Genomic DNA, 54,561 nt, shown 5'->3' on the forward strand with positions numbered 1-54,561 from the left:
GCCACAAAGTGGCTACATGATGTTAGCCATGTGTGAATGAGCGAAGCGAAGAACACATGGTAAAATTCAGCAAACAATTGAGCCACAAAGTGGCGACATTAACGATTCATTCTAGACCAATTTTAAATCTGCCGCCACTTTGTGGCTTGATTCTAGAGGGTATCCTTTCAATGCGTTCTTCGCTTTGATCATTCACACATGGCTAGCATCATGCAGCCACTTCGTGGCAAAATACTGCTTCGTTACGCAAGGTTGAGTTGTTTATATTGTGTAAGATGCCCTCCACAAGTCACAGCACTATACTAGGGCAAGCTTCAGGTACCTAAAACCTTATTTTAGCTTGTTCATATTGTTTGTGATCATCCATTATAATCAAAAAATATTCCCAAAATACTAAAAATGCTAGAATTCCTGACATCTAGGCTCACCCTACAGCCCATTAGAGAATACTTCAATCCGGTTGTTCCTTTAGAAACTTCGGAAAACATTAAGCCTCTCCCCCCCTATGATGGTCCGGTATTATTCCCTTGGGATGAAATGCGTGCGCTTTACTATCGCAACGGTATTGTAAACAGAGCTGGAAAAACACTTCCGAAAGCATTTACAGTCAAAGTCCCGGCTTGGGGAATACCGCAATGGAAGATGGCCTTAGAAATTATTATAAGAGAAATGCAAGGAGATTCCAATTATTGCATGGGAGAGCTGATAGCCTTTGTGCGATTAGTTTCACCCCAAGAAGCCTTTGCTGAGGATGATACGATATTATTTGATGGCGGGATAATGGATGCAATCCACCGCACAGATAACAGTGAGTATTATGTGCGTTTTGCAGATAATTGTGTGCCTGGGTCTGGAAAATTAGTGCGCAGATTGAATATTTTCCGGGGAGTTCCCAGCATGCCGGCAGACATTGATTGGAGAATTGAGGCTAAACGTGCGGGCATCTCGGAAAGATTATTATGCGGAGATGCCTTGGTGAGATTTCTTGCCATAAAAAAAAACCGGATGTTGCCAACCAGTTATCATCTAAACCAGATCAGAGAGCGATGTCTTGGAAATTTTAAAGATGTCAATCCCTACAATCAAGAAAACAACAAAGGCGTAGATCCCCAGGGAAGTCAGTTTTTAATCGTTACTGTAGGACCAAAAGACTTCGAAAATGATGTGAATATTACGACATCTCTGAAAAAAAAAGGTCTTTTTGAAACAGTAAAAATGGATTTAGCTCCAGCATTTCAAAATTAGGTCCGCCGGAACGTTTCCGTAAGATCAATGAACTTGCCTTGATTGAAGAGCTAGAAAAGATATTTAAAGAATTGGATTGCGCCGAAGAACTTGCCGCAGGGAACTGGACCCCCTTTAGTGAAGATAATAAAGGGGTTATCAAAGCGTTTCTAGGACGTCTCTTGCATTGTAGTGAGATTGAAGATCCTGAAGGCTGTGGAAAAAAGGGATGGGGAAAGAAGATCTTTGATATCTCCAGAGGAAGGTTCCTTTGCATCAGGAAAGACCTGATAAGCCTTTTTAAAGCTTTGATGGAAGAAGCAAAAGATATAAATAACCAGATTTCCCCTACGCGCTTAATTGAAATGGCGATAGATAGTGTAACCATTTCCATCAATGACCATAGTTTGAATCCCGAGCCCTTAGACCACTTAGCGTGTGCTTTGATTGCAGGAAATGCCATCCAAGAGATGAACAGAACCGCTGAGCTTCCCGGAGTTCCTGCTACGCTGCTAGAAACATTGTGGAAACGCCTTTATCCACAGTTTTCAACTATGTTGAAGCACGAAAATCCAGTATTTCCAAAGTTATTATCAGGCCTCCTGCATAATGAACTTACATCTTTTATACAGGTGGAGCTGTTCCTTCAAATGTTCTGTCTTCAGGCTCTATGGGAGCCGGTGAATGGACGAGAATGGCATCAGCTCTCTGTGGTATTGTCAGATCATGAAATGCCGGTGGGAGTAATTCAATTAAAGACGTCTGAAGCTCAACTATATATTCCTGTGGATATTCAATTTGAAGGGATTATTCCCCGAATAACAAAAATCCTGGATGGATATGCGGATGAAGAATCTATCAAAAGATGGAATGAAGTTATCACAGAAAGCTGTCGGGTTATTTGTGAATTTCCATTGATCAAGAACGCGGGCCCTACAACACAGGCCTGGAAAGATCGAAAATTTATCGGCAGCGATTACAGTGTGCTCTTTTCTGAGCTTAACACAGGATTAAATTCGCGCCATATCGCTTTAAAGGGGTATTGTTATGCTCTCTTACTGCGTTATTATAGCTGTGATCCTTCAGAAAAACTGCTCGAAATTCTAATTGCTAATTTCCCGCAGATTTACAGCAAGTCACCTGATGCAACAACCAAGAATAGGTTAATGGTTTTGTTTAAGGAGCTCATCGTTTCTGTCTATCCAAAATGCAAGCTGAGTTTTCCAAATCAATCTTCCATCATAGATATAGCACAGGCGTTGATGCTGTCATTTCATAAGCCTGGGCATGGGCTTTATGCCACCATGGTGAAGATGTGGGAAAAGAACCAAATGCAGTTATCATCCGGTGAGTATGTTGAAGCTGCAAGCCGAGTGGCCAGAGCGTTTCTAAGCGAATATTTTCCGACTGTATTAGGACTTTGGGCAACAATTCAACCGATGTGGCGAAATGTAGATCAATCTCTCTTTATTGCTATTATCGAGTGTATTGTCCGTAAGAACATTCAAGAACAAAGAGCTATATCAGAAGAAATCAGAGGCCTAGCTAACATTGCGCTCCCGGAAAAGGTCGATGGATTTTTGATTAATGCGTTAGAAAAACTTCTAGGAATTCTTTCCACATTGGAACTTTTTCCGGAGGGCTATGCCCTTGTGCAAGACCCTAATTTTAGTCTTTCCGTAAGAGCGAAATTTATTGGACAATATGAGGCCTTTTTGACCAGTAAAGGCGGCGATAAAGCTCTTTGGTTAAGATTAGAATTGGCACAAAAACATAACTTAGATAAATCCCACTTATTTGATGACTTTAGCAGATATTTCCATGCTTTAGGGAAAAAGGTATCTAAAGAACAGATCAATGCTCTTCTAAATAGCACTTTGAATGGTCTTCAAGTCGATAGTACAGATTTAATATATCAAATCACGTTGAATAAGATTAATTTAGGACAACTCCTGGAAGCTTCGCAACAACTTGTACTCGCGATAGGAAAAGTCCCCACAACCCCTCTTTGGCAAAATTTATTTATTAGAATTTTTAAGGAAGTCATAAAAAAAAGGGATAGCAAAAGCTTAAGGGGCATTGCCAATGGAATAGGAAAAAATCCCGCTCCCTTTTGGGATCCTTTTTTATGGAAGTTCTTTAGTGAATATCTTTTTCCATTCGGAGGAAAGCTATCTAAGAATGATTGGGAATTTATTACTTCTGCAATTCAGCGCTTGTTGGTACCTCAGCAAGATCTGTCCAGAGAAGGGAACCAGTATAAGCTGGTCTCTGAATTATGTAGTATAGCCCAAAAACTATTGCCTAAGACCGAGCTACGCCTCAGTCCATTGCTCTCTTTTATCTGGACCATTATCCTAAAGCAGAAGGATACTCCTATAAGTACACCTGAGCATTATCTCATGCTGAATAAGGAGCTTTTAGGCTCTGCATATGTCTATCAATTTCAATCAGGCACTTTGACAGATGAGATCCGTCGTATTTATAGACCTATTCTGACAGAATTTCTTGCTGTGACGGATAAATATTTTGACCTCAAGAATACCATCGGATTATTCCATTACTTATATCTTTGGTTTGGCTCAACCGGAGATGAATTACTTGAACACGCACCTTTCATTGTACGCGCATTAAAAGCAGAGGCGCACCTTCCATCAGCATTGCTGCAGACAATCCATACAGTTTATGCAGATAAGTATAAGGGTCTGAACGCACCGGTAGAAACCGATCATTGGAAATGCGTTGAAAGGCTATTTTTAAGCTGTTTTGATATGAAGTTATATGCCCAGTCGCTGCATTGGTTCCGGTATATTCTTGCACATGCACCCAAAACATATTCCATAGCTCCACAAACAGTCGATCAGCTATTTGAAATCTTGCGTAGGAGTGTCAATGACTCTTCCTTGTCCTATGAAGCGAATGCGGTAGATATTAAAGATTTTATTGGGAAACATCCATCAGCTAAAGCTGCAGCTAAAAGTAAATGGATTGAGCAATCGTATGTTCTCAAATCTATGAAAAAATACGACTTATGCGTGCAAACCCTCCTATACGAAATCGAAACATTTGGCGAACCTGAAGTTATTGAAATTGAACAAATACTTAAAGAGTGTGTCTTACACTGGAATAAGCTAAAGAAACCTAGAAGCACTATCAATAAATTAGTTCAACTTGTTCAAAATTATCCTCTGAAAGGTGTTGTTGAATTACTTGCATTTTTCCGCCTATTTTCATATTTGGAAAAATCCGATAGAAATTCTATCTATTTAATGCTCAAAAAGGCTGAAGCGGACGATTTCTTCAAAGGGCAGCCTTATCCCCGAAAAGAATGTTGGACGATTGCGTTAAAGTGTATGAAGGATAAGGAAGAAATTTTTGCCCTTTTTGAACCCGGTTCATTATTTCACCAAGCCTTCCCCAAAACTTCAGATCCGCTTGTCCTTTCAGATATGTATCTAGCCTTAATGAGATCAGCACTTCGAAAGTTGCCTTTCGTAAGAAACGAACGAGCGAATCAAGTATTGTACAGTGTCATTACCTTTTTTGATGATATCAAAGAACTGTGTAAAGATTATGGTTTAAAACTCTATCCATATCATTCTTCGCTCTCTTTTTGGAATATTTGGATGTACAAAGATCTAAGTGCAGATTGGGAAAAGGCAGACGAGACGCTTAGAGCTCTTTTAGAAAATAGTAGGCAGGCAGCCTCTATTATCGCAAGGAATGTAAAAGTGGGACATTTTGCCCGTTTTTATGAGATAAGGGTGAATGTTTTGATGATCGAAGTAGCACGTAGCATTCATATGCATGTGAAAAAGGAGAAGACTGAGGTTGATGATATTCTGATTACACGTTTTATTCAATCCTATGAAAGTATGCGCGCAACTCCGAAGCCATTCTATTTTAAATTCCATCCTACAGCGGCCATGTTTTTGCAACGTTTGATGACCCTTCCCTTAAACCCACAACAGAAACTGCTGTTAGCCGAGGAATTGGTAAAACATATGAAACGAAGTTCGGATATGGTAAGGCAAGCACAGCGCATGCTGAGGGAGGTCATGTACGTTTGTTTGTCAGATCCTAAGAAATACAGGCATGAAGCACTTCAGTTCAAAAAAATCGTTACGGAAATTTTCAATCATCCTATGCCTTGCAGAGATATATTGGCTGCTCCCACTATGGAAAGAATACTCATGCAGCTTAGCATGTATAATTGTGCATTAGGGATTGAGAGGGATCAGGTAAAAGCTTGGCAAGATAAGATTGACTGTTGCAGTACACTCCACCGTTATAGAATGCTCATGCAAGAGACGCCTCTTTTTGAAAAAATGCTTGTAGTATTGTGGACGAAGTTTTTTGGACCGGCAAAATAGTAAAAAAAGACTGTCAGAACAAATGTTGTTCTGACAGTCTTTTTTAATCGTATGGTTTTAGCGTGCTAAAAGGGGAACTTCACGCAGATCTAAGAAGATATTCTCGATGTCAGATTTGGCAGCCGAATCATTTTTACGCTGTGCATGAATTGCGTAGAACGCTTTTTCCATCGCATCGATATCTTTATCGCTTAGCCATTCCTTGAGTAATCTTGCTTGTTCCGGTGTGTAAGTGTCGTCGCCGTTGATGAACTTAAGCTCAACTTCCATCTGCAGGAATTCTTTATTGGTATGCAGCAAGTACTGATCGATGTCACTGCCACCACCTCGGATAGTGCGTGAAGGGATGTCGTACACAAACATACGCATATTCTTGTCCTTCATTGCTGAGCTCAGTTTTATAGATTCTTCTTTCCAAAATGTTGCTTCATGTTGTGATAAACAGCCGACAGAGGATATTTGGCCATCCTTCACAATGACTAGGACTTGGAATAGATCTCTTTGGTACTGGCTGCCCACATCTACCGGTTCTCCGAAGAAGCTGTTCATAATGCGTGGAATATAGTTGTTGGTAAACCACAGCTTATCGTTTACAAAGCCGGAAAGGAATTTCACTGCAGGATTAGCGGCATTTGAAAGCCCGTCGCTTAATTGGAAGATAGAGGGGAATTGGATTTCCGCTTTTTTAAACTTGCTTAAGAAGCTCCAGCCTTTGTTCACAAGCTTCTCGACATTGCCAAGTGCTTTTCCTGGACGGAAGTTCAGCCATTTGAAAGTAGAGTAATCAAAGTTTTTGGGCCATTCTGCTTCAACAAATTGGCTAGGAACTTTCGCTATAGTTTTGACAGCAGTATTTGCTTGCTGCGCTTGGTCGATATCCATTTCATTTTCCAATACAGCCTGAACCATTGTCTGTGCACCTAGGATATCCTGGGTATTGATATCGATATTGTTGCCATCTTTGTAAACGAGGACCTTTGCCGGCATGGGGGGTACCAATACGCCGTCTAAAGCTTCTTGGATTTTAATTTTTTCTGTGGTGGAGAAATGCTTGCTCTTTGCGATCACGGCATACAATTCTTTCTTAGCAAGTTCGATGACAAGCTTTGTAGCCATTTCCTCTTCGATTTTACCAAAAAGAGCGCTAGGTTTGTCTTCAACGATTGGAATCAGGAAGTCTTCGAAATCGGCAAAGATTTCATTCATTCGGTTGATGTCATTAGCAATAGTGGACCACTCTAGCAGTGCAGATTTTGCGAAAATACCTTTGTCTTTGATAGCTTCGCGAATGACGTTATGTAATTTCTTGCGGTAGCTAATATAGTAAGACTTCAAAATCATGTCTTTTTGACTCTGACGAGCATCTTCAAGAATAGTTCTCAAGTTTGGTTTTGAATCGGCAGGACTTAAGCGTTGTGCTGTTTCATGTGTCATGGCAAAGCGGATTTGCTTTTTATTCGTGCAGAATTTAGCGAGCTCTTCAAATTCACCTGACATCAAAAGTTTGAACACTACCTTAATGTCTCTTGTACGGAATGCTTGTTGGAATACGCGGAATAAGGGCTGTTTCTTGTACAGGATCAACTGGCTGCGATATTGTTCTACGTTCGTTCCAAAGTCGTGGTTTTCATCGATATATGTCAGGTATTCTTTAGGCTTGAGTTTGCATTGATCAAAAGGCTTCGGTGTTTTAGAACCGATTTCGCGATACACTAGCTGGTCTTTACCCTCTAAGGTTGTAAAATAAACGATGGCTTTGATGTCGGGACGATTGCTTGCGCAATGTTCATCCATGACATCTGCTACGAAAGTATTGCTCAAGCCTTTAAGTACGGCATTACCATCAGTCAGCATACTGAATTCAGACGTCATAAATGACATGGCTAGGGCATTCTCTAAAATGCCTGCCGGGGTTTTCGCATCTAATATCAGTGTATCGTCAATACAATTGGTGGATATAATATGTGCTGCTTCCCCTGTAGTCGCCGGATCTTCAATCACTTTGAGATTATCAGGGCAGGATTTGATGTTGTAAGGCGTGCCGGTATCCAGGATAACGCGTTTCCATAAGGAGGGGAAATTCTGGTTGTTAATGCGGTTGCAACGTGGCCAGTATTTCATCTCGCGGTAGCCGAAAAGTCGGATGAATTGGAAGATCGCTTCAGGATTGTTTTGCAGTGCTGCAGTGATCTGACTCTCGATTAATGGTGTGTTCTTTTCGCTAATTTTTGCCAATAGTTCAGGATCGTCTTTCAAAATGATCGTTAGCTTATTATAGAAGTGAGTTTTTTTGAATGTACGCGAACGGCTTTGCATTTCTTTGCGTGCGCCTTTGAAAAGCTTAATACGCAGATCATCGGCTTCTTTTTCTGAGAGGCCTTTGTTCAAGTAGGAAACATATGTTTTGATGGCTTTTTCATACGGGATCTGTATGTCGTACCCGGCATGCGGATTCATGTTTCCGGAATGAGGAGAAGCACTTTTGCCCACAATCGCATAGTCAACGTAGATGTTCAGATCCATCAGATAAGGGACAAGTATGGATAAAACGCCCTTAGCCATACAGATTTGTTCATAAGAGGATTTGTTGCGCAGTATGGCGGGGATCTCCTTGGATTCTGCCGTAACATATTCAACAAATGCCTTCTTTTCAGTGTCATCATGGAGCTTGAATAATGGATTGGTGGTCAATCTCTGGGCTGCTTCTTTAGCGATCGTTGTCAAATATTCTGTCTTAGTAAGATCTTCTAAGGAGTTCGAGCGGATTTTATCCAGGATTTCGGAATTCATGACTAGTTGGCGCATGCACTCTTCCATCACATTTTGGTAGCTTTCTTCGATAGATTTCTCTTCGCCGATAGGGTGATTGAGTTCCCCCTCTTTCGGATCATACTGAATGTGGGCTTCGTCTTGTATCGCTACACCTTTTGTCCTTAAAGTCATCAAGGCCATTTTATGGTGTACTTGAGAAAGGAACAGGGTTAAATCATTTTTGCCGGAACGTTTGGCGTAATACACCAAATCCATTAGGTTTGCATCTAAGGATTGTGCTTCTGAAGGAACGATATTTACTATTTCGCGGTTGCTTTGGGCTCTAGCTAGCATCAAATTCACAGCTTCCTGCTGTTTAATGTTACGCATAGTCTGGCGGGAAACCGGCATATTGTTGGCGGACTGATCAAAAATGGTGTGGCCTTGTTGGCTGACTTGGCGTGCGTTGGTTTCTTTTAAGCCATCGGTGAAAACGTTGAATACGATGTTCTCGCCATCTGCAAGTTCAGAGTCATTCACGGGGATCATTTGAAAGGTTTTGCCTAATGACATCAACATAACCAAGAAGATATTTCCTTCTTTCGTCTTAAGCATTTCTGTTAATGGATCTGCCTGCACATCCCATATCATCGTATTGGTGTAGAATTCGAAGATCATGTAACGCAATGCGAGGCGCTTAGGAACTTCGGCAAAGTTATAGGCACGCTTAGCTTTGATCTCTACAGAGATCGCTTCCAAGGTTTCGATGAACTCCATCGGGTTATTCTTGAGATCTGTATAAGAGAGCTTTTTAAAGTTTTCTAGGATGCGGCCGATTTGAGCTGCACGTGTTGCCATAGCAAGATAAGCCACCACAGCTTTTTCAATTTGGGCCATTTCTTCTTGTGTAAAGCCTAACTCGATGCCGATTTTAGCCCACTGATCATGCAAAAGTGCTTTTTTTAAGCTTTGTAAGGTGTATTTATCCTGAGGACGTCTTGCATTAATAATTTCCAATAGGTTTTTGATGTCTTTTTCACATTTGTCCTGGAGCATTCCATGGAAGGAGCCTAATGCCAACTGCATGTTGCAAAGGGCTGTAATGCCTTTGCATTCGATTTTTTTATTGCTGTCGCCTTTTCGCTCATAAAATTTCTTCAAGCTTAAGTTAATCTCTTCAGCATCTTTAAAGTCTTCGATTTGTAATTGCACGTTGCTATCGTCTACTTCTACAAAGCCTATGTCAAATATACTGCTCAATGCACCATCCACAAAGGCATCTATGTTATTTAATCCGGCATACGAAGGATCCATATAAGGTTGAACTAGCGGAGTCTTATCTTCAACGGCATTTTTAGCCATATTATACGCTTTACTTACGCCATGTGCACCTAAGTTAAAGAGGGTATTGTATGTCGTAACACCACTCAAAGCGGATAGGAAGCTACCGTATACCTTATCAAGAGATATTGTACCTAATGAACTGAAGAGGCTTGCAGTATTATTGTAATTGATAGATTGAGAGTTCAAGTTGTTTAAAAACTCGTTAAGTTTTTGAGTTTTTAGAGTTGTATTGGTTTGTGCCAGTATTTCGTTTAGGAGCTGAGGGATGTCTGCAACAAAAGTAGTTTTATTAATGTAACTTAAGAATTCAATGAGCTTCCCTGTTTGTCCGCATCTTCCCCCTTTAGCAAGTTGGAGCATTTCTGTTAATTTCTCGGACTGTTCTGTTGTACCGTAGCCGAATGCGATGGCGTAGTAGCTGGCGAATAGTGGAATGACATTAGCGATGAATTCGTCTACTTTATCCAAGGGAGGATTGTTCTGAGGAGCCTGCATCTGTGCTGCAAGAGAAGGAACATCGAGGCCGCGGATGCCGATTGTATGCTCAGTGTACAGCCCTTTAGCCAGACTAACGCCTGCTGACGCCAATTTTCCTATCAATCCAAGTGTGTTAGGAACTTCGACGACATTGACGCTTGAATAACTGGAAGATGTTCTAACGTATTCTGTCAATAACCCTTTGGCTTTGAGAGAACGTGTTTTGGTTTTATCCAATTTATTGGTGAGTTTCTCATAGCGGCTAGACAGGTGGCTTGGGAGCATGAAAACACTGGATGTTGCATTCCATCCCATTTGGTCAATAACACCAAGGAGAGAAGGCGGGAGACCGCAGCCATTTCTAATGAGATCTTCAGCGAGAGTATTAAAACGATTGAAGAGTCTTAATTCTTCGTCATCAGTAAGTTTAAAGCGTTTTTCTTTCTCGTTAAAATTAGCTTCCAAATCTTCTTTGCAAGCATTCAAATGCACCATGGATTGTGAGATGACATTGATATTTTTCAATTGTCGTTCTTGACCGGCTTGTGTAGGCTTCTCCAAACCGGCATACATTGCATTATTTTCTTCAATCGCAGCAACAATGCGGCGGCGCATACGGGAGATGTTTGTATTATGAGAAGGGACCAATGAAAACATGAACAACAAGCGGGAAAGATCAATCTTCTCTTTTTTAAGCTTTATGACCCTGAGCATTTCCAGGCATGTTTTCTCAGCTAGTTCACCCTTGTTTTGCAACAGGTAAAGACAGATAAGATACATCATGGATTCAGGATCTTCACTGACTAGCAATCCATTTTTATTGATGTCAAAGGAGTAGATCTTTTGGGTCTCAGTAGACTTTGTCTGTTGGATACTTCCGAACCATCTTTCTAACACACGAGCAAGAGATCCATGAACCCCTACTTTTGGGATAATAGTAGTGGCGTAGGAAGAGATCCACTGGCCTTCAGGAATTAATACTCTAGCATCATTATTATTGTTCTTTAGCAGCAGGTAAGAAGGCATTCCATGTAGTGAAGGGTGGATCTGCTGAGCTGCTAAGTGGAATCCGGGCTGCTGTACAGATTCGGCAAGCTCCTGGCCATTTTGCTCAACAATATTGAATGTTAAGTTGAAAGGTTCCAAGAATATCTTGCTTAGCTGGTTTTTCAACTTGCTGGTAAAGCAGAACATTTTGTTGTTAGGACAAAAACGTGTCAGAGGGAAAAGAATATGTGCAAATTGCTTATTAGGAACAATCTTGTATTCTTTTCTTTTATGGTGGATTTCGAGGATATGGCAGATTTCGAGGATGGCGTTTCCTTCAGAAGTGGATTTCGTTTCTAATAAAAGAGGGGGGGTATTCTCGAATTCAACGTAAATTTTCTTGATAGCTTCTCTTGTGTCTTCAATCCAGAATTTGGCTTTGCCGAGTTCAGCGGCATCGCCTTGGACAAATGGCAAAAGATGTTTAGAGATTTCAGGAGTGCTGATGTAAATGAATTTTCTTAAATCGCGTGAAGTGCGACTTTTTTTCTCGCTCATCAGCGCATTCACATCAATTTTCCGATCGATGGTGATCTCATCGTTTTCAGGACTAAAAGTGACGGTATATCCCTTTGTAGTCGAAAAGGTACCATCCGCCTTAAGCACAAGATAACGCTCAGATGGACAGATTTCCATCACTTTTTCACGAACGCGGAAGTAGGTGCCCAGACAGGTAGTAATAGGACCGTCTAAATAAGCTGTTTGCAGATTGATGGAAAAAGGGACTCCACTATGTTGGATTGTAAACTGATAATCACTTTGCCAGGTAATTTGGGATTGGGAAGCAAAAGCACTCATCGATAAATGGCGGTCTCTTAATAAATGTGTGGACAAAGAGCTGGTATATGGAGGATTGTCTTTGCACATTTTAGTAATCGTGGGGAGCCAGAAGCGGTATAATTCCCTGAACTCAGGTGTCAGTTGGTATTCTTTTGCTTCAGAACCGTTTTCTGCATGAAAGAAAAATGCGCGTGTAATAGCTAGACCGGCCAATTGGCGCTGCTCTTCGTTATCGAGATGATTAGGATCTTTAGGGTAAGTTAAAGCCTTTAATTGGAGTGCATAACCTAACACCTGAGAGTAGCAGTTGGAGGGGGCAAATTCTGCCTGCTCTTCTTGGATGATCTGGTCGATATTGCGATTAAAATCAGGAAAATCCTTGCAGAACTGGGGAGCTGATTTATGGATAAAAGGCTTAAGGTGCATTCCTAATTTTATCAACCAGAGCGCATGATGCTGCTGTTTATTGGCTATCAATGCGGGGATTTTCTGATTTAAGAAGGCGATGATTGCTGCAGCAACTTGAGGGGACGCTTGAAGTTGTTTTTCTAAGTTTCCAAAGCCTAAGAAAGCACTGTCAAAGATTTTCATCAAGACATCGTTATTGTCGGTAAGCTGATGTAGATACTTATCCAAGAAGTCAAGTGCTCTTAAAATGATATCGTCTCTTTCGACAAAAACGTTTTCTAATCCTTTTGAAATTTCTATGGCTAATGCACTGTTCGTTGTACTTACATCAATGCGGCCTTTTTCAGCGGCGATAATTTCTGACTGTGTCAGAACTCCACGAATAAAAGTATTCCATGCTGCAGGGGCAGTGAAAAAGTAATTATTCTTGGAAGGTAAAAGATTACATATGAGCGGATGATCCGTAGGTTTATCCAATAACGACTTCATATTCGAGAGAGCTCTTTGATAAAAGGCTTTCTCATCAAAATTGAAATCGTAGTTCTGTGGAGCAGCTGTCTTAACATTAGCAGCCTTAAACTGGCTTTTATCAGCAATACTGCCTAAGTGGGTAACCATACGGTTTGCTAGGAGAGTATGCAGTTTTAAATGACGGAAAGCAGCAGGGACGAGTTCTTCAGTACGAGTGAAAACTAGGCTTTCCTCAAGTAAAACACCTAGTTTCATACGGTGTGGTGTCTTTACGCTTACACCGACTGCCGCCAATTTGGTGTCTATATTCTTATCTGAAAGCAAACTATTTAAGTAACGTGTTTCAGGCAAGTGGTTGGAACTAAGGATATAAGTGAAATTATGCGCTTTAGAGTAATCAAAAAGACATTTTTCCATAGCGCTAACAATTGCAGGGTCGCTAAGCGGGTCGTCGGATAGTGTGTCAAGGTTTACATTCGGGATGAAATATGCACAGATTTGGCGCACTCTGTCCTGAAGAATCGGTGTTTTAAGTGTATGACCATGGCTTTTTACAAAAGCCAGGAAAGGATAAATGTTTACAGGTAATTCGGAGATGTCTTTATTGCAGCGCTTAGCCAATTTCTCCGTGATCGCTAGCGTGCTATACATCGCTACGATAGATCTGCTGACAAGATCAGGTGATTCTTGGAAATGGACGATGTTGTTATATAACTGTGTAGCAAGATTAGAGAACTTATCAAGATACAATTCCGGGTTCTCAATCGTATCCCATACATCTTTTTCACCTGCTTTAGGAATAGCCACAGATTCAGCGAAGTTAATTAAGGGGATGTAATGATCAAAGTTCTTGTTGTTCACTAAAGGAAAATTTAATCCAGATCCGGTGTTTGGTTGGATAGCAATACCATTAAAGCTAACTTTTGCAGAATTAAGGGCAAGAGGTGATTTATTTAAATGGAGATTGAAATCTCCTTCAGATTTGATTTTAGGATCGAAAGTGAATTCAATTTTCTGAGATGAATTCAGTGTTTTAGCCCAGACTTTGATAATATGTTTTAGTTGGTGTGAGTAGGTTTCCAACTTCTCCATCTCATCTCCCGAGAAGAACAGAACTCTAAGGATGAAATAGAGGATGATTTTGGAGATTTTCATTGTTAAGGAGCTGATAACGGTTTTGTACCAGTTATACAAAGGAGCGGGTAAGATCTTCTGTATGCCCCAGTTACCCCAACGAAGTAGCAAGATAGAAGGCGTTGTCCCTACGCTAAACTGATGGAACATCCAGGCTAATTCCAGAGCACTCATAGCTACGTATGTGTAAATGCTTTCAATCACCGTTTTCAGAAAGCCTTTTTTACTCAAAGGGACAGTATTTTCTGTGCCAGAAACATTTTTATGTTTCTGAAGTGCATCTGTAAGTGAATCAATGATCTCTTCAGCATCCTCGCCTAGGAACATGCAAAGCAAACCTTTAGTTTTTGCGATAACTTGAGTGTCTAAACCCTGGGATTGGAACAAGTTTTGGATTGCATCTAAGATCTTCTTTGGAATTTGCAAAGCGTGGTCAGTCTCAATAAAGTTTTTAGCTTCTTCCGATTTCCTGCAATTTTCTATCGCCTCGTTAATTTCATCAGCAGCAGCGTTCAAACCTATTATTAGCTGTCCATTTTCTTCGATCTTGTTCGCTTCGGATATCAATGCTTTGATAGCCATCTCTAAGTTAGCGCCTACAGTAGCATCTTTAATCTGCAAAGTTTGCTGCGGCCCGGTAAGAAACTGCTGGGTGTATTCTAGAAATGTTTTTAAACGTAAGTGAAATTGTACTAAAGGAAGAGGTGCCGCAGGGTTGACCATTGAAGCTAAGGCAACATCCAATTCGGTATGCAAACGGATCCCGGCAGGTAAAGTTTCAGCTGTAACACCATCTAAAAAAAGAGAGGTGGCCACTCCTTTAACGATATTAAGATCAAGGTTTGAACTTGTATTCTGTGGAGGCGCACTGCTTTGGCCACCCAAGTGTTTCAGTGGACCGGAATAGATATTTTCTGCTTTAGAAACAGCTTGGCTGCTTTTTAAAGGTTCTAAGGTATGGAAAAGGATCTGCTGTAGAAAGTTCTCGTCGACTTTGGCCGGGTCTACGTTGTTTATACGTAAAGGCCACTCTATCTGTGTCCCGAAGAACAGGGGATGTTTGTTCATGGCGGGTCCGGACGCATGAATGAGAAGAGCTAACTTCCCGTTCTCTAGACGTTCGAATTCAATCCACATAGCCCCTGAAGCTAAGAAACTATCGATACCGATGAATTCCATCAGCTCTGCGGGCATATTTTTCTGTAAAGAGTTGACCGTGCTAAAAAGCCAAGCGTCCAATCCCTTCATCAATTTTGCGCACGGGTCTTTAAGAAACTCTTCAGAAATTTTTCTTTCTAGTTCACGACGTTTCAGCTCTCTTTGATTAGGATTAAGTAATGCATTGCGATTAGCGCCAATCCAGTCGATCAAATCACTGGCAGTTTCATTAGGAACAAAGGCGGAGATAAGTTTTAGTAAGCCTTCTTTATGTGTTTTATCAACAATCGAAGGAAGAATATAAGAGAGGATGTTAGGGAGTGCTCTTTTGTCATCTTCGAAAAAGGCATCAATTCCTTTAAAGCCTATAACATTTTTTATGTCAGGGAAAAGGTTTTGTATTTCTGTGATGGCTTCATGCAAAGCTTTTTCAGCAAACTCTTGAGGTTCGGGAAATTTTTCTCCACTTAGGATAGCTGGAAAAGGATGCGGCAGGTAGTCCTTTGCATCTTGAGGAAGCAGCTTTAAAACTTCGAAGGCTGTTTGAATTGATTCAACACGTTGGCCATAAGCCCCGCAAAGCATCCATCTATGACCAGGCTGCAGCTTCTTGATTTTTTCAAGGCTTTCTTTAGAGATATCGGATACAGTTGTCTGATTATCAAGAAATTTTTTCGTAGCGGCCGAGATAAACTGGATACCGTCCGCGATTAGAGTAAATTTACTAAAGTATTTATCTTCAGGAGAAAAGAAAGGAGTATTATCCTGAATAAAACTAAGAATATAATTCAAAGACTCGCTTGTTACTTTACCTTTGAAGATAGAAAGGAAATTTTCGTTTGTAACACGTGGGGCGCTATTCGCTGCTGTAGGAGGAATGCATCGTAATATGGAGTTGTTATAGCATTCTTGTTGTGCAGCCATGGTCTTTTGAGAAAAAGTTTGCTTGATTTCTTCAAGTGATTCATTTTCAGGTAGTTGCACAAGAGGGGCCACATGGAGGTCTGCATTTAAAGCATAATCAATTTCGGCCATTACCGGAAAAAGTTCTAAAGGAATAGTTTCTTTGGAAGCCTTTAAAGTTTTGATGGCATCTTCAAAAACATGTGCAATTTTCTCTTTTTTCTCTTGATAAGAATCTCTTTGGCTTAAATAGACTGTAATACGGCCCATAAGGCTCTTACGGTCTACAATCCCAGAGCTGAAAAAGTTGCTTCCAAATAGACTAGGGACAAAAATTTCAGAAAGTTTATTGAGTAAAACGGTACGCTTGTCGTTCTGTTTAGAATCATTTTTAGCTGTTGTTTCTGTGGTCTCCATAGAGGAAGACCTTTTATCATTCCACTCCTTCAACACAGAAACGGCGTGTACTGTTCTCATATTTACTTTGGTAATATTGTTTATTTAACTAAATTTTACTACTTTATTGTTAAGAGAGATTAAAGAATGTGGTAATAAAAATTAATAAATTACTGAAGAATCAGCAAAAATTAAATGGAATTTGGAAAGAAATCTGATATTTATAGATTTAGTCAGGGATATTGATTACAAAAGAACGCTTAACCTATCAATGGCAGGAAAGCGGGTCATTGTGGACGTCGTTTTTAGCTACGGCTGCTTTACATAGGCTAATGCAGCTAATTGACGCAATAGCCCTTGTTTCCACAACCCGTGACGCAAAATATTCCACCGGCTGCGAATGAAACCCATAGTATTTAAACTTAAGTAGATGTCTAAAACTTCTTGATCTTTTGGATTCAGGAGGTTGTAATACCTCTGCTTAAAAGTCTTAGCTTGGAGTTGTTTCTTTTCTGAGAGCTCTTTGATACGATCCATGGAAGCGCGAATGTGTTCCATTGTCCCGAATTTTATTGCTCCCAAGGTATTATTTTCATGCTGTCTGTAGGATAAAGTTTGCTTATCGATAACCCCAATTTTTCCTATTCCCGCAGCTACCAGGGCGATCCACCAATCGTGCATTAAAGCTTCTTTCGGCAGGGGTGAAGCCTGCATAACCAAGGCTCTATTGCAAAACATCGCGCAGCCTGTCACTACATTTTGCGCCAAGAGGCGGTTCAATGTCGTTGTTTTGCTAGGGAAAATTCGTGTGAAATTCCAATAAGAAGGATGGATAAGGCGATTGTGATCATCAGCTAGCCTGAGATCAGAGTGAACAAGCAAGGGGATCTCTTTAGGCAGGCCTTTTTCCATTTCTTGCATCTTTTGCAAACTGATTTCCAGCTTATCAAAGTCCCATATATCATCTTGATCGCAGAAGCTGAGATAGGGAGCGCTGGAAGCTTGGATCAGTGCATCAAAGTTACCAATGACCCCTAGATTTTTGTTAGAACGTATAATCTTCATCTTACCAGGATGACGGATAGCAAATTCTTCCAGTATAGCCATACTGTCGTCAGTGGAGCCGTCATCGCGGGCTAGGATAGTCCAATTCGGGTAAGTTTGGGCTGCTATAGAGGCGAGCTGTCTGGGCAGGAACAAGCCCCCATTATAAACCGCTAACAAGATCTCAATACTTGGCTGGCTCATCTATGCTTCCTTTGGGGGTGAAAAACGGCACATGACCCTTGTCCATGCATAGTTGAAGATGCGTTTGGGCCCCTGAGTACGCCAAGTTTCTGCTAGCACCTGCCCAGCCAGATTAAGGGACCATTGGGGCTGTTGCTTGCCTAGGCGCTGGATCATCAATTCCAGAGGTGCGACAACATTTTGCCATTCAAAGCTGGGGCGTAAAGCCGCAATATTGCGGCGCATATCCTGCATCATCGCAGGTTGGTCGCAAAGGGTAGTGATAGCAGCCGCTAATTTGACGCTATCTTGATAGGGCACTGTAATGCCTAGGTTTTGCGAGCTTATCAGATCTCCAAAAGAGTCGCCGCAGGAAGCAACGATAGGCAGTCCGGCCCATAGGTAGTCTAGCATACGCGTTCTAAAGCTGAACTGGGTCTCCAGCGTATCAAAATGGGTGGAAACGCCAATATCAGCATCTAGAAGGTAATTTTGTCTTTCCTCGTAGGGAACCCATCCGTAATTGATGTGTACACAGTTATCTAGAAGGTTAAGTTTTTTAGCGAGATGGATCGTTTCGCGGCACATCTCCATTTCAGGAATAGCGTCGTTAGGGTGTTTTATTCCCATAAAGACTAGATGGACGTCGTTCCTTTCCTGACTAATATGCGCCATAGCATGCAGTAGCGTGATAGGGTCAAACCAATTCCAGATGCCGCCGCCCCATAAAAGCACTTTGGCATTTGAGGGGATATTGAATTTTTCTCTTAAACCCGGTCCTGTTTTTTTAGGGGGAGTGCTGCTAAGGCCTAGGGGGACTATGCTGAGCAGTCCTTCAAGAGAAGGCATGGAGTCATATAATTCAGGTGTTATTCTACCTAAAGAGAGGAGAAGTCCCATCCAAAGGTCATGCTGTCGTTGGTTTGCACAGATGACAGCATCGGCCATAGTAAAATCAAATGTAAACTGTTTGCAGATGCTAGCGTGTTTAATATTTCTTACAGACAGGGTTTGATGCTTAAAAATCTCAAGATTTTCTAAAGGCATCGGATCGTATGCATCAAGGATAAGCTTTGTCCCGGCTTTTTTCGCATTCCAAGCCATATTAGGGGAAATGGATTGTGTGATGACAATATCATGTTCACTTACGGCTTTTCTGAGAGAAATTTCTCCCGAATGAAGGAGAGTGAAGTTTTCCGCTGCAATATCTGTTTTGGCATAGGTCATCAGGGAAACAGTATGCTGCCGCGATAATACTTTGGCCATTTCCCAATAGCGGATTGCCGGTCCAGCCATAGTTTGTCCGACCTTGTCTAAACAGTAGAGGAGGATTTTAGCCATAATTATACTCCTTGATGGGGTGTCAATTCCCATTGATTACTTAAGAAAAGTCCTTCACAGCTGTGCGGATGTAGAAAACGGGGGTCGTCCGCCGGAGGATAGATAGAAAGTTGGATAGATACAGCTTCTAGCGGGATATAGCGTTCATTATGGATCATAGCGAAAGCATTGAGACGGTATTGTCCTTGGCGTAGAGGAAGCGTATCCAAATTAAGTTTAAGAGAGTATGAGCCTTTATTTTCCAGCAAAGCATGCAAATCCGGCTTGTCGGTTGTGCGTGCGCTTGCAAGGACTGTTCCGTAATGATTGATAATGTCGAAACCGATAATCATTCCGGGTGCAGGCTGGAGAATATCCAAATTCAGGACTACATCGATTATTTCACCTTGGCGGATGTATTGCTTGTCGTCTAGAGAATTTATGCCGAATTTGCGCATAAGCAGGGTTTTATCCCCGGCTTCTCCCTGCCAGAAAGTTTGGGGACTATGCACAGTTTGAAGATAGGCACTCACGCACGTTTCAATATTGCCTTGAGCTAGGACTTGTCCATTCTTAAGGTAGAGGCCTTTATCACATACTGCCATAATGGCATTGATGTTGTGGCTGACGAAAAGGATGGTTTTACCTTCTCCGCTCATCGCATCCAATTTTTTTAGGCATTTTTCCTGAAACTGCAGGTCACCTACGGAAAGGACTTCATCGACTATTAGAATATCAGGATCAATATGGGCTGCGATAGAAAAGCCTAAGCGTGCATACATTCCGCTGGAGTATTTTTTGACAGGAGTATCCAGAAATTTCTCTATGCCGGCAAAAGCGACAATCTCATCGAATCTCTCCGTAATTTCCTTTTCAGACATGCCTAAGATAGTGCCGTTAAGAAAGATATTTTCACGGCCCGTAAGGTCGGGATGAAATCCCGTACCCACTTCCAGCAAGCTGGCGATCTTTCCTGTTAAAGTGATAGACCCCTCCGTCGGGGATTGAATGCGTGCTAAAATTTTTAGAAGGGTAGATTTTCCGGCCCCATTCTGTCCTATGATGCCTAATCTTTCGCCTTTATGGATGCTGAAAGAGACATCCTTCAAGGCCCAGAATTCTTCTGAAGAAGGTTTTGGAGTTTTTTTCAACCATTTTTTCAAAGACCCCGTAAAGGCTTCCTTCAGAGTTTGGGGCCTTCCAACCTTATGCTCGAGGATGAATTTCTTTGAAATATTACGGACTTCGATTAATGGTTTCATTATAGTAGGTCTACAAGTTCTTCTTCTGTACGTTTAAAATATTTTAGGCCTGTAACGAAAAGGAGCAATGTGGCACCTAACGCGTAAGATACAGTCCAGAGGATATACGGATGTGATTGTCCCAGCAAAGACCAGCGGAAAGCATCAATCAACCCGACTAGCGGATTCAATGAATAGAGCCAGAGCCATTTGGAAGGGATTATGAAAGTTCCGTAGCCAACGGGGGATAGGAACATTCCAAATTGGATGACGAAAGCCATTAAAAACCTGACGTCGCGGTATTTGACAGTCAGGGGAGCCAGCCAAAGGCCTGCGCCCACAGAAAGGATATATGTCCAAAGAGTTAGGAGGGGGAGTGTTGCCAGATTGATAAGAGGAGGAAAAGAACCTAAAAAGGGGATCAGCAGGAGGAAAATCACCAGATTGACGGCCATGTCGACAATTTGTGCTGAAATCATGCTTAAGGGCAGGATGACACGTGGAAAATAAGCTTTAGTTATCAGTTGGCTATTGTTTAGCAACGCAGAGCAGCAGTCGGCTGAGCAGTTGGCAAAATATTGCCAAGGCAGCATACCTGCCAGTACAAAGAGGGGATAACTAACATTTTCTGAAGGGAAGCGGGCAATCAGGCCGAAAATCAAAGTAAACAGCAGCATTGTAAGTAATGGTTTTATCACTACCCATGCGATGCCGAGCACTGCCTGTTTATAACGCACCACTATATCGCGCCAAATAAAGAATCGAAGCAGCTGCCTATGATCAAGTAAGTCGTTAATATACTTCTTAAAAGACATTTCGCCCGCTGTGATGATAGTAGGAGCAGGCAATATAGGCTCTTGTGCTTTCAATTCTTCACCCTCTTTGAGCGTAGTTCTTTTCAATCCATTGGCGGTAGCTTCCGGACTGGACATGCTCAGACCATTCCCTATTATTTAAGTACCACGCCACAGTTTCTTCCAATCCTTTATTGAAGGAGTGGGCAGGTTCCCAACCTAGTTCCTGATGAATTTTCGAACTGTCGATGGCGTAGCGGTAATCATGTCCGGGTCGGTCGGGGACATAGGTAATCAACTGTAGAAGTTTATCTTCAGGAGCATCGGTCATTTTTGCGACGAGTTTTAGAATATGGTGGATGATATCCATATTGCGCCGTTCGGCATTTCCGCCAATATTGTATGTTTCACCTCTGCGTCCAGAAGTAAGCAGCAGCCATAGGGCAGCGGCATGATCATCAACGTATAACCAGTCACGTACATTATGGCCCTTCCCATAAACAGGCAAGGATTTCCCTTGCAGACAGTTTAAAATCATCAAGGGAATGAGCTTTTCAGGGAATTGGTAAGGGCCATAGTTATTGCTGCAATTCGATATGCAGGTAGAGAGGTTGTAAGTCACCGCATAGGCTCTTACTAGATGGTCGGAAGCAGCTTTGGAAGCAGAATAAGGGGAGTTGGGGTGGTAAGGTGTTGCCTCTGAAAAGAGGCCTGTATCGCCTAAACAACCGTAAACCTCATCTGTAGAAACATGGTGGAAGTGGATGTGAGGTCTTTTACGTACAATTTCTAAAAGCGAGAATGTTCCTAGAATATTCGTTTCTAGAAAAGCTTGCGGATTGTGGATGCTGCGGTCAACATGGCTTTCTGCAGCCAGGTGTATGATCGTGTCAATAGAGTGGAGCCCGCAAACTTCTTCCACGAGTTTAGCGTTGCGGATATCGCCGTGTACAAACTTATATCGAGGGTTTTCAGCGACAGAATTTAGGTTTTCTAGGTTGCCTGCATAGGTCAGGGCATCCAAATTAACGATGTGTCCCTCGAATTCAGGAACTTTTTGTAGCAAGTGACGGATAAGCGCTGATCCGATGAAGCCTGCTCCGCCGGTGACAAGGATGTTTTTAGGATTTCTTTCAGCCGGCATAAGAATACCTCAACGAGCTATTTTCACTTCGTTTTGCCACTTCAATCAGATAGTTGCCATAAGGGCTTTTGCCTAGTTTCTCTCCCAGCGCTTGAAGTTGTTTTGCAGTAATGAATCCTTGGAGGAAAGCTGCTTCTTCAATCGAGGCAATACAGCTGCCTTCGCGCTCTTCCAATACTTCGACAAACTGGCTTGCTTGCATTAAGCTAGAATATGTTCCGGCATCTAACCAAGCATAGCCCCTGCCCATTAGAGCAAGGTGGATTTGCTTACGTTTGATGTATTCACGGTTTACGTCAGTGATCTCCAGTTCTCCGCGGAGGGAAGGTTTCAAGTTTTTAGCTATTTCCACAACTTGATTGTCAAAGAAATAAAGGCCTGTCACAGCAATGTTAGACTTAGGTTGAGTAGGTTTTTCGACAATGTCAATGGGTTGCAGTCTATCATCTACTTCTACTACGCCATATCTTTGGGGATTTTTCACCTCATAACCAAAAATAGTAGCCCCTTCTTTACGCTGCACAGCGCTCTTAAGCAATTCAACCATTTGATTGCCGTGGAAGATATTGTCTCCAAGAATCAGGCACACATTATCTTTACCAATGAAGTCCTCTCCGATGATAAAAGCCTCGGCAAGTCCATTTGGCTGATCTTGAATAGCGTAGGTGAATTTCACTCCAAGGGAAGAACCGTCGCCCAAAAGTTTTTTGAAGCCTGCCTGATCATGGGGAGTAGTAATGATCAAAATATCCCGTATGCCTGCCAGTAAAAGTGTCGAGAGGGGATAGTAGATCATCGGCTTATTATAAACCGGCAGTAGTTGTTTAGAGACGCTTATAGTGAGGGGATGCAAGCGTGTGCCGCTCCCTCCTGCGAGGATAATGCCCTTCATACGGTCGTCCTTTCTTGTAAACATAGCTCTAACGCTTGCTTCCAATGCGGAAGTGAAATATTGAATGTATTGAGGATCTTTTGGTTGTCCAGGAGGCTAAAAGCAGGCCTTTTTGCCGGAGTAGGATATTGCGTTGTCGGTATAGGTTGGATTTCTACCTGAGGATTAGGGCAAAGGCGGAAAATTTCCTGTGTGAATTCGTACCATGTTGTTTTGCCTGCGCAGGACATATTATAAGTGCCCCATTTTTCTTCCTTATTTGTGTACATGACCTGATGTAAAGCTAAAGCAGTACCCTCAGCTACAGAACGTGCCCACGTAGGGGCGCCGATTTGATCATTGACAACTGAAATGATCGGCTTGGTTTGGGCCAGGCTGAGCATTGTCAAAAGGAAGTTTTTACCGCGGTTTGAATAAATCCAGCTTGTGCGGAAGATAAGGTATTTGCAGCCGGAGTTTACAATAGCAAGTTCACCTTGCAGCTTAGCAGAGCCATAGGCACTTAAAGGTTTCGAAGCCGCTGTTTCGGAATAGGGAATTTGGGCAGTGCCATCAAAGATATAGTCGGTCGAAAAGTGAACAAGGATAGCCCCGCTTTTGCGGGCTTCGTCAGCTAAAATGGCCGGTCCTTTGGAATTGACGGCATTGTTAAGGTCTAACTCACTTTCAGCTTTATCTACAGAGGTATAAGCCCCTGCATTTACAATGATGTGCGGACGCACTTTCTGTACTGTAGCACGTATCGTTGCTGCATCTTTTAGGTCGAGCGTATCATAATCCGTAGCGAAGACTTCCCCTAATGCAGATAAAGTGCGGTGCAGTTCCCAGCCGATCTGACCGTTTTTGCCGATTAATAAGATCCTCTTCATCGTAGAGCCTCGATCTCACTGAATGACATTCCCACGGAATCTTTGGCAGATAAGCTGGGCAGGCCTTCAATGGGCCAGGTAATATTGAGATACGGATCGTCCCAACGCAAAGTTTTTTCAGCTTTAGGGTTATAGTAATCTGTCGTTTTGTATAGGAATTCCGCGACATCGCTAAGAACAAGGAAACCGTGGGCTAGTCCCTTTGGAATCCATAAGCTTTGTCTTTTTTTATCATCTAGAATCACGCTGATCCATTGTCCAAAAGTAGGGGAGTCGGGACGGATATCCACAGCCACATCAAAAACAGAACCTACAGAAACCCGTACTAGCTTTCCTTGTGGATTCTCTTCCTGAAAATGGAGTCCCCTCAGCACATTTTTAACAGAGCGGGAGTGATTGTCTTGAACAAAAGTGTCGGCTACTCCGGTAGCCTCGCGGAATTCTTTTTCGTTGAAGCTCTCGTAGAAGAAGCCCCTTTCATCACCAAAAATACGATGTTCAATGATTAAAACATCGGGAATTGCAGTAGGAATTATTTGTATTGCCATTGTATTCATCGTCGAAGCTAAGTCGGCACATACATTACGCCTTTCAACTTCAGATGTCAATGTGCTGAAATTGAAAATTACAAAAGACAATTACGAGAGAAAAACAGAATATTCATTTGTCTTTGATGCTTATATCTTTTATCTCTTTCATGCGATTCAGACTGGACATAAAATATTTATCTCTTCATCAAGAAATAAAACTTTAGGTGTGAAAATGCTAAGTCTAATCGAATATCTATTGGGTGTTTACCCTCTTCTCCCTGGAGATCTCCAGCCAGTGGAACAAAAAAAAGGAGATCTTAAGGAATCCTTAGACATAAGCGATTTTCTAAAGATAGAAGCCGCTCCCGCAGTCACTCATCCCACCCGTTTAAGACCGATGAGGAAAAAGAAGCATCAGAGCAAAAGTGTGTCTGCCCCGGGTATTGAAATTTTATCCCAAGAGACAAAAGTAGAGTCTCAGCGTTCGCGAATCTATACAAGTGCCGCTTCTCAGCCCTCAGTCTTAATCACTACGGGTTCCGCTTCCCAACCCGTAGTCTTAATCGATCAACTCAAAGCTTATCAACTTAAAAATAACAAGGAATAAATTACCAAGTTAGTTATATTGTTACTTTAATATTTATTACGAGAGAAGGAATGGGACTATTTTCTAGAGATAAACCTAAAATTAAAGTTCAAACTTCTAAAAAAGACAGTTTTAGCGGTTGGTTAAAATGCACTCATTGTAATGAACTCGTTCATGCTAAAGAGCTAGAGCAGAATTTTAGCTGCTGTCCCAAGTGCGATTACCATTATAGACTCTCCTCGCAGCAACGCATTCAGCTCTTAGCCGACGAAGGAACCTTCACCCCTCTTTTTGAAGATATCGCACCGACCGACCCCCTCCAATTTGCTGATACCGAACCCTACACCGTACGCCTTAAGAATGCTCAGGAAAAAAACCTCTGCAGCGAGTCCGTTGTCACCGGAACATGTAAGCTCGCCGGACACCCCCTAGCCTTAGGCGTGATGGACTTCAACTTCATGGGCGGCTCCATGGGCTCAGTTGCAGGCGAGCGTTTAACGCTGCTGATAGAATATGCCCTAGAGCATAGCCTTCCACTCGTTATCGTCTCCACTTCCGGTGGTGCCCGCATGCAGGAATCCATATACTCCCTCATGCAGATGGCTAAAACTTCCGCAGCTTTGGGATTATTGCATGAAGCCAAACTGCCCTTTATTTCAATATTCACTAACCCCACAACAGGCGGCGTGACAGCTTCTTTCGCATCCTTGGGCGACATTATTTTTGCTGAGCCTAATGCTCTCATCTGCTTCGCCGGACCGCGTGTGATAGAGCAAACTATAGGCCATACATTGCCGCCGGGTGCACAAAAATCCGAATTTCTGTTGAAACATGGAATGATAGATTGTATTGTAAGTCGTCATGAAATGAAGAAAACCTTGGGAGAGTTCCTAAGCTATCTTATGGAAGGACAGAAGAAACGCACTCCATTACAGGGGCTTGAAGCCGCGCGCGCTTTGGAAGCTCTTCTAGAAATGCAAAAAAACGAGTCAAAAGTATAATGGAAAACAATCCACATTCAGTAAATATTCACATCGAACTTAGCGAAGGCGCGGAGCTTCCCCACTATGCCACTTCAGGTGCAGCCGGATGTGACCTAAGGGCGTTCCTCAAATCTTCGATCATCCTTGATCCGGGCATGTCTGCATTAATTCCTACCGGTATCCGCGTTTCCATTCCACACGGCTATGAAATCCAAATACGACCACGTAGCGGTCTTGCGCTAAAAGAGCAAGTCACCGTCTTAAATACACCGGGGACAATCGATAGCGATTACCGCGGAGAAATTGGAGTCATCCTAATCAATCACAGTACCCATCTTTTTATTGTTGAACCTGGAATGCGTATTGCCCAGATGGTCGTTGCCCCCGTGTGCCGTGCAGAATTCGTTTTAAATGCACAGCTCGCGGAAACAGAAAGAGGCGTCGGAGGCTTCGGCCATACAGGCAGACATTGACATATCCAATAAAATAGCTTATCAAAGATCTTTCATCATTATTGGCTTAAGTTTATGACAAAGTTTTCGCAGTATTTATCACCCGACTTGATTGCTTTCTTAGACGTGACTAACCGTGACGAAGCCCTAAAGAAACTCGTCGATCTAGCAGCAGTTAATGGTAAATTGCATGATAAAACAGAATTTTACCAAGCTATCCTGGAAAGAGAGAAAATTGTTTCTACCGGAATAGGAATGGGGATAGCTATTCCCCATGCAAAGATGGCCGGTTATGAGGATTTCTTCATCGTTATTGGGATTTTACAGAAAGGCGTCGATTGGAATGCAATGGATGGCTCACCCGTGAGATTGATTTTTCTGATTGCAGGGCCCGACGATAAACAAACTCAATACTTGCAACTTCTTTCAGCTCTGACAGTTGCAATAAAAGATGAAGAAAAACGAAAAGCTCTCTTGCTAGAAAAATCGCCGGAGAAGATCGTTGAACTTTTTAAAGCCTATTGATGAAGGAGAGTTGCGATGGACTTGAAAATAAAAGATGTCGCTGAGCTCTTAAATGTTTCAGAAACAACAATAAGACGTTGGTTGGCCGACCCTAAAAATCCAGACCGTTTCCCATCCTACCTGATCAACCATCAACATCGATTTAACCGCGAAGAAGTAGAACGGTGGGTTTTGCGACGCAATCAGGGAGAAAAGCCTGTCGAAGAAGCAGAAGTTTCCCTGCAGCCTCAAAAAAGCGGAAGCTTGCAATTCAGCCTATATCGCGCCTTACATCGTGGTTGTGTCGTAGATAACGTTCCAGGTGATACAAAAGCCGAAGTGATCCGTGCTGCAATGGAACAAGTAGCTGACTCATTACATCTCAGTGCTGAGGGCGTCACCGAGTTGTTGCTGGATAGAGAGAGACTGCAGCCTACAGCTTTAGGGCATGGCATTGCCTTGCCGCACACGCGTGATTTCTTGCTCAACCGTACTTACGATATTATGGTTGTGGCATATCCAAAAAATCCTTTGGATTACGAAGCCTTGGATGGCATACCAGTACATACATTGCTGTTTCTTTTTGCTTCGGATGACAGAAGGCATTTGCATCTTCTTTCGAAAATAGCCTATTTGGCAAGTCATACACCTGCGTTAGAGATGTTGAAAATGCATCCTGACAAAGGCAATCTTTTAGAATATATCCGCAACTGGGAAAGTTCACTGAGCAAAGCTTAAAGGCACGGTTTGTGTGTCGTTTTTTATGAACGCAAAGACCCAAAGAACGCAGAGAAGCTCCGCCCCACATTAGGCTGTCACTACCACGATTGTTTTGTACCGATCTCACATCGCCGCGGTCCCCCGCGGGTCCGCGTCGCCGACGTTGACATGCTCGCTGACGCGATCACGTCAAGTATTAGCAGTACACCGAAAATACTCAGAATTCTTGTGGGATAACCCAAATGGAAACAGTTCATTCAATCCCATTAAGTTTGCGAACTTGTTTCCGTTGTGTAAATCGGGATTTTGATATTTCTATGGAGTGTCTAATTATGCTTGACGTGATCGCGTCAGCGAGCATGTCAACGTCGGCGACGCGGACCCGCGGGGGACCGCGGCAAAACAATCGTGGTAGTGACAGCCTAATGTGGGGCGGAGCTTCTCTGCGTTCTCTGCGTTTAAATATAAAAACTACACAAAATGCTCTACAGACAGCTTCTTGCTGGGAGAAAATGAAAGAAACGTTATAGGTACGGCGTAACTACACCACACCGTACCTATAACGCGATGGTTTACCCTAAGCAGCAGGTGCTGCCCCGGTCGCTGGTGTCGCCGTCGGTTTTGGACTTTCTGATCTTCTTAGCGGAAATACTTCCAAGTCACTGAAGATGAGTTTTTCACCGTCAGAAGAGATAAGGGTATGTCTGCCTTCAGAAGGTGAAGTAAGGATCTTCTCTGACAGAGGCGCCTCGAGATTCTCTTCTACTAAGCGGCGTATTGGACGGGCTCCAAATTCCGGCTGGTCGCTTTTGGAAGTGAGGTAGTCGAGAGCTTTGTCGTCGAGTGTGATAGTGACTTGACGTCTTTGCAAACGGTCTTGCAGTTTGCCCACTTCGAGGCGAACCACATCGCGTAGCTTCTCTTTATCAAGAGTTTCAAAAATCACAATCTCGTCGATACGGTTGCGGAATTCTGGACGGAGTCTTTTGTTGACTTCATCTTCGATATCTTTACGCATACGCGCCCTATCGATCATGCCATCCTTAGCTCCGAATCCGATCTCTGTATTACGGCGGATACGGTCTGCACCCAGGTTGGATGTCATGATGATGATAGTGTTGCGGAAGTTGACCTTTCTGCCGAGAGAGTCGGTCAACTGTCCATCTTCAAGGATTTGCAGGAAGATGTCCATCACATCAGGGTGTGCTTTTTCAATCTCGTCAAAAAGGACGACTGAATAAGGACGTTGACGAACTCTTTCAGTGAGCTGTCCGCCTTCTTCATGGCCGACGTATCCTGGAGGGGAGCCTGTCATACGGCTGACGGCAAATTTCTCCATATACTCGGACATATCCACCTGGATAAGGGAATCTTCTCCGCCAAACATATGCGCAGCTAAAAGACGAGCTAGGAGTGTTTTACCAACACCGGTAGGCCCTAAGAAGAGGAAAGCACCGATAGGTCTGCGAGGATCTTTAATGTCAGCTTTACTGCGGCGGATGGCACGGCAAACTGATTTAAGGGCTTCATCCTGACCGATGATCTCTTTACGCAGCTGTTCTTCCAGGTGAAGGACCTTTGCTGTTTCCCCTTCGGTAAGACGGCTGAGGGGAATGCCTGTCTGTTTGGATATGACTTGAGCGATGTCATCTTCCTCGACTAGGACTTCATTTTCCTCTTTATTGATTTCCCATTCAGCTTTGATCTGCTGCAGCTGTTCACGCAGCTGTTTCTCTTTATCGCGTAACTTCGCAGCTTTTTCGTATTCTTGTTTGCTGATAGCCCCTTCTTTAGCCAAACGCGTATCTTCGATTTCATGCTCGAATTGGCTGATATCCTGGGGTTGGTTTGTTGTAGTCATTCTTTGTTTAGCACCGGCTTCATCCAGCAAGTCGATAGCTTTATCAGGCAGGTATCTTCCTGCGATATAGCGGTCTGAAAGAACAGCAGCAGCTTCTAGGGCCTCAGTTGTATACAAGCACTTGTGGTGTTCTTCGTACTTAACTTTAAGGCCTTTGAGGATCTCTATTGTGTCCTCGACAGAAGGAGGGGCAACAACGATTTTTTGGAAGCGTCGTTCTAGTGCGGCATCTTTTTCGATATGTTTACGGAATTCATCACTTGTCGTAGCACCTATACATTGTATCTCGCCGCGTGAAAGGGCGGGTTTCAGAATGTTGGATGCGTCGATGGCGCCTTCGGCAGCGCCGGCACCCACGATAGTGTGTAATTCGTCAATGAAGAGGAGAACGTTGCCGTTCTTTTTTATCTCATCCATGACGGCTTTGATTCTTTCCTCAAACTGACCGCGGTACTTTGTACCTGCAATCATAAGGGCTAAGTCAAGGGTGATTAGCTTTTTATTACGTAGATTATCGGGAACTTCCCCTTTGACAATAGCTTGGGCTAATCCTTCTACGATGGCGGTTTTACCTACACCGGCTTCTCCAACGAGGACAGGGTTATTTTTGCGTCGTCGGCAAAGTATCAAGATCAATCTTTCTACTTCATCTTTCCTACCGATGACCGGATCCATCTTGTTTTCACGGACCATTTCTGTTAGATCGTGGCCGTAGGCTTTCAATGCAGGCATTTTATCGTTTGAGCCTGAAGGAGGGGGCGCCGATTTTTCGAAGGGTTTTGAAGAGGAGCTGCTGCTGCTTTTAGCCATCCCTGCGGGAGGTTCTGAGCTGCTGCCGATGGGGGGAAGTTGGAGGTTGAATGTTTCCAATTCTTTTAAGACTTCCTTGCGGACTTCTTTCAAATTGACGTTTAGGTTTTCTAATACTTGGGCAGCAACACCGTCTGTCTGTCTTAGCAATCCTAATAGAAGGTGCTCTGTTCCAACGTAGTTATGATTAAGGTTGGCAGCTTCTTCGTTGGCGAATTCGAAAACTTTTTTGACTTTTCCTGTAAGTGCCGGATCGCCATAGACTTGGATTTCCGGTCCATAACCTACAAGTTTTTCAACTTCATTACGTACCGTTTCAAAATCAATGTTCAGGTTGCGCAATACATTGACAGCGACGCCTTGTCCAAGCTTAAGTAAGCCGAGAAGGATGTGTTCTGTCCCTAGATAGTTGTGGTTGAGCCTTTGGGCCTCTTTCTTAGCAAGTTTTATGACCTGCTTAGCGCGGTTTGTGAATTTATCGAACATGGGACGCTCAGTTAAATATGATCTTCGCCCTGAATTTAGATTGGTGTGGTTTTTTTGGCAAACTCCGAAACATCAAAAGCAATATTTCTTGCCGAGGAAAGACAAGCGGGGACGGCAACTCCGTCGAAAGGAGACCCCGCAATCCAGAGGGATGGAAAAAAATCCTTTAATATTTTCTTCCACTGGATAGAGTTTTCCTTATGACCAACCGGATAATGAGGGATGGCATGGAAAGCCCGCCCGATGTGAATGGCTTGAGGTGGAGAGGAGATGTTAAGATGGGAAGAGATAAGTTCCAGGCAAGAGCTTTGAATCGTCTGATCGCTTAAAGAGGGGAATACAGGGGAGTGATTACCACCCAGCATAAGAGTGATACGCGTTTGATCAGGGGATTTGTTCTGATCGGGAAAAGCGGAAGAGTCCCAGACAATCCCCAGTAAGGGGAGTTTAGCACGCGTAGGGAAAACACAGCCGAAGCCTTCATGCCGTAAGACTTTCTTATCCCAGCCCATGTTAACTACTGCAATGGATGCAGAAGGGAGGAAGATCTCAGGGATAGAGGTTATCTTTCCCAGAACAGGAGAAGGGAGAGTGCTGATAACCATATCGTAAGGTATTATTGTTCCATTACTTAAGGTGATTTTGCTTGCTTGCAGGCGTATTGCCTCCGACTTAAGTAAAATTTCTCCCTTCAGTTGTTCAGCTAAACGCTTAGGTAAAGTTTCCATTCCATGGCGGAAACTGATTAATGAAGAAGGGGATGAAGATTTTTTTTTAAATACTTGCCTTGCGACGCCGCCCATAATAGAGCCGTATTTGTTTTCCCAAGCTTTTAAGAAGGGGAAACAGGATTCGATAGATAATTGGTGAATGTCGCCGCCATAAATGCAGGCAACGAGGGGATTGATCAATCTCTCTGCTACAACGGGAGAATAGCGGCGCGAGATGAACTCATGGACTGACTCATCGTCTCCGTTTCCTTTTTTCCGTGTCCATTCTTTAAGGAAAGTGCCGACAAGATCCCTTGTCAATGGCGATGTGAGCATCTGCAAAATACCGGCAGGGGCTTTGATAAGCTTATCATCATGCCACACGTAACGGTCTTTAGCGGTTGGAGAAGAAGTTATAACCTCATTTTGCAGGCCTAAAAGCTCGATCAGCTTAACTGCGGCGCCGTCATGCGTGTGGCTACGCATGCTTCTAGGACCTTTTTCAAAAAGGAAGTTTTGGTCCTGGACAGTTTGGATCCATCCTCCGAGACGTGCAGATTTCTCAATCAACGTAACGCTGACTTTATTTCCTAGAAAGTGCTCAACGTACCAAGCTGCAGCCAGCCCTGTGATGCCGCCGCCAAGAATTACAACTTTAAGTGCCATAGTGTTTTATCGTATCGACAAGGAGTTTAACATTATTATAGGGGATGCCGTGGTCAAGATTAAAAATGAATCCGGAATGACCTTTCATGAAAGATTGTTTAAACGAGTGGTAGGAGGGCATATAACGCCCTGCCTGGCGCATTAGCCAGACAGGGGGTCTATCTTGATTATTTCCTTGAAGCGCTTTTAACAGCAGGTCCGACATTACAGAATTCTCGCCAGGATCTTTTCTTTGGTGAAGCCAAAGTGTTCTTGTAAAGCACTGTAAGGGGCGGAAGCGCCAAAGTCATTTTGTGCGATGGCGATGCCGTCCAAGCCGATGTACTTATGCCAGCCCTGTTCGACACCTGCTTCGATACTGACACGCTTGCCGATATCTCCGCCCATGATCTCTTGTTTATATTCAGGAGCTTGCAAGTCAAAAATTTCCCAGCAGGGCATAGAGATCACACGTACCTTCTTGCCAACTTTTTCCAGCTCTTTAGCTACATCCAACGCCAGCCATAGTTCTGAACCTGTAGCAAACAAAGTGTAATTCGGTTTGCCGCCATGTTCTTTGTGCACAATGTAAGCGCCCCGGCCTACGCCATTGGCAAAAGCAACTTTAGTCTCTACCAGAGTGGGTAGGTTTTGGCGTGATAGTAATAGGGCTGTAGGGCCGTCATAACGGAGTGCAGCGATCCAAGCTCCCACGACTTCGTGCGCATCCGCAGGACGGATAACTTGAAGGTGGGGGATGGTTCTGAGCGAAGCATAATGTTCTACCGGTTGGTGCGTAGGTCCATCTTCACCGAGGAAAATGGAATCGTGCGTAAACTGGTATATGACCTTATGGCGCATTAAGCTGCACAGGCGGATAGCATTGCGCATATAGTCGGAAAACGTAAGGAAAGTGCCGATGAAAGGGGTAATCATTCCCGTTTCAGCCAGTCCCGTAGCCATACAGGCCATACCAAATTCCCTTACGCCGTATTTAATATTTCTTCCTTCAAAATGTTCCGCAGTGACGATAGGGAAGACTTTCATCATCGTCAAATCCGATCCGGAGAGGTCAGCTGAGCCACCGTAAAGCTGGGGCATAAATGTTCCTAGGACTTCGATCACGGACTGGGAAGCTTTTCTTCCGGCAACAGCTGCAGGCATCTGGATGTTGTTCAGTCTTTCTTCTAAGTCGCTAGGTAGCGTATGGTGGCGCATGGTCTCGAATTGCTTCATCTTATCAGGATTGCCTTTAGCCCACCCCTCAAATACTTTATTCCACTTAGCTTCCAATTCTTTGTCTTGTACAAGCTTGCGTTTGAAGTAATCGTAAACTTCTGAAGGGACATAGAATGCATCTTGCGGAATTCCCAGCGCTTTTTTCGATTCAGCCACTTCTTGCACACCGAGAGGTGCGCCGTGGGCATGGCTGGTTCCTGCTTTATGAGGGGAGCCTTTACCGATAATCGTATGGGCAAGAATTAATGCAGGCCGTTTTTGTTCTACTCTCAGAGCAGAAATTACAGCATGCAGCTGATCCAAGTCGTGGCCGTCGATATCATAAACTTCCCATCCATATGCGGCGTAGCGTAATTTTGTCTCTTCAGATGCCGACTCATGCAAAGGGCCATCTAAGCTGATCTTGTTGGCATCGTAAATAAGGATAAGGTTATTCAAGTTTAAGTGGCCGGCAAGGGAGGATACTTCGGAAGTGACGCCTTCCATCATACAACCATCACCCATCAAGCAGAAGATTTTGCTGTCGAAGAGAGTGGCAGCATTCGAATTAAATTGTGCACCGAGGAGCTTTAGCCCTAATGCTTGACCGACGGCATTGCCTAATCCCTGTCCTAAAGGCCCCGTTGTTGTTTCAACACCCGGAGTCATATGCGATTCGGGGTGTCCTGGTGTCTTTGAATCCCACTGTCTAAATTGTTTGATGTCTTCCAAGGAAAGATCATACCCAGCAAGGTGCAAGCAGCTATATAAAAGCATAGAGCCATGTCCTGCAGATAAGATAAAGCGGTCTCTATCCGGCCAATCAGGATTTTTTGGATTATGGCGTAAAGCATAGCCGTACAGGTAGGCACCAATCTCAGCGCATCCCATTGGCAACCCCGGGTGGCCTGATTCTGCTTTCTGAACGGCATCCATAGCCAAACCGCGGATGGTGTTGGCAGTCTTCTGCAGAATAGCCTTAAGCTCCGGTTCGAGGGGAGGGCTTTGCTTCAAAAGGTCATCTGTAGGGATAGTAGCTGGATAATTTGTTAAGGGCATAAGAGTTCTCCTCAATTATTTTGCATAAAGCTAGCATCCGTCACGTTAAACTTGCAACAAGAGTTCAATTCTCCAAAGAAAAAGCCGCCTTACCATAAGATCTAGTTCTAAATAGAAATTTACCCTAGTATGAAGAAAGATTTTCGACCTCGCTATTAGTTTAATTCTCACAAAAACTTTTACCCGGGAAATCCTCCAATGACTACCCTTATCCTTTTACGTCATGGTCTATCCAAATGGAATAAATTAAACCTCTTTACGGGATGGGTGGATATTCCGTTGTCTAAAGAGGGTGTCGATGAAGCTTTTGCTGCAGGTCAGATCATTAAAGACCTTCCCATCGATATTATCTATACTTCGACCCTGATAAGAGCTCAGATGACTGCAATGCTGGCAATGATAGGCCATCATTCGGGCAAGGTTCCGGTCATGCAGCATGAACTGGAAGGGAACCACGCTGACTGGGGAAAGATCTATAATGAAGCTACAGAACAGAATACCATACCCGTCTTCAAAGCTTGGCAACTGAACGAGAGGATGTATGGAGAATTACAGGGGTTGAACAAAGCTGAAACTGTGGAGAAATTTGGGGCTGAACAAGTGAAAATCTGGCGCCGCAGCTACGATGTCCCCCCTCCGCATGGAGAAAGTTTGGAGATCACTGCTGCCCGATCCATCCCTTACTTTCGCGATATTGTCATACCTCAGCTTAAACAAGGTAAAAACACCTTGATCACCGCCCACGGCAACTCCCTACGCTCCATCATCATGGATCTTGATGGACTCACAAAACAGCAAGTTTTAGAATTAGAGTTGCCAACAGGGGTTCCGGTCATATACAATTATAGCGACGGAAAATTTTTAAAGCAGACATGAAAGGAATTTACCTAGACAACTCCACTAAAGCGCGCCCTTCGCCGCGCGCTATCAGCGCTATGCTGCCCTATCTTTCCGATATGTGGGGGGCTCCCTCTGCACCGCATCAGGGAGGAAATATGCTTATAGGAACAATGGAGAATTGCTACCGCACCATTTATAATTTTTTAGGCGCCTCCGAACAAGACACCTTTATACTCACTTCATCAGGGGCCGAAGCCGTCAACCAGGTTTACCATTCAGTTTATCATGGAGCGACACGCCGCTTAGCTAAGACCCATTTCATTGTTAGTGCTACAGACGAAGCTCCCTCTCTGATGTGCGTTTCACGTCTCGAAGAGGTGGGCTGTATCGGGGAAATGCTTCAAGTCGACCCTCAAGGGCTCGTCAGCTTAGAAGATATTGCCACATTAATCACCCCCTCAACGGCTCTTGTCTCTATCTCTTGGGGAAATGGTCTTACCGGTACTTTACAGCCTATACAAGAAATCGCTGAGCTATGCCGCAGCAAAGGTGTCCTATTTCATGTGGATGCGACGCATGTCTTGGGTCGTATGTACTTCGATCTCAAGGATATAGGTGCCGATTATCTCACTTTCAACGCCGAACAGCTCCATGCCCCTTCAGGCATTGGCGGGCTCCTCATCCGTAAAGGCGCACCCTCCCATCCTCTCATCAGTGGAGGCATAGAACAAGCTGCTCTCCGCGCTGGAAGTTTAAATATCCCGGCATTGGTAGCCTTAGCTGAAATCTGTAAAGAATGCGACGAGCACCGCGACTTCCTCGGCACCGAGACAGCTCGGCTTCGAAATAAACTCGAAACAGACCTAAATAAACACGTCGCAGGATCGAAGCTCTTCTTCCAGAACCAATACAGACTTCCACATATTTCCGTAGCGGCTTTTCCCAATGTCGTCAATGAGACACTGCTTTTTCTGCTCAATAAAAAGAAAATCATGGCCTGTATCGGCGGGGGCTCATTTCAGCAACTCGCCCTAGTGATGGAGACCTGCAGTGTCGCCAGCCCATTAGCCCATAGCTGCATCTCCTTCAGCCTATCCCGCGAAACAAACGAAGAAGATATCGATGCTACTGTCGAAGCTATTGCACAAGCCCTGCAACAACTTAATAAAAGCATCCTATGTTAACCCAGCTTATCGAATCTTTCACTTGGTACCGCTACAGTAAAAAGGCGCTAGCCCGTTTAGAAAATCCACGCTGCGCCGGGAAGTTTGATCCTGCAGCTAGCGACGAAAGAGGCGTGCGTCTTGTCACTGCAGAAGCAGGATTTGCTGAAGACGGCAATAAAGTACGCATAGAGTGGCTTGTAGACCGCGATGATGGAATCATTGTGGATGCACGTTTCTCAGCTTTTGGGCAAACAGCACTTTTGATTGCCGCAGATATAGGGTGCGAGCTGTGCATCAGTAAAAATTATGACCAAGCACGCCGCCTTACAACGGAACTGATGGATAAAGCACTCCGCGATAAGGGGGATCAACCGGCTTTCCCTAAAGAAACCTTACCGCATCTGCAATTGGTTATTGAAGCTCTCCATGATGCAGCAGATCATTGCAACGACCTGCCTCTCTCGGTCGCTTATGTAGCGCCGCCCGTTCCTAGCGATCAGATGGCTATTGAAGGGAATGGCTACCCAGGCTGGCTAGAACTGCCTTATCAACAGAAAATCGCCGTAATAGAACAAGTTCTTGATGACGATGTCAGACCGTACATATCTTTGGATGCTGGTGGAGTCAATGTCCTTAAATTGGAGGACAATACACGTTTGCTGATAGGCTATACCGGTACATGTACTTCTTGCTACTCTTCAGTGGGTACGACGTTGTCCTATATTCAGCAGGTATTACGCGCGAAAGTTCATCCCGATTTAAACGTTATCCCCGATTTATAAAGTTGAGTTTCGTTCGGCAAGAAGTTGCTTGTGGGCATGGTTTGTGTGGCGTTTTTATTGAACGCAAAGACCCAAAGAACGCAGAGAAGCTCCGCCCGGCATTAGGCTGTCACTAGTAGGGCTGTTGTTGTTCCGATCTCGCATCGCCGCGGCCCCCCGCGGGTCCGCATCGCCGACGTTGACATGCTCGCTTACGCGATCACGTCAAGTATTAGCAGTACACCGAAAATACCCAGAATTCTTGTGGGATAAACCCAAATGGAAACAGTTCATTCAGGTCATGCTAAATCCCATTAAGTTTGCGAACTTGTTGCCGTTGTGTAAACTTGGATTTTGATTTTTCTATGGAGTGTCTAATTATGCTTGACGTGATCGCGTAAGCGAGCATGTCAACGTCGGCGATGCGGGCCCGCGGGGGACCGCGGCGATGTGAGATTGGTATGAAACAATCGTGCAAGTGACAGCCTAATGCCGGGCGGAGCTTCTCTGCACGCCTATATTATGTTGTTTTGACCGGATTTTCTGACTCGGCAGATTTTTTTTCAGGAATAATCCCATGCAGCAGATATTCACTTCCCTCGTGAAGACTGCTAAAGCTTTTAGTGGGATCAGAATTCACAAACGTTAGCAGAAAGTACTGCCATTTTGACATTACCTCATTCTCTTTATTGGTATAAATGCTTTTTTTAACTTCTTCCCAGGCTGTAAATAGCGACTCATGCGGGACATCGGGCCATTGTTTTATCCGCAGAATAAGGTCGGCTTCTCTACCGGCAAATTCTCGCTCTAGCCGTGAAAGCGAAAAGATTCTTTTTTTTGCTTCGATGTAAAGGGTGAAATTCTTGCGGAAAGCTTCTTCACAAGATTCTATAGCAGAGTTATAGGTTTGGTTAGCAAAATATTGGTAGAATTTCCTTTCGGGTAAGCTTGTGACATTAGGGGAGTTTAAGATGGTGTATGCCCTAATTATTTGCTGCATTTCCCCATCACGTAGCTCCTCTTTATTTTTTAAGGTATCCACAATATGCAAAGCACTATTGTATAATTCAGGATGGGTTACAAATTTATAATCATTGAGCAGTTCGATAAAATTCTCTCGGCGTCCATCGATTGCGGACTCTCCCACTAAGATCGTATTGAAGAGGAATGTCTCATCGCATTCTCCATTCAGAAGTACACTTCCAATAGATTTCAAATTCTCTGGAGTAGGTTCAAATTTCAAAAAAGCCGCGACTTTTTCAACAATATTATGCCATGTTTGTTGCGCTTCGGCATCGTCGTTACAAACGATGTTTTGCCTAAGTTTTGCCCATTCGGTCACAGATAAATCTTCAGAATGCATTTGGACATCTAGCTGGTTCAAGCGTCGGCATATCCTTATACTTTCCTTAGCAAATTTTTCTTCTAGATCGGAAGGAATTTTATTCACGATAGCATTACGTATTTTGACGAAACGCTTTAGATCAAGATTAAATAAGGTCTCGCATTGTCTTAGAAGTTGCTGGGAGTCTTTATTTAATAGCTGCGGGTCTATTTGTATGCCGGGTGCTGTAAGCAGTGTGTATGCTCTTACGATAATAGAGTAATTTTGCGGATTTAGCATTTCAGGAATTTCATTTAAACTTTGTAAAGCTATGGATTGTAGGGATGGATCGGAGATGAAATTTTCTTCTCTCAACAGCTCATAGAAATTTTTTCTTGTGCCTGCTCTTATGACGTAGCCTTTTATGATGGCGGAATGTAATTCTTCGGGTTGATATTTGGACAAAGGCATAGACATAATTATCTCCACCAATGATAATTTGATTATAGTTTATATTTTAAAAATATACAAATTAAGCAGGTGAATTAATTTTATTGCTTGTTACTGCGAAGATGATATTTATTTTTTATGAATGAGAATCCTGATCTAAGAACTTGGGGGATGATCTCTGCTATATTTAATGACAGCGATTCTAAAAGTTTTTCGGGGACTATTTGCTGGGAAGTCTCTGCAAAATAAGAAGTTACGGGCTGTCCGATGCCTGTCCAATCTGCGGGGCCAGATAAGATATTGATTCCAATCCCAATAATCAGACAGGTTGTATTTTCTACAGGTGTCGTCTCTACGAGAATTCCACAAATCTTCTTTTGATTTACAAATACGTCATTGGGCCATTTAAAATGAACACCTGGAATGTTCAGTGCTTTATCCACAGCAATTGCTGCAGCAAAGGGAATGTCAGCTAAATGCTCGCTTTGCGTATACAAGACATAGCTTACTGCTATATCTTTGCCTTTGATCATGACCCATGGCCTATTATATTGACCTCTTCCGCCTGTTTGCTCGTCAGTTGTTATCGCTGTCAAATCCTCTCTATTCCAATGGGCTGCGCCTCGCTTAGCGAGCGAATTGGTGGAGTCAATGGTTGAAACATGATAATATACAAGGCGCATAGATTACTCTTTAAGGAAACACGCTATGGGGTTGCTGAGCAGGATAGATTGGTTAGTTGTTCCGATCATTATACTTTTAATGGGAATAAGCTTGCTAGTCATCTCCTCTTATTCCATACAAGGCGATAACACCGAAGCTCCCTTTTTAACACCGCTGGTGAAGGTCCAGCTCCAATGGTTTGCTATCGGGTGGTCAGTCTATTTTCTTGCGGCTGCCTTCGACTATAACAAATTGCGGGAATGGACTTGGGCTTTTTATGTTTTGGTGCTCTTGTTACTCATAGGCTTATTTTTCAGCGATGCCGTACAGAGGGTGCACCGTTGGTATAAGGTCCCTATTCTTAATATGAGTTTGCAACCGTCTGAATATGCTAAACTCTCAGTTGTGGTAGCTCTAAGCTGGTATATGGAGAGGCATTCAGGGAGGTCCCGTTCATGGAGCACTCTTTTAGCTGCCGGACTGATTGTGGGCATACCCTTCTTTCTTATCTTAAAACAACCCGATCTAGGCACTGCCTTGGTCCTGTATCCTGTTGCTCTTGTCATGCTATACTTTGGTGATGCCAACCCCTGGGTGGTACGTTTTATGACAGCTCTCAGTGCGATAGGCCTTATCCTCGTAGCTAGCATATTCCTAGGATTTGTCACTCCCGAGCAGATCAAACCCTATGCTACAAAGGTATTGAAAGAATACCAGTTCGACCGCCTTAATCCAAAGACCCACCAGCAGCAAGCTGCTATCACTGCAATTGCCGTCGGTGGAATGACAGGGACGGGGTGGAGAAAAAGTACATTTACAGCAGGGGGGTGGCTTCCTACACCTTATACCGATTCAGTTTTTCCTGCTTTCGGTGAGGAATTCGGGTGGCTTGGAATACTCTTTCTGCTGACCTTATTTTTTATCCTTGTCTACCGCTGCTTCCAAGTAGCAATCATTGCTAAAGATCCTTTTGGCCGGCTGCTGGCAGCAGGCATCACCTCGTATTTAGCAATGCATATCCTTATCAATATCGGAATGATGACAGGCTTTCTGCCTATCACAGGTGTACCGCTAATCCTCGTCTCCTACGGTGGATCCTCCATATTGTCGACAATGATGGCATTGGGTATTCTACAGAGTATCTATGCACGGAGGTTCATGTTCTAATGTTGCCACACACTTTTTTATTACAGCCGGGAATATGGTTAGGCGAAGGTAAAGTCACTTTCACAGCATCTCCGGATCAACTGCAGTTTTATACGCGATGGGAAATTTCCCCTCCGCAAGCAGGGATTATTGCTTTGAAGCAGGTGGTGGAGATGAAAGAAGGCGATACCATCCACAATAATTATATCCTTTCAGGCCTTACAGAGAATTCATTCATCATAGAGCTTACCAACGATGTCCTAGGGACTGTTATTGGAAAGGGCATTATCGATGAAAATAAAGTCGCTTGGGAATTCCGTGCCCAGGAAAGCTTTGAGGGGTATGAAGTCTATCAGCTCCAGACTAATGGAGAGTATATTCTGCATGCAGAATATGCTTCACCCGAGCAATACCGTACGATCATCGATGCACATCTTTGGCCTAAAATTGTTTAGTCCATATTAAACAAATATTCCCTCTTTGATTATTGGAGCGGGAATATTTTCCTCTTATAAAGCATAGTTTATGCAATCTCATAGGTTATTCCATGGCAGTTCAAACAGATTACAAATTCTCTAAAGGTGTTATTGAGGCTATCAATACAAGCCTTAATAGTTCCTGCATATCCATGCAGGGAGATAAATGGATTATAGATCCTATTTTCACCGAGCTGTCCCAAAAACTAGCTAAAGTGTTAGAAAGGGATTTTACTTCATTAACTCCCCAAAAAACGGTCAAATTACTGGCCCGTTTAAACGGTTTAGATAGCCGTATATCAGCATTCCACCCTACACCTGCCCGCATTCCTCACCTAAGTGAAATACAATTCCTCACAAAGGATTTAGCTTTTCAAATTAAAGAATCCAATCATTTTTTAGCCATTTCCAGAGAGCTTGACTGGCTTTTAGAAATATTCAAAAGTAGTGAATATAATAAATTTCTACACACTCTGAATGCACTTAATAGCCTTTTTAATTTTCTGCATACATACCCTATCACGACCCCCCAGCGTCTTCATTTAGTGGTTCAGTTAGAGGAGGTAAAACAAAAGATTGAAGAATTTTCAAAAGTGACTGAGAGTACCGTCCATGCGCTGCTTTCAAGTATCCTTTTAGATTTGAAAGACCCTGACGCACGATTTACATATAGCTTCCCCCCTCCTGTTTTTCAAAAGGTATTGGGGGAAGTCAAAGACAGATGGGCTAAAAATTCCGATTTCTCTTCATTGGAAGTTAAAAAAGCTTTGGAGAGGCTTAAGATGGTATTAAGCTCTACAATTTTATCGGCAAATGGAGAGCGTCAACTCAAAGAAGGCTTGGATTTATTATGGGTGCGTTTTCAAGAGATTGGATCGAATCCGGATTGGGAGAAAAACTCTACCACATTATTGTTCTACAGCATCTACGTGCATTATGTATTGAAAAGTGATCCCTTCAGGGTTTATTAATCACAACTCGCAGACATAAAAAAACCTGGGCCAGCAAAGCTAGGCCCAGGTGAACGAAAAGGACAGTCGGGCAATTACGCCTTAATTTTGATGTCCACACCGGCTGGCAATGTCAGCGTCTTCAACGCATCAATTGTTTTACCTGTTGGATTCAAAATATCGACCAAACGCTTATGCGTACGGATCTCAAACTGTTCACGCGATTTCTTGTCCACGTGTGGTGAACGGAGAACAGTGTAGATCTCGCGGCGTGTAGGCAGGGGGATTGGTCCTGCAATAGCTGCGCCGGTACGTTTTGCTGTCTCGACGATGTCGCCTGTAGCGCGGTCGAGAATGCGTTGGTCAAACCCTTTCAGGCGGATGCGGATTTTTTGACGCGCCTGCTGACGGGGTGTAGAACGCTCAGCACCTGGCTTGCGTTCTTGTTTTGCTTGTTTTTCTTGTTTTGCCATAAATAGTCTAAGCCTTACTTCCTACTTACATTGACGATTTCTTCTTGGACTTTAGCAGGTACTTTCTCGAAATGGCTTGGTTCCATCGAGTAAGTTCCGCGTCCGGACGTCACTGAGCGCAGCGTGGTTGAGTAGCCAAACATTTCACTGAGTGGTACTTCCGCGTTGATAATTACCGCGCCCTTGTGGTTTTCTTGACCCAAAATTTGTCCGCGGCGGCGGTTTAAGTCGCCGATGACGTCACCTACATGCGATTCGGGAGTGGTGACATCCACGCGCATGATGGGTTCAAGAATGATAGGTTTGCATTTTTTAGCTGCATCTTTGATAGCCATAGATCCGCAGATCTTAAAGGCCATCTCGTTGGAGTCCACTTCGTGGTACGAACCGTAGACGATAGCGACTTTGACGTCGACCAGGTTGAATCCGGCGAGGATACCTGTCATCAAGCCTTCTTCGACCCCTTTGATTATCGCAGGAATGTATTCTCTCGGGATGACACCACCGACGATCTTGCTGACAACTTCGTTGCCTTTGCCTTTCTCGTTCGGTTCGACTTCCAATTCAACGTGCGCGTACTGGCCGCGGCCGCCGGACTGTTTGACGAATTTTGTTTGAGAGCTACCTGGAGCTGTAATTGTCTCTTTGTAGGAGACTTGGGGCTTACCGACGTTAGCTTCGACGTTGAATTCGCGCTTCATACGGTCATGCAGGATTTCTAGGTGGAGTTCACCCATACCGGCGATAATAGTTTGTCCGGTTTCCTCGTTAGTGAATACGCGGAAAGTCGGGTCTTCTTCTGACAATGCGCCTAAGGCAACAGCTAACTTTTCGCGGTCAGCTTTGGACTTAGGTTCGATGGCCATGTTAATAACCGGTTCCGGGAATTCCATCTTCTCGAGGATGAGCGGGTGGCTAGGATCGCAGAGAGTGTCGCCAGTGCTTGTGGACTTGAGGCCGATAACGGCGGCGATGTCGCCGGCGTATTTCTCATCTTGTTCCACACGTGTGTTGGCGTGCATTTCCAAAACGCGGGAGATGCGCTCTTTCTGGTCTTTGGTCGAGTTGAAAACGGTCATACCTTTTGTCAACGTACCGCTGTAGATACGGATGTAGGTAAGGCGTCCAACGTAAGGGTCAGTAGCGATTTTGAAAGCTAGCGCAGCGAGAGGAGCGTTGTCTTCAGGCTTAAGCAAGATTTCTTGGTCCGTTTTGAGATCGATCCCTTTAACGACACCGCGGTCTTCAGGCGACGGCATCCAATTAACAATCGCATCGAGGAGCTGTTGTACGCCTTTGTTTTTGAAGGCGGACCCGCACAAGACCGGTGTGAATTTGTTAGTGATGACGCCTTTACGGATAGCGGCATTGATCTCATCTTTCGTCAAGGAATCTGGATCTTCTAGGACTTTCATCATGAAGGATTCGTTGCTTTCGTCGACGGTAGCAAGTTCATCCAGCAGTTCTGCGCGGAGTTCTTTTGCCTTGTCTAGGATGTCTGCAGGGATATCGGCTTCGTAGTATTCACGGCCAAGCGTTTCTTCTTTGAAGAAGATGGCGCGCATTGTAACGAGGTCGACCATGCCTTGGAATTCGCTTTCCGCGCCGATAGGGCAGTGGACGGCGATTGCGTTGGCGTGCAGTTTGTCGCGCATTGTGTGGATAGCGTCGAAGAAGTCGGCGCCCATGCGGTCCATTTTATTGACGAAGGCGATACGGGGTACGCCGTATTTGTCGGCTTGGCGCCAGACTGTTTCGGACTGCGGCTCAACGCCGGAGACGGAACAGAAGACGGCGACAGCGCCATCGAGTACGCGGAGGGAGCGTTCAACTTCAACGGTGAAGTCGACGTGGCCCGGTGTATCGATGATGTTGATGACGGCGTCATGCCAGTGTACTTTTGTCGCTGCAGAGGTGATAGTGATGCCGCGCTCTTGCTCTTGAACCATCCAGTCCATTGTCGCTGCGCCGTCATGCACTTCGCCTAAGCGGTGCGTACGTCCTGTGAAAAGGAGGATACGCTCAGTAGTAGTCGTTTTACCGGCATCAATGTGGGCCATGATACCGATATTGCGGACGTTTTTAATCGGGTCTTTTCTAGGCATTAGCCTTCTCCGTTACCATTTATAGTGGGCGAAGGCTTTATTTGCCTCGGCCATACGGTGGGTGTCGTCTTTCTTCTTGATTGTAGTGCCTTGATTGTTAAAGCAGTCAAACAATTCGTTGGAAAGACCGTCAATCATTGAACGTCCGGCTTTGGAGCGGGCGTGGTTAATGATCCAAAACATAGCTAACGAAGTACGGCGGTTAGCAGGTATTTCGATAGGTACTTGGTAAGTGGCGCCACCGATACGGCGTGATTTCACTTCCAGAGTAGGTTTAGCATTTTCTAGAGCTTGCTCGAAGGCTTCAAGCGGATTTTCGCTCTTAATTTTTTGTGCGAATTTCTCGAGAGCCTCGTAAACGATACTGCGCGCGAGTGATTTTTTACCGCCAATCATGATCTTGTTGATGAACTTAGACAGAACGGTGCTGCCATAGATCGGATCGGGGGTGATTTCCCTTTTATCAGGGCGTCTGCGACGTGACATTATAATCCTCTTATTCTTTTACTAACGATGAATGGTTGTCGGCGGGGCCGACGTTAGTGTTCTAGTACATTCATCTGACTTTGTTTCACACAAAGCCTGCGCGTGATTTGCGTTTCTGTCCCAGAAGCGCGAACCGCGCACCAAGATACTCACGTGAGTATCCTAGGCTTACTTGGGCTTTTTAGCCCCGTACTTGGATCTACTTTGTTTACGGTCTTTTACTGCAGCGCAGTCTAAAGTTCCGCGGACGATGTGGTAACGCACACCAGGCAAGTCTTTTACGCGGCCACCGCGTACTAGGACGATGCTGTGTTCTTGTAGGTTGTGTCCTTCACCAGGGATGTAGGCAATAACCTCTTGGCCAGTGGATAGGCGTACCCAGGCTACGCGGCGAAGCGCGGAGTTAGGTTTTTTCGGCTTTTTTGTTTTAACCTGAACGCAGACACCACGTCTTTGTGGGCATTGTTTCAGAGCTGGAGACTTGCTGCGTCGTGTTTTTGCAACGCGAGGAGTTCTCACAAGTTGGTTGATTGTCGGCATTTGCGGCCTTCTCCTTAACATTAATTTAACTGCCAAAAGAGGCAGTCTGCCAAAATTATAAGGAGATAATTAGATTATTGCAATTAATTATCCATCAAAGACATCGATGGCAGATCCTTTACGTCTCGGAGGCCATAATGTTGTAAGAATTCTTTGGTGGTTTCGAAGAGGGTAGGGCGCCCGGGGGCTTCTAATTTGCCGGCGGCGCAGATGAGGTTGCGTTCGAGTAGAGTTTGGATGACACCCGAGCAGTCGACGCCGCGGATGGCTTCCATTTGAGGGCGGGTAATCGGTTGCTTATAGGCGATGATGGCTAGGACTTCCGCTGCGGCTTGGGATAAGCGTTCGGAGCGGCGGTCGCGCATGAGGACATCAATATAGCCGTTGAGATGAGAGCGCGTGCGCAGGATGAAGCCGTTGGCGATTTCGATCAGGGCGAAGGCCCGTTCCTGTTTTTCGTATTCCAGGGCGAGTTCCATTAATATATGACGAAGAGTCGCGGGAGTGATGGGGTGGAATTCGGCGATGATTTCGCGCAATTTTTGGAAAGATAGGGGTTCAGAAGAAGAAAAAAAGAGTCCTTCGACAATTTGTTTAAAAAGTTTATGGCTGGGAAGGGAAGGAGTTTCAGGAGGGGGGGATGTTTCCCTTTCAAGAAGGTCAAAGAGGTTGAATTCGCGGGCCATATTATGCGTTCTCCGTTTGAGGAACGATCAGCGGGAGATTATTCTCGCCTCTGACAACAGCCAATATACCTATTTTCATCAGTTCAAGCAATGCTAAAAAAGTGACTATCATCTCTTCGCGGCAGAGGACTTCATGAAAAATGAAGTCGAAAGAAAGTGATCCGTGCTCTTTCAGTTGTTCCTTCATGAACTTCATGGCGTCGGCAACCTTGAATTTTTCTTCATAGACCGTACCCATATTGCTGGCGGCGCGTTGTAAGACCCCTTGAAAAAGGGCGCTTAATTCTTCCAACGGAAGGTATTCTAAGCCGTTGGGACGGGATAGAGGGTGGGGAGGAGGCGAACGGTAGCGTTGGCCCGATTGCTGCTCTTCCTTTTGGATGAGGGCTTGGGCAGCTTTTTTGATGCGGCAATATTCGACGAGTTGATGGATCAGTTCAAAGCGGCCGTCGTTGAGCTCTTCTTCCGTATTGCTTTCATCATCGGCAGTTTGGGGGAGGAGCCGCTTGCTTTTCAGCCAGACTAAAGTAGCGGCTGTTCCGACGAATTCGGCCCCCACTTCCAAGGTACAGGATGCAGTGTCGAGATGCTTGTCGATAAATTGCTCTGTTAGCAACTGCAAAGGAACGTCATAGATATCCACCTCTCCCCTTAGCACTAAGTGCACCAAAAAGTCGAGAGGCCCTACAAAGTTATGTAATGTAAGCGGGACGGAGTCTAGAATATTCATGGCTATAGTTTAATCAAAAGAAGGATTGGGAGCCATGGTTTTTTAACCCTGCACTGCATGCAATAAAAGTAGGAGTTTTTTGAGGGCGGGAATAAGAAAAATTAAATTTTTACTTTAAGTTTTAAGGAGTTACAATTATTGATGTAGGGATACTCAAAACCAGGCTAATATTATGCTCCGTTGGAAATTTCTGTTTCACGCTTTCATCCTTTCTTCACTCCCGTTTTTTTGCCATGCTGACCAAGACTTGCTAAAAACTTCTGATGTTCAGAAGGTTATGCAAGAACTTTTACAGCGTCATGTCGAGAAGAAAGAAGTAAGCCCGGAGCTATTACAAAATGCAGTCCGCGCGTATATCGAACAGTTTGATTCCGGACATGTGTATTTATTAGAACAGGAAGTAAAACCCTTTGTTTATCTCAGTCCCACAGAGCTGAGTGCCTTAAAAGAAGACTATGCGAAAGGGGATTTTAGCCTATTTAAAAAAATTGATGTCCTATTTGTCCGTGCTATTGAACGTGCGCGCTCAGTCCGCAAAGAGCTTTATGCCACTCCGGATACATTATTTACTGCCAGTTCACAGGCAGCAAAAGAAGCGCTGGAAGGATCGCCTGTGCTCCCATTTGCAACATCGCCTGCAGCTTTGAAAGAACGTAATCAAAACGAGCTCATTGCATATATCCGTTCACAAATGCGCCGTTTCGGAGCTGCCGATGTTCTGAATCAAAAGAAATCCGTATTAGCTAATTACGAAGACGAAGCGCGCACCCATGAAAATCCTTACCTTTTTGAAGATATTGAAGGCAAACCCTTAGTTGCCTCCGCTAAAGAAAATATATTTACTATCCACGTATTAAAAGCCTTCGCCACCATTCTAGATGCCCATACCAGCGTGTTCAATCCGGAAGAAGCTTACGATATGCGCGTACGCTTGGAAAAACAATTCAACGGCGTCGGCATTATCGTCCGTAAAAAACCCGACGGTGTCTTTGTTGAAAGAATATTGCGTGATAGCCCCGCGGCAAAACAAGGGGGGATAGAACCCGGAGATAGATTGGTCGAAATCAATGGACGCAGCGCTTATAACATTCCTTATGAAGAGCTACAGAATCTTTTGCGCGGTGATCGCGCCCAAAAAGTCACATTGACATTGAAGAAAACAGGGGAGCTTATCGATAAGACTAGCCCCAAAACATATACCGTACGTTTAGAGCCTGCTATGATCACAGTCAATGACGACCGTGTGGAAATAAGCTATGTCCCTTATGGAAACGGCATCATCGGAACCATTACCCTGAAAGCATTCTATAAAGGTGCCAATGGGGTGACAAGCGAGAAAGACGTCTCTGATGCCATCAAAAAACTGGATAAGATCGGTAATTTGAAAGGTCTTGTCCTAGACTTAAGAGGGAATAGTGGCGGCTTCTTAACCCAGGCGGTTAAAGTTGCCGGCTTATTTATTACCAATGGAGTGGTCGTCATCTCCAAATACTCCACCGGAGAGGAACATTTTTATAGGGATATGGACGGTAAAACATCCTATAATGGACCCTTGGTCGTCCTGACATCCAAAACCACCGCATCGGCGGCCGAGATCGTAGCGCAAGCCCTCCAAGATTATGGCGTGGCAGTTGTTGTAGGAGACCCCCAGACCTTTGGAAAAGGAACTATCCAAAGCCAAACCATCACCGGCGGCGAGCAGTCTCCCTCCTATTTTAAAGTCACTGTAGGTAAATACTACACAGTCTCCGGACGAACACCGCAGTTGGATGGGGTGAAGGCCGATATTACCGCGCCAAGCGAACTGAGCTATGAGGAAATAGGGGAAGAGTATCTCGAAGATGTGATTCCCGCAGATAAGATTTTGGCTTCCTTCTCCGATCAATTGGCAGATGTAGATCCGCAAATGAAGCCTTGGTATCTCCGTTATTACGTCCCCAGCTTGCAGCAACAAGAAAATAAGTGGCGTACGCTTATACCTGAGCTGCGCCGCAATAGCTTGGCGCGTATTCAAACCAATAATGATTACCAGCGGTATCTGACAGCTTTATCTGTAGCCCATCAGCAAAAAAGGCCTTTTAAAGAGAATGTAGCGCCGCTGCATGAACTTCAGCACCAAGAAGCGATCAACGTCGTCAAAGACATGGTCGACTTGGATTCTACTCTTAAATCAAATTAATCTTAGTTTTGGTGAGATTGAGGATGGGATATGCAAGTGGAATACTTGCATATCCCGCTTCATAATAGTGCATTAAAGTCTAATTTCACTTCTTCAAAATAGCTGTTGCGGAAAATCCTGCCCTTAGCATAAATTCTTCTGCATGTGGCCAGGTAGCTCAGTCGGTAGAGCGAAGGACTGAAAATCCTTGCGTCGCTGGTTCGATTCCAGTCCTGGCCACTTCGGCGAAGATGTTTTCACATGAAAATATCTTCGCCATTTTTGTTTCAAGAGATTCTGCTTAATTTTTCTGATTGAGCATTCTTAAGCTACAGATAACTTCTCGACATCATTGCTAAATGAACGCCATTGGTACCAGCTGAATGCATCGGATGCAAGGGATGATACGGCAGCTGCAAGGAACAGGAAAGGCGAAGCCGCTTGAGCTGTAGGAACAACTAAGGATAGACCCGAAGCCAGCCATAATGCGCTGGATGCAGTGTATAAGAATTGAGAGCAAATAGCTGCGTTTTGCACTTTATTGATAAGCTTTAAAAGCTTTTCTTTTTTAGCATCCGGAGCATTTTGAAGATCTTCCATCATAGTGATAAGGTAATCTTTGTCGGCCCAGTAATATTTCATGACTTCTTTATCTGTTATACTCTCGAGGTACGCTTTAGTTTCCTTGTATTCAACATCAATGCTGTGTTTGGAAATCAGCTGAGATGCACTGTACTTTTCGTAGACTGCTTGACCACTATTCACAAAATATTTGACTATTCCCAAGCCCGAAATAACAGAAGTGGCGATATTGAAGCCAGGTAGGCAACGGATAGCGAATTTGCTGCCAAGGGCTGCTGCGATGCCGATAGGTGCGCCGGCTAGGTAAACCGCTCCCTGCACAACTTCAATACCATTATCAAAGACAAACTCATGTTCTTTTTTGGTATAAGCATCCATCATTTCAACAGCAGCGTCGTAGATATATTTGATAGCTACAGGGATAGTTAGAATTCCGAGCGTTATACCGGCAACTTTTAAAGCTTTTTGAACACCTGGCGTCTTAAAGAAGTGCTGGGTTTTTTTAGCAGCTTTTTCTACGAGATTAGTGACATTTTTTGTAGAAAGGGTAGAAGCGACTGAACCTAAAGAAGTGGCGACATCATTGGCGTTATCTATGAAGTAGCAGAGATCATAGTTGTATTGTTTTTCCATGAAAAAGGAGTACTTATTGACTAGTATCTCGCCTACACCTTGAAAACTTGAACTAATACTGCTTAGGGGGTTCATGTAATCCTTATTACTTTATAGTTCTATGATAGTATTAAAGTAATAAGGTTGTGTTAATTTAATATTGTATTTGAATTTATTTTCTTACTATCTTCTAAGCGAATAAAGCCTCTTTATCGACAATATTGCGCATATCGTTAATGTTGCCGAAGGAATATTGCCTTAAGTTATAGCGGAAAATACGGAATGACTGCTTCTCCTGCAAGCGCGGCCGTGGTGCAATTTCGGGAGATAGGAACAAATTAGGCGTATTCCATAAGGGAGACGTTGCAGGGGGCGGAGTTTGAAAAGGGATGTCCATCCAAACGCCGCGTAGCCTTTCACTGCGTGCCGCTTCGACCAAGGCCTCCTCATCTGTCACTTTAGGCGACCCCAAAATGATCAAAAGCGCTCCTTTTTTTAAGAGGTCGATCTTCGCTTTATCAAGCCACCCTGAGTTTTTCTTAGTAGCGGGTAATGTGATGCAAACAACATCTGCTTGCGGCAGATAAGTGGATGCATTCTCTAGGGAGTCAATCGTAGCAAAATGGGGTTGAAATGACTTTCTCTCGTCTAGCCCAATCACTTTCATGCCGCGAAATTCCGCCTGCCGCGCAATCTCTGTCCCTGTCTTCTGCATCCCTATCTGTAATAAGGTCTTATTTTTTAAAGCCCACATATTTTCTCTAGCTTTATGGCTCCAAACATGGGAAGGATTTTGATTAGGCTCATGCCAGACGAAAAGGGACTTGCCAAAACTTAAGATTAATCCCATCACAAACTCGCCTACCTGCACTAAGTCTTCATCTTTTGTATTTGTAACAATCACATTACCCTGCTTCTCTATCTCGAATAAACAAATTCGATTAGTCAAACTCCCAGGCAAATGAATCCATTTTAATTGGTGGGCATGCGTTAAGTCTTCACTAGTCATCCGATTGCCATACACAATTTCTATCCGTGCCCAATATTCAGGACTTAGGGTAGTATAGGATGCTTCGCTTAAGGATAAAAAGAGGTATTGGGGAAACTCTTTTAAAAGCTGGTCTACCTCATTCAATGCGAGGCGTGTTTGTAAAAGCACTATGTTCATATTATCTCTTTTACTTTCCGTTAATTTACCATATCATGTATTATGTTTTGCAAAATCATTGGCAATCCTTGGCAGTCGCCACCGCACTGATCCAAGATTTTATAGGAGTACATTATGTCATATGCCATTATAAAGTCGGGTGGAAAACAACATCGCGTAGCAATAGGCGATCTCATTGACGTCGAACTTATCCCGGTTGAACTGGGCGAAGCTGTCGAATTCAACGAAGTGTTGTTTATCCAAAACGAAACTAATTCTCTAATCGGTTCTCCATTTGTTAACGGCTATGTCGTTAAAGGCGAACTGGTTGACTTTGTTGCTGGACCAAAAATCCACAGCGTTAAATACAAAGTGCGCAAGCGTTCCTACAAAAAATGGGGCCACCGCCAGCACTATTCCCGTGTTAAAATCACTGCTATCGCACCTGTTGCATAAGGAGTAAAATACCATGGCACATAAGAAAGGACAAGGTTCTTCGCGTAACGGTCGTGATTCAGAATCCAAAAGACTCGGGATCAAAGTGGGCGCAGGACAAATTATTAAAACCGGTAATATTATCGTTCGTCAGCGTGGTACACGTTGGCATCCAGGTAAGAACGTAGGTCGCGGTACTGATGACACACTCTTCGCTTTAGCTGACGGTGTTGTTACTTTCCGTAAGACTAATCGTACCGTGGTCTCTATTGAGACAGGCGTATAAAAGACGGAACTTTTTTTGTTGATAAATGCCGCCCGGGGACCTTTCCGCGCGGCATTTTTTTTTACTAGGATGAAATTTTATGTTTGTTGATCGTGTAGTTATTCAGCTCTCCGCAGGAAAAGGCGGCAATGGTGTCGTAGCCTGGCGTAGAGAGAAATATATTCCTAAAGGGGGCCCTAGTGGTGGCAATGGCGGGAAAGGAGGAGACGTAATCCTCGTTGCCGACGAGCAAATCCCATCCCTGGACTGGTACCGTAATAGGAAGATATTAAAGGCTGAAAACGGCGCAAACGGCGGTGCAAGCCAATGTCAAGGCCGCCGCGGACAAGACCTTATCCTAAAAGTCCCTTGTGGTACCCTTGTCAAAGATTCAAGCAACGGAGAAATCCTTTGCGATATGATTGAAAAAGGACAACAATGGGTTGCATGTAAAGGCGGAAGAGGCGGACGCGGTAATGAGAGCTTCAAAACTCCCACGCGCCAAGCTCCCAATTTCGCTACAATGGGAACAATGGGCAGTGCTCGCACCATCGAGCTCGAACTTAAGCTAATCGCTGACGTGGGTTTGGTCGGGTTTCCTAACGCAGGAAAATCCACTCTTTTGAATGCTTTGACAGCAGTACCGGTTAAAATCGCCGCTTATCCATTCACAACGCTTCACCCCAACATCGGACATATTGTCTGTCCCGACCTCTCACGTATCTACATCGCGGACATTCCCGGTATTATTGAAGGCGCACACCGTGACAGAGGCTTAGGCTTCGAATTTCTACGCCACATTGAGCGTACCAAGCTTTTGTTAATCGTCATTGACGCTTCCGGTATTGATGGAAGACATCCTGCGGATGATCTACGCATCATTATCGATGAGCTGAGAAGATACAATCCGGAAATGCTGCATCGTCCTTTGCTGGTAGCATTGAATAAGATGGATACCGAAGAGGGGATTCACAATGCCGTAGAATTCGAACAGCAGTTTCCTTTTGACCATAGCTGCCTCTACAAAATTTCAGCAAATGGCGGAATAGGTTTAGGAGAGCTTGAAAAAGCTATTCAGACGTTTTTTGAACACGAGCGCGCTGTTGAAAAAACTTTAGAAGAACCACCGGAAGAAGAACCGGTAGAACACGAATATATAGCTCCAGAAGACCTTTAGTTTTATCTTCACTGTATTAATGAACGGCTTAAGAAATGTCTTAAGCCGTTCATTAATACGTGATAGTCACAATACGTCCTTTATCCAAGAAATCAATTTTAAAGTTCTTTACCTATGAAATATATCTATAGAAACATATAGTGTGTAATTATTTATTTACTTAATTTCATGCGTAGTATATTATGTTTTAAAAGTTAATAAAAAATAAGGTATAAATAATGAGTTTAGATTCAATCCAACCGGGAATTAATTACTGCAAAGAGAATCCTTTATTTATTGCGGGCTGTGTTGCTTCAGCAGTGGCTAACCCACTCCTATTTGCTGCAACAACAATTTTAGGTATGGGTGCAACATTCTTTATTGCAGAAGAAGTTGAAGGAAAACCAATAAAGGTGACTATTCATGGGCATAATGGACCCGGTACTACGATAGATCGTAGAGCGAATCGCCCGGCTTATGTATTTACTGAGATCAATCCGTTTTATAGCAAAATTTCAGGTCTTGGCGCCTCTGTGTTAGCTATTGCTTGCCACATAAATAAACAGTTATCCGCTTTATCTCCTGTATGTGGAATTGCTTCAAAAGCATTCTCTGCTTTGAACGGATTTATGCTCGGAGCCTCTATAATGAATAACATTATGGAATGGGGTGTTACTGAGGTGACCACTACAGAAAAACTAGAAAAGAGTCCTTATAGCTTGATTTGGAAAAGAACTATCACAGAAATTTAATGTCTAAGGACTTTGTCATGCATGTCAAAGTCCCTAGAACTTGTTTTATGGTTTATCAATGCCGGCATTATAAGTGTGAATTGAGTTGTTAATTTTTAATATTAAGTGAGTTAATTTATGGCTTTTGAATCAATTCAACCT

General features: G+C 43.8%; 42 protein-coding genes and 1 tRNA gene. 20 read left to right on the forward strand and 23 right to left on the reverse strand.

Going from position 1 to position 54,561, the window contains the following annotated elements; translation table 11 throughout:
- Positions 1–399 precede the first annotated feature (399 nt).
- A complete protein-coding gene (locus WC222_11935; protein MFA6917100.1) occupies positions 400–1,245 on the forward strand; it encodes a hypothetical protein in 846 nt (281 codons plus the stop codon).
- A gap of 38 nt (positions 1,246–1,283) precedes the next feature.
- Positions 1,284–5,597, forward strand: a complete 4,314-nt coding sequence (locus tag WC222_11940) for a hypothetical protein (GenBank protein MFA6917101.1) — start codon at positions 1,284–1,286, stop codon at positions 5,595–5,597.
- 57 nt (positions 5,598–5,654) lie between these two features.
- On the opposite strand, the gene WC222_11945 is transcribed toward WC222_11940, so the two are convergent.
- The 9 genes from WC222_11945 to rfbC form a co-directional block, all read right to left on the reverse strand.
- Complete coding sequence (locus tag WC222_11945) at positions 5,655–16,547, reverse strand: DUF3638 domain-containing protein (GenBank protein MFA6917102.1); 10,893 nt, start codon at positions 16,545–16,547, stop codon at positions 5,655–5,657.
- A gap of 228 nt (positions 16,548–16,775) precedes the next feature.
- Complete coding sequence (locus WC222_11950; protein MFA6917103.1) at positions 16,776–17,714, reverse strand: glycosyltransferase family 2 protein; 939 nt, start codon at positions 17,712–17,714, stop codon at positions 16,776–16,778.
- The gene (locus WC222_11955) at positions 17,715–19,034 is read right to left on the reverse strand and encodes a glycosyltransferase (protein ID MFA6917104.1); all 1,320 of its coding nucleotides are present in this window, start codon (positions 19,032–19,034) and stop codon (positions 17,715–17,717) included.
- A 2-nt stretch (positions 19,035–19,036) separates the two neighbouring features.
- Entirely contained in the window at positions 19,037–20,275 is a 1,239-nt protein-coding gene (locus WC222_11960; GenBank protein ID MFA6917105.1) for a polysaccharide ABC transporter ATP-binding protein, read from the reverse strand.
- On the reverse strand, positions 20,275–21,186 hold the full coding sequence (locus tag WC222_11965; protein ID MFA6917106.1) for an ABC transporter permease: 912 nt from the start codon (positions 21,184–21,186) through the stop codon (positions 20,275–20,277). The genes WC222_11960 and WC222_11965 overlap by 1 nt, the downstream gene beginning before the upstream one ends.
- The gene (rfbB, locus tag WC222_11970) at positions 21,128–22,192 is read right to left on the reverse strand and encodes a dTDP-glucose 4,6-dehydratase (protein MFA6917107.1); all 1,065 of its coding nucleotides are present in this window, start codon (positions 22,190–22,192) and stop codon (positions 21,128–21,130) included. Before rfbB ends, WC222_11965 begins: the two co-directional genes overlap by 59 nt.
- Positions 22,182–23,084, reverse strand: a complete 903-nt coding sequence (gene rfbA / locus WC222_11975) for a glucose-1-phosphate thymidylyltransferase RfbA (protein MFA6917108.1) — start codon at positions 23,082–23,084, stop codon at positions 22,182–22,184. Before rfbA ends, rfbB begins: the two co-directional genes overlap by 11 nt.
- Positions 23,081–23,953 carry a dTDP-4-dehydrorhamnose reductase gene (gene rfbD, locus WC222_11980; GenBank protein MFA6917109.1) on the reverse strand — a complete coding sequence of 291 codons (873 nt, stop codon included), beginning with the start codon at positions 23,951–23,953 and terminating at the stop codon, positions 23,081–23,083. Before rfbD ends, rfbA begins: the two co-directional genes overlap by 4 nt.
- A complete protein-coding gene (gene rfbC / locus WC222_11985) occupies positions 23,950–24,501 on the reverse strand; it encodes a dTDP-4-dehydrorhamnose 3,5-epimerase (protein MFA6917110.1) in 552 nt (183 codons plus the stop codon). Before rfbC ends, rfbD begins: the two co-directional genes overlap by 4 nt.
- Between rfbC and WC222_11990 the strand changes: the two genes are divergently transcribed.
- The 6 genes from WC222_11990 (at position 24,455) to WC222_12015 (ending at position 28,258) form a co-directional block, all read left to right on the forward strand.
- Positions 24,455–25,090 carry a hypothetical protein gene (locus WC222_11990; protein MFA6917111.1) on the forward strand — a complete coding sequence of 212 codons (636 nt, stop codon included), beginning with the start codon at positions 24,455–24,457 and terminating at the stop codon, positions 25,088–25,090. The genes rfbC and WC222_11990 overlap by 47 nt on opposite strands.
- Positions 25,091–25,140: 50 nt before the next feature.
- Complete coding sequence (gene accD / locus WC222_11995) at positions 25,141–26,070, forward strand: acetyl-CoA carboxylase, carboxyltransferase subunit beta (GenBank protein ID MFA6917112.1); 930 nt, start codon at positions 25,141–25,143, stop codon at positions 26,068–26,070.
- Positions 26,070–26,525: a dUTP diphosphatase gene (gene dut, locus WC222_12000; protein MFA6917113.1), complete on the forward strand. Its 456-nt coding sequence runs from the start codon at positions 26,070–26,072 to the stop codon at positions 26,523–26,525. The genes accD and dut overlap by 1 nt, the downstream gene beginning before the upstream one ends.
- A gap of 54 nt (positions 26,526–26,579) precedes the next feature.
- Positions 26,580–27,029: a PTS sugar transporter subunit IIA gene (locus WC222_12005; GenBank protein MFA6917114.1), complete on the forward strand. Its 450-nt coding sequence runs from the start codon at positions 26,580–26,582 to the stop codon at positions 27,027–27,029.
- Between the two features lie 15 nt (positions 27,030–27,044).
- Positions 27,045–27,746, forward strand: a complete 702-nt coding sequence (locus tag WC222_12010; GenBank protein ID MFA6917115.1) for a PTS sugar transporter subunit IIA — start codon at positions 27,045–27,047, stop codon at positions 27,744–27,746.
- Positions 27,747–28,060: 314 nt separating this feature from the next.
- A complete protein-coding gene (locus WC222_12015) occupies positions 28,061–28,258 on the forward strand; it encodes a hypothetical protein (GenBank protein ID MFA6917116.1) in 198 nt (65 codons plus the stop codon).
- 47 nt (positions 28,259–28,305) lie between these two features.
- On the opposite strand, the gene WC222_12020 is transcribed toward WC222_12015, so the two are convergent.
- The 4 genes from WC222_12020 to tkt are packed head-to-tail and all read right to left on the reverse strand — an operon-like array spanning position 28,306 to position 34,517.
- Complete coding sequence (locus tag WC222_12020; protein ID MFA6917117.1) at positions 28,306–30,885, reverse strand: ATP-dependent Clp protease ATP-binding subunit; 2,580 nt, start codon at positions 30,883–30,885, stop codon at positions 28,306–28,308.
- A gap of 35 nt (positions 30,886–30,920) precedes the next feature.
- The gene (gene hemG / locus WC222_12025) at positions 30,921–32,261 is read right to left on the reverse strand and encodes a protoporphyrinogen oxidase (GenBank protein ID MFA6917118.1); all 1,341 of its coding nucleotides are present in this window, start codon (positions 32,259–32,261) and stop codon (positions 30,921–30,923) included.
- Positions 32,251–32,466 (reverse strand): uroporphyrinogen decarboxylase family protein, encoded by a 216-nt coding sequence (locus WC222_12030; protein ID MFA6917119.1) that lies wholly within the window; start codon positions 32,464–32,466, stop codon positions 32,251–32,253. Before WC222_12030 ends, hemG begins: the two co-directional genes overlap by 11 nt.
- Positions 32,466–34,517, reverse strand: a complete 2,052-nt coding sequence (gene tkt / locus WC222_12035) for a transketolase (protein ID MFA6917120.1) — start codon at positions 34,515–34,517, stop codon at positions 32,466–32,468. The genes WC222_12030 and tkt overlap by 1 nt, the downstream gene beginning before the upstream one ends.
- Positions 34,518–34,715: 198 nt before the next feature.
- On the opposite strand from tkt, the gene WC222_12040 reads away from it, so the two are divergent.
- The 3 genes from WC222_12040 to WC222_12050 are packed head-to-tail and all read left to right on the forward strand — an operon-like array spanning position 34,716 to position 37,305.
- Positions 34,716–35,393, forward strand: a complete 678-nt coding sequence (locus WC222_12040; GenBank protein MFA6917121.1) for a 2,3-bisphosphoglycerate-dependent phosphoglycerate mutase — start codon at positions 34,716–34,718, stop codon at positions 35,391–35,393.
- Positions 35,390–36,541, forward strand: coding sequence for an aminotransferase class V-fold PLP-dependent enzyme (locus tag WC222_12045; protein MFA6917122.1), 1,152 nt, complete (start codon positions 35,390–35,392; stop codon positions 36,539–36,541). Before WC222_12040 ends, WC222_12045 begins: the two co-directional genes overlap by 4 nt.
- Positions 36,535–37,305, forward strand: coding sequence for a NifU family protein (locus WC222_12050; protein ID MFA6917123.1), 771 nt, complete (start codon positions 36,535–36,537; stop codon positions 37,303–37,305). The genes WC222_12045 and WC222_12050 overlap by 7 nt, the downstream gene beginning before the upstream one ends.
- A gap of 499 nt (positions 37,306–37,804) precedes the next feature.
- On the opposite strand, the gene WC222_12055 is transcribed toward WC222_12050, so the two are convergent.
- Together WC222_12055 and WC222_12060 are read right to left on the reverse strand one after the other, a co-directional pair.
- Complete coding sequence (locus tag WC222_12055) at positions 37,805–39,085, reverse strand: hypothetical protein (GenBank protein MFA6917124.1); 1,281 nt, start codon at positions 39,083–39,085, stop codon at positions 37,805–37,807.
- Between the two features lie 74 nt (positions 39,086–39,159).
- Positions 39,160–39,741 carry a biotin--[acetyl-CoA-carboxylase] ligase gene (locus WC222_12060; protein MFA6917125.1) on the reverse strand — a complete coding sequence of 194 codons (582 nt, stop codon included), beginning with the start codon at positions 39,739–39,741 and terminating at the stop codon, positions 39,160–39,162.
- A gap of 25 nt (positions 39,742–39,766) precedes the next feature.
- Here WC222_12060 and WC222_12065 point away from each other — a divergent pair, with 25 nt between their 5' ends.
- The 3 genes from WC222_12065 (at position 39,767) to WC222_12075 (ending at position 42,314) form a co-directional block, all read left to right on the forward strand.
- Positions 39,767–40,888 (forward strand): FtsW/RodA/SpoVE family cell cycle protein, encoded by a 1,122-nt coding sequence (locus WC222_12065; protein ID MFA6917126.1) that lies wholly within the window; start codon positions 39,767–39,769, stop codon positions 40,886–40,888.
- On the forward strand, positions 40,888–41,322 hold the full coding sequence (locus tag WC222_12070) for a hypothetical protein (protein MFA6917127.1): 435 nt from the start codon (positions 40,888–40,890) through the stop codon (positions 41,320–41,322). The genes WC222_12065 and WC222_12070 overlap by 1 nt, the downstream gene beginning before the upstream one ends.
- A gap of 92 nt (positions 41,323–41,414) precedes the next feature.
- The gene (locus tag WC222_12075; GenBank protein MFA6917128.1) at positions 41,415–42,314 is read left to right on the forward strand and encodes a hypothetical protein; all 900 of its coding nucleotides are present in this window, start codon (positions 41,415–41,417) and stop codon (positions 42,312–42,314) included.
- Positions 42,315–42,388: 74 nt separating this feature from the next.
- On the opposite strand, the gene rpsJ is transcribed toward WC222_12075, so the two are convergent.
- From rpsJ to WC222_12105, 6 genes are all read right to left on the reverse strand, one after another.
- A complete protein-coding gene (gene rpsJ / locus WC222_12080; GenBank protein MFA6917129.1) occupies positions 42,389–42,766 on the reverse strand; it encodes a 30S ribosomal protein S10 in 378 nt (125 codons plus the stop codon).
- A 14-nt stretch (positions 42,767–42,780) separates the two neighbouring features.
- Positions 42,781–44,871, reverse strand: coding sequence for an elongation factor G (fusA, locus tag WC222_12085; protein MFA6917130.1), 2,091 nt, complete (start codon positions 44,869–44,871; stop codon positions 42,781–42,783).
- A 12-nt stretch (positions 44,872–44,883) separates the two neighbouring features.
- A complete protein-coding gene (gene rpsG, locus WC222_12090; protein MFA6917131.1) occupies positions 44,884–45,357 on the reverse strand; it encodes a 30S ribosomal protein S7 in 474 nt (157 codons plus the stop codon).
- Between the two features lie 168 nt (positions 45,358–45,525).
- Positions 45,526–45,897 (reverse strand): 30S ribosomal protein S12, encoded by a 372-nt coding sequence (gene rpsL, locus WC222_12095; protein MFA6917132.1) that lies wholly within the window; start codon positions 45,895–45,897, stop codon positions 45,526–45,528.
- 83 nt (positions 45,898–45,980) lie between these two features.
- Positions 45,981–46,583: an SMC-Scp complex subunit ScpB gene (scpB, locus tag WC222_12100; protein MFA6917133.1), complete on the reverse strand. Its 603-nt coding sequence runs from the start codon at positions 46,581–46,583 to the stop codon at positions 45,981–45,983.
- A 1-nt stretch (position 46,584) separates the two neighbouring features.
- Positions 46,585–47,313 carry a segregation/condensation protein A gene (locus tag WC222_12105; protein MFA6917134.1) on the reverse strand — a complete coding sequence of 243 codons (729 nt, stop codon included), beginning with the start codon at positions 47,311–47,313 and terminating at the stop codon, positions 46,585–46,587.
- A gap of 172 nt (positions 47,314–47,485) precedes the next feature.
- Between WC222_12105 and WC222_12110 the strand changes: the two genes are divergently transcribed.
- Both WC222_12110 and WC222_12115 read left to right on the forward strand, forming a co-directional pair.
- Positions 47,486–49,492 (forward strand): S41 family peptidase, encoded by a 2,007-nt coding sequence (locus WC222_12110; GenBank protein MFA6917135.1) that lies wholly within the window; start codon positions 47,486–47,488, stop codon positions 49,490–49,492.
- 146 nt (positions 49,493–49,638) lie between these two features.
- Positions 49,639–49,711, forward strand: a tRNA-Phe gene (locus WC222_12115).
- Between the two features lie 84 nt (positions 49,712–49,795).
- Here WC222_12115 and WC222_12120 read toward each other — a convergent pair.
- Together WC222_12120 and WC222_12125 are read right to left on the reverse strand one after the other, a co-directional pair.
- Positions 49,796–50,761: a hypothetical protein gene (locus WC222_12120; GenBank protein ID MFA6917136.1), complete on the reverse strand. Its 966-nt coding sequence runs from the start codon at positions 50,759–50,761 to the stop codon at positions 49,796–49,798.
- 94 nt (positions 50,762–50,855) lie between these two features.
- Positions 50,856–51,833, reverse strand: coding sequence for an NAD(P)-dependent oxidoreductase (locus tag WC222_12125; protein MFA6917137.1), 978 nt, complete (start codon positions 51,831–51,833; stop codon positions 50,856–50,858).
- A gap of 114 nt (positions 51,834–51,947) precedes the next feature.
- Here WC222_12125 and rplU point away from each other — a divergent pair, with 114 nt between their 5' ends.
- The 4 genes from rplU to WC222_12145 all read left to right on the forward strand — a co-directional run bounded on the left by rplU (position 51,948) and on the right by WC222_12145 (position 54,420).
- Positions 51,948–52,268 (forward strand): 50S ribosomal protein L21, encoded by a 321-nt coding sequence (gene rplU / locus WC222_12130; protein ID MFA6917138.1) that lies wholly within the window; start codon positions 51,948–51,950, stop codon positions 52,266–52,268.
- A gap of 13 nt (positions 52,269–52,281) precedes the next feature.
- Positions 52,282–52,533: a 50S ribosomal protein L27 gene (gene rpmA, locus WC222_12135; GenBank protein MFA6917139.1), complete on the forward strand. Its 252-nt coding sequence runs from the start codon at positions 52,282–52,284 to the stop codon at positions 52,531–52,533.
- Between the two features lie 79 nt (positions 52,534–52,612).
- Positions 52,613–53,689, forward strand: a complete 1,077-nt coding sequence (gene obgE, locus WC222_12140) for a GTPase ObgE (protein MFA6917140.1) — start codon at positions 52,613–52,615, stop codon at positions 53,687–53,689.
- A 218-nt stretch (positions 53,690–53,907) separates the two neighbouring features.
- Complete coding sequence (locus WC222_12145; GenBank protein ID MFA6917141.1) at positions 53,908–54,420, forward strand: hypothetical protein; 513 nt, start codon at positions 53,908–53,910, stop codon at positions 54,418–54,420.
- Positions 54,421–54,561: the final 141 nt, after the last annotated feature.

Source organism: Parachlamydiales bacterium (assembly GCA_041671045.1).
Classification (GTDB): Bacteria; Chlamydiota; Chlamydiia; order Chlamydiales; family JABDDJ01; genus JABDDJ01.

What these genes read in the sequence shown, in the direction of transcription:
- WC222_11935 (MFA6917100.1), top strand. Translation starts at nt 400, where the DNA reads ATGCTAGAATTCCTGACATCTAGGCTCACCCTACAGCCCATTAGAGAA.
- WC222_11945 (MFA6917102.1), bottom strand. Translation starts at nt 16,547, where the DNA reads ATGAGAACAGTACACGCCGTTTCTGTGTTGAAGGAGTGGAATGATAAA.
- WC222_11950 (MFA6917103.1), bottom strand. Translation starts at nt 17,714, where the DNA reads ATGAGCCAGCCAAGTATTGAGATCTTGTTAGCGGTTTATAATGGGGGC.
- WC222_11955 (MFA6917104.1), bottom strand. Translation starts at nt 19,034, where the DNA reads ATGGCTAAAATCCTCCTCTACTGTTTAGACAAGGTCGGACAAACTATG.
- WC222_11960 (MFA6917105.1), bottom strand. Translation starts at nt 20,275, where the DNA reads ATGAAACCATTAATCGAAGTCCGTAATATTTCAAAGAAATTCATCCTC.
- WC222_11965 (MFA6917106.1), bottom strand. Translation starts at nt 21,186, where the DNA reads ATGTCCAGTCCGGAAGCTACCGCCAATGGATTGAAAAGAACTACGCTC.
- rfbB (MFA6917107.1), bottom strand. Translation starts at nt 22,192, where the DNA reads ATGCCGGCTGAAAGAAATCCTAAAAACATCCTTGTCACCGGCGGAGCA.
- rfbA (MFA6917108.1), bottom strand. Translation starts at nt 23,084, where the DNA reads ATGAAGGGCATTATCCTCGCAGGAGGGAGCGGCACACGCTTGCATCCC.
- rfbD (MFA6917109.1), bottom strand. Translation starts at nt 23,953, where the DNA reads ATGAAGAGGATCTTATTAATCGGCAAAAACGGTCAGATCGGCTGGGAA.
- WC222_11990 (MFA6917111.1), top strand. Translation starts at nt 24,455, where the DNA reads ATGATTAAAACATCGGGAATTGCAGTAGGAATTATTTGTATTGCCATT.
- rfbC (MFA6917110.1), bottom strand. Translation starts at nt 24,501, where the DNA reads ATGGCAATACAAATAATTCCTACTGCAATTCCCGATGTTTTAATCATT.
- accD (MFA6917112.1), top strand. Translation starts at nt 25,141, where the DNA reads ATGGGACTATTTTCTAGAGATAAACCTAAAATTAAAGTTCAAACTTCT.
- dut (MFA6917113.1), top strand. Translation starts at nt 26,070, where the DNA reads ATGGAAAACAATCCACATTCAGTAAATATTCACATCGAACTTAGCGAA.
- WC222_12005 (MFA6917114.1), top strand. Translation starts at nt 26,580, where the DNA reads ATGACAAAGTTTTCGCAGTATTTATCACCCGACTTGATTGCTTTCTTA.
- WC222_12010 (MFA6917115.1), top strand. Translation starts at nt 27,045, where the DNA reads ATGGACTTGAAAATAAAAGATGTCGCTGAGCTCTTAAATGTTTCAGAA.
- WC222_12015 (MFA6917116.1), top strand. Translation starts at nt 28,061, where the DNA reads ATGCTTGACGTGATCGCGTCAGCGAGCATGTCAACGTCGGCGACGCGG.
- WC222_12020 (MFA6917117.1), bottom strand. Translation starts at nt 30,885, where the DNA reads ATGTTCGATAAATTCACAAACCGCGCTAAGCAGGTCATAAAACTTGCT.
- hemG (MFA6917118.1), bottom strand. Translation starts at nt 32,261, where the DNA reads ATGGCACTTAAAGTTGTAATTCTTGGCGGCGGCATCACAGGGCTGGCT.
- WC222_12030 (MFA6917119.1), bottom strand. Translation starts at nt 32,466, where the DNA reads ATGTCGGACCTGCTGTTAAAAGCGCTTCAAGGAAATAATCAAGATAGA.
- tkt (MFA6917120.1), bottom strand. Translation starts at nt 34,517, where the DNA reads ATGCCCTTAACAAATTATCCAGCTACTATCCCTACAGATGACCTTTTG.
- WC222_12040 (MFA6917121.1), top strand. Translation starts at nt 34,716, where the DNA reads ATGACTACCCTTATCCTTTTACGTCATGGTCTATCCAAATGGAATAAA.
- WC222_12045 (MFA6917122.1), top strand. Translation starts at nt 35,390, where the DNA reads ATGAAAGGAATTTACCTAGACAACTCCACTAAAGCGCGCCCTTCGCCG.
- WC222_12050 (MFA6917123.1), top strand. Translation starts at nt 36,535, where the DNA reads ATGTTAACCCAGCTTATCGAATCTTTCACTTGGTACCGCTACAGTAAA.
- WC222_12055 (MFA6917124.1), bottom strand. Translation starts at nt 39,085, where the DNA reads ATGTCTATGCCTTTGTCCAAATATCAACCCGAAGAATTACATTCCGCC.
- WC222_12060 (MFA6917125.1), bottom strand. Translation starts at nt 39,741, where the DNA reads ATGCGCCTTGTATATTATCATGTTTCAACCATTGACTCCACCAATTCG.
- WC222_12065 (MFA6917126.1), top strand. Translation starts at nt 39,767, where the DNA reads ATGGGGTTGCTGAGCAGGATAGATTGGTTAGTTGTTCCGATCATTATA.
- WC222_12070 (MFA6917127.1), top strand. Translation starts at nt 40,888, where the DNA reads ATGTTGCCACACACTTTTTTATTACAGCCGGGAATATGGTTAGGCGAA.
- WC222_12075 (MFA6917128.1), top strand. Translation starts at nt 41,415, where the DNA reads ATGGCAGTTCAAACAGATTACAAATTCTCTAAAGGTGTTATTGAGGCT.
- rpsJ (MFA6917129.1), bottom strand. Translation starts at nt 42,766, where the DNA reads ATGGCAAAACAAGAAAAACAAGCAAAACAAGAACGCAAGCCAGGTGCT.
- fusA (MFA6917130.1), bottom strand. Translation starts at nt 44,871, where the DNA reads ATGCCTAGAAAAGACCCGATTAAAAACGTCCGCAATATCGGTATCATG.
- rpsG (MFA6917131.1), bottom strand. Translation starts at nt 45,357, where the DNA reads ATGTCACGTCGCAGACGCCCTGATAAAAGGGAAATCACCCCCGATCCG.
- rpsL (MFA6917132.1), bottom strand. Translation starts at nt 45,897, where the DNA reads ATGCCGACAATCAACCAACTTGTGAGAACTCCTCGCGTTGCAAAAACA.
- scpB (MFA6917133.1), bottom strand. Translation starts at nt 46,583, where the DNA reads ATGGCCCGCGAATTCAACCTCTTTGACCTTCTTGAAAGGGAAACATCC.
- WC222_12105 (MFA6917134.1), bottom strand. Translation starts at nt 47,313, where the DNA reads ATGAATATTCTAGACTCCGTCCCGCTTACATTACATAACTTTGTAGGG.
- WC222_12110 (MFA6917135.1), top strand. Translation starts at nt 47,486, where the DNA reads ATGCTCCGTTGGAAATTTCTGTTTCACGCTTTCATCCTTTCTTCACTC.
- WC222_12120 (MFA6917136.1), bottom strand. Translation starts at nt 50,761, where the DNA reads ATGAACCCCCTAAGCAGTATTAGTTCAAGTTTTCAAGGTGTAGGCGAG.
- WC222_12125 (MFA6917137.1), bottom strand. Translation starts at nt 51,833, where the DNA reads ATGAACATAGTGCTTTTACAAACACGCCTCGCATTGAATGAGGTAGAC.
- rplU (MFA6917138.1), top strand. Translation starts at nt 51,948, where the DNA reads ATGTCATATGCCATTATAAAGTCGGGTGGAAAACAACATCGCGTAGCA.
- rpmA (MFA6917139.1), top strand. Translation starts at nt 52,282, where the DNA reads ATGGCACATAAGAAAGGACAAGGTTCTTCGCGTAACGGTCGTGATTCA.
- obgE (MFA6917140.1), top strand. Translation starts at nt 52,613, where the DNA reads ATGTTTGTTGATCGTGTAGTTATTCAGCTCTCCGCAGGAAAAGGCGGC.
- WC222_12145 (MFA6917141.1), top strand. Translation starts at nt 53,908, where the DNA reads ATGAGTTTAGATTCAATCCAACCGGGAATTAATTACTGCAAAGAGAAT.